Annotated in this window: 58 protein-coding genes (2 of these 58 cut by a window edge); 28 read left to right on the top strand and 30 right to left on the bottom strand. The window is 68.9% G+C overall.

What is annotated here, in order from left to right:
• The 4 genes in view from HYG95_RS07065 to HYG95_RS07050 are tightly spaced (at most 11 nt apart) and all read right to left on the bottom strand, a layout consistent with a single transcriptional unit that may run on beyond the window.
• Positions 1–401, bottom strand: partial view of a DUF4334 domain-containing protein gene (locus tag HYG95_RS07065; protein WP_181697184.1) — the 5' portion only. Its footprint begins 133 nt before the window's first position; the window shows 401 of its 534 coding nt (coding positions 1–401); it begins with the start codon at positions 399–401; its stop codon lies beyond the left edge, outside the window.
• An 11-nt stretch (positions 402–412) separates the two neighbouring features.
• Entirely contained in the window at positions 413–2,077 is a 1,665-nt protein-coding gene (locus HYG95_RS07060; RefSeq protein WP_181697183.1) for a GMC oxidoreductase, read from the bottom strand.
• On the bottom strand, positions 2,074–3,522 hold the full coding sequence (locus HYG95_RS07055; RefSeq protein WP_181697182.1) for an NAD(P)/FAD-dependent oxidoreductase: 1,449 nt from the start codon (positions 3,520–3,522) through the stop codon (positions 2,074–2,076). Before HYG95_RS07055 ends, HYG95_RS07060 begins: the two co-directional genes overlap by 4 nt.
• Complete coding sequence (locus HYG95_RS07050; protein ID WP_181697181.1) at positions 3,519–4,313, bottom strand: alpha/beta fold hydrolase; 795 nt, start codon at positions 4,311–4,313, stop codon at positions 3,519–3,521. Before HYG95_RS07050 ends, HYG95_RS07055 begins: the two co-directional genes overlap by 4 nt.
• Before the next feature lie 152 nt (positions 4,314–4,465).
• On the opposite strand from HYG95_RS07050, the gene HYG95_RS07045 reads away from it, so the two are divergent.
• Entirely contained in the window at positions 4,466–5,131 is a 666-nt protein-coding gene (locus tag HYG95_RS07045; RefSeq protein WP_067489773.1) for a TetR/AcrR family transcriptional regulator, read from the top strand.
• On the opposite strand, the gene HYG95_RS07040 is transcribed toward HYG95_RS07045, so the two are convergent.
• Genes HYG95_RS07040 through HYG95_RS07030 form a run of 3 tightly spaced genes read right to left on the bottom strand, consistent with a single transcriptional unit; the run spans position 5,120 to position 7,360 of the window.
• Positions 5,120–5,773, bottom strand: a complete 654-nt coding sequence (locus HYG95_RS07040; protein WP_181697180.1) for a TetR/AcrR family transcriptional regulator — start codon at positions 5,771–5,773, stop codon at positions 5,120–5,122. The genes HYG95_RS07045 and HYG95_RS07040 overlap by 12 nt on opposite strands.
• A gap of 31 nt (positions 5,774–5,804) precedes the next feature.
• The gene (locus tag HYG95_RS07035; protein WP_181697179.1) at positions 5,805–6,893 is read right to left on the bottom strand and encodes an NAD(P)-dependent alcohol dehydrogenase; all 1,089 of its coding nucleotides are present in this window, start codon (positions 6,891–6,893) and stop codon (positions 5,805–5,807) included.
• The gene (locus HYG95_RS07030; protein ID WP_067489764.1) at positions 6,893–7,360 is read right to left on the bottom strand and encodes a DUF4334 domain-containing protein; all 468 of its coding nucleotides are present in this window, start codon (positions 7,358–7,360) and stop codon (positions 6,893–6,895) included. The genes HYG95_RS07035 and HYG95_RS07030 overlap by 1 nt, the downstream gene beginning before the upstream one ends.
• 93 nt (positions 7,361–7,453) lie before the next feature.
• On the opposite strand from HYG95_RS07030, the gene HYG95_RS07025 reads away from it, so the two are divergent.
• Positions 7,454–8,005, top strand: a complete 552-nt coding sequence (locus tag HYG95_RS07025; protein WP_181697178.1) for a TetR family transcriptional regulator — start codon at positions 7,454–7,456, stop codon at positions 8,003–8,005.
• Here the strand turns inward: HYG95_RS07025 and HYG95_RS07020 are convergent.
• On the bottom strand, positions 8,002–8,643 hold the full coding sequence (locus HYG95_RS07020; RefSeq protein WP_181697177.1) for a TetR family transcriptional regulator: 642 nt from the start codon (positions 8,641–8,643) through the stop codon (positions 8,002–8,004). The genes HYG95_RS07025 and HYG95_RS07020 overlap by 4 nt on opposite strands.
• A 119-nt stretch (positions 8,644–8,762) precedes the next feature.
• Here HYG95_RS07020 and HYG95_RS07015 point away from each other — a divergent pair, with 119 nt between their 5' ends.
• On the top strand, positions 8,763–9,740 hold the full coding sequence (locus HYG95_RS07015; RefSeq protein ID WP_181697176.1) for an oxygenase MpaB family protein: 978 nt from the start codon (positions 8,763–8,765) through the stop codon (positions 9,738–9,740).
• Here HYG95_RS07015 and car read toward each other — a convergent pair.
• Both car and HYG95_RS07005 read right to left on the bottom strand, forming a co-directional pair.
• The gene (gene car / locus HYG95_RS07010) at positions 9,701–13,126 is read right to left on the bottom strand and encodes a carboxylic acid reductase (protein ID WP_181697175.1); all 3,426 of its coding nucleotides are present in this window, start codon (positions 13,124–13,126) and stop codon (positions 9,701–9,703) included. The genes HYG95_RS07015 and car overlap by 40 nt on opposite strands.
• Entirely contained in the window at positions 13,123–14,655 is a 1,533-nt protein-coding gene (locus tag HYG95_RS07005; RefSeq protein ID WP_181697174.1) for a carboxylesterase/lipase family protein, read from the bottom strand. The genes car and HYG95_RS07005 overlap by 4 nt, the downstream gene beginning before the upstream one ends.
• An 86-nt stretch (positions 14,656–14,741) precedes the next feature.
• Here HYG95_RS07005 and HYG95_RS07000 point away from each other — a divergent pair, with 86 nt between their 5' ends.
• The 5 genes from HYG95_RS07000 (at position 14,742) to HYG95_RS06980 (ending at position 18,507) form a co-directional block, all read left to right on the top strand.
• The gene (locus HYG95_RS07000) at positions 14,742–15,491 is read left to right on the top strand and encodes a uracil-DNA glycosylase (RefSeq protein WP_181697173.1); all 750 of its coding nucleotides are present in this window, start codon (positions 14,742–14,744) and stop codon (positions 15,489–15,491) included.
• 63 nt (positions 15,492–15,554) lie between these two features.
• On the top strand, positions 15,555–16,649 hold the full coding sequence (locus tag HYG95_RS06995; RefSeq protein ID WP_181697172.1) for a Vms1/Ankzf1 family peptidyl-tRNA hydrolase: 1,095 nt from the start codon (positions 15,555–15,557) through the stop codon (positions 16,647–16,649).
• Positions 16,650–16,667: 18 nt separating this feature from the next.
• Entirely contained in the window at positions 16,668–16,847 is a 180-nt protein-coding gene (locus tag HYG95_RS06990) for a hypothetical protein (RefSeq protein WP_181697276.1), read from the top strand.
• Positions 16,844–17,338, top strand: a complete 495-nt coding sequence (locus tag HYG95_RS06985; protein WP_181697171.1) for a hypothetical protein — start codon at positions 16,844–16,846, stop codon at positions 17,336–17,338. The genes HYG95_RS06990 and HYG95_RS06985 overlap by 4 nt, the downstream gene beginning before the upstream one ends.
• Entirely contained in the window at positions 17,338–18,507 is a 1,170-nt protein-coding gene (locus tag HYG95_RS06980; RefSeq protein WP_181697170.1) for a zinc-dependent alcohol dehydrogenase, read from the top strand. The genes HYG95_RS06985 and HYG95_RS06980 overlap by 1 nt, the downstream gene beginning before the upstream one ends.
• A gap of 3 nt (positions 18,508–18,510) precedes the next feature.
• On the opposite strand, the gene HYG95_RS06975 is transcribed toward HYG95_RS06980, so the two are convergent.
• Positions 18,511–19,593: an NAD-dependent epimerase/dehydratase family protein gene (locus HYG95_RS06975; protein WP_181697169.1), complete on the bottom strand. Its 1,083-nt coding sequence runs from the start codon at positions 19,591–19,593 to the stop codon at positions 18,511–18,513.
• 137 nt (positions 19,594–19,730) lie between these two features.
• On the opposite strand from HYG95_RS06975, the gene rfaE2 reads away from it, so the two are divergent.
• Positions 19,731–21,215 carry a D-glycero-beta-D-manno-heptose 1-phosphate adenylyltransferase gene (rfaE2, locus tag HYG95_RS06970; protein ID WP_181697168.1) on the top strand — a complete coding sequence of 495 codons (1,485 nt, stop codon included), beginning with the start codon at positions 19,731–19,733 and terminating at the stop codon, positions 21,213–21,215.
• Between the two features lie 45 nt (positions 21,216–21,260).
• Here the strand turns inward: rfaE2 and HYG95_RS06965 are convergent, their stop codons facing one another.
• Positions 21,261–22,421 carry a glycosyltransferase family 9 protein gene (locus HYG95_RS06965; protein WP_181697167.1) on the bottom strand — a complete coding sequence of 387 codons (1,161 nt, stop codon included), beginning with the start codon at positions 22,419–22,421 and terminating at the stop codon, positions 21,261–21,263.
• Between the two features lie 204 nt (positions 22,422–22,625).
• Between HYG95_RS06965 and HYG95_RS06960 the strand changes: the two genes are divergently transcribed.
• From HYG95_RS06960 to HYG95_RS06910, 11 genes are all read left to right on the top strand, one after another.
• Complete coding sequence (locus HYG95_RS06960) at positions 22,626–23,834, top strand: glycosyltransferase (protein WP_181697166.1); 1,209 nt, start codon at positions 22,626–22,628, stop codon at positions 23,832–23,834.
• A 19-nt stretch (positions 23,835–23,853) separates the two neighbouring features.
• Complete coding sequence (locus tag HYG95_RS06955) at positions 23,854–24,561, top strand: SDR family oxidoreductase (protein WP_370465713.1); 708 nt, start codon at positions 23,854–23,856, stop codon at positions 24,559–24,561.
• A complete protein-coding gene (locus tag HYG95_RS06950; protein WP_181697164.1) occupies positions 24,558–25,535 on the top strand; it encodes a glycosyltransferase in 978 nt (325 codons plus the stop codon). Before HYG95_RS06955 ends, HYG95_RS06950 begins: the two co-directional genes overlap by 4 nt.
• Positions 25,532–26,548: a glycosyltransferase family 9 protein gene (locus tag HYG95_RS06945; protein ID WP_181697163.1), complete on the top strand. Its 1,017-nt coding sequence runs from the start codon at positions 25,532–25,534 to the stop codon at positions 26,546–26,548. The genes HYG95_RS06950 and HYG95_RS06945 overlap by 4 nt, the downstream gene beginning before the upstream one ends.
• Positions 26,549–26,625: 77 nt before the next feature.
• Positions 26,626–27,159 (top strand): D-glycero-alpha-D-manno-heptose-1,7-bisphosphate 7-phosphatase, encoded by a 534-nt coding sequence (locus HYG95_RS06940; protein WP_370465705.1) that lies wholly within the window; start codon positions 26,626–26,628, stop codon positions 27,157–27,159.
• Positions 27,156–27,767 carry an SIS domain-containing protein gene (locus HYG95_RS06935; RefSeq protein ID WP_181697161.1) on the top strand — a complete coding sequence of 204 codons (612 nt, stop codon included), beginning with the start codon at positions 27,156–27,158 and terminating at the stop codon, positions 27,765–27,767. The genes HYG95_RS06940 and HYG95_RS06935 overlap by 4 nt, the downstream gene beginning before the upstream one ends.
• Complete coding sequence (locus tag HYG95_RS25110) at positions 27,764–28,729, top strand: PfkB family carbohydrate kinase (RefSeq protein ID WP_181697160.1); 966 nt, start codon at positions 27,764–27,766, stop codon at positions 28,727–28,729. Before HYG95_RS06935 ends, HYG95_RS25110 begins: the two co-directional genes overlap by 4 nt.
• 148 nt (positions 28,730–28,877) lie before the next feature.
• Positions 28,878–29,339, top strand: a complete 462-nt coding sequence (locus HYG95_RS06925; RefSeq protein WP_181697159.1) for a DUF4383 domain-containing protein — start codon at positions 28,878–28,880, stop codon at positions 29,337–29,339.
• Positions 29,336–30,049 carry a phosphodiesterase gene (locus tag HYG95_RS06920; protein ID WP_181697158.1) on the top strand — a complete coding sequence of 238 codons (714 nt, stop codon included), beginning with the start codon at positions 29,336–29,338 and terminating at the stop codon, positions 30,047–30,049. Before HYG95_RS06925 ends, HYG95_RS06920 begins: the two co-directional genes overlap by 4 nt.
• A 38-nt stretch (positions 30,050–30,087) precedes the next feature.
• Entirely contained in the window at positions 30,088–31,419 is a 1,332-nt protein-coding gene (locus HYG95_RS06915) for an aldehyde dehydrogenase (RefSeq protein ID WP_181697157.1), read from the top strand.
• A complete protein-coding gene (locus HYG95_RS06910; RefSeq protein ID WP_181697156.1) occupies positions 31,401–31,955 on the top strand; it encodes a type 1 glutamine amidotransferase domain-containing protein in 555 nt (184 codons plus the stop codon). Before HYG95_RS06915 ends, HYG95_RS06910 begins: the two co-directional genes overlap by 19 nt.
• 5 nt (positions 31,956–31,960) lie before the next feature.
• Here the strand turns inward: HYG95_RS06910 and HYG95_RS06905 are convergent, their stop codons facing one another.
• Complete coding sequence (locus HYG95_RS06905) at positions 31,961–32,428, bottom strand: ANTAR domain-containing protein (RefSeq protein WP_181697155.1); 468 nt, start codon at positions 32,426–32,428, stop codon at positions 31,961–31,963.
• A gap of 110 nt (positions 32,429–32,538) precedes the next feature.
• Between HYG95_RS06905 and HYG95_RS06900 the strand changes: the two genes are divergently transcribed.
• Together HYG95_RS06900 and HYG95_RS06895 are read left to right on the top strand one after the other, a co-directional pair.
• Complete coding sequence (locus HYG95_RS06900) at positions 32,539–33,024, top strand: anti-sigma factor antagonist (protein WP_181697154.1); 486 nt, start codon at positions 32,539–32,541, stop codon at positions 33,022–33,024.
• 34 nt (positions 33,025–33,058) lie between these two features.
• Positions 33,059–33,241 (top strand): hypothetical protein, encoded by a 183-nt coding sequence (locus tag HYG95_RS06895; RefSeq protein ID WP_181697153.1) that lies wholly within the window; start codon positions 33,059–33,061, stop codon positions 33,239–33,241.
• Positions 33,242–33,290: 49 nt separating this feature from the next.
• Here HYG95_RS06895 and HYG95_RS06890 read toward each other — a convergent pair whose 3' ends face one another.
• Positions 33,291–33,638, bottom strand: coding sequence for a hypothetical protein (locus tag HYG95_RS06890; protein ID WP_181697152.1), 348 nt, complete (start codon positions 33,636–33,638; stop codon positions 33,291–33,293).
• A gap of 1 nt (position 33,639) precedes the next feature.
• Positions 33,640–34,062: a ChaB family protein gene (locus HYG95_RS06885; protein WP_181697151.1), complete on the bottom strand. Its 423-nt coding sequence runs from the start codon at positions 34,060–34,062 to the stop codon at positions 33,640–33,642.
• Between the two features lie 117 nt (positions 34,063–34,179).
• On the opposite strand from HYG95_RS06885, the gene HYG95_RS06880 reads away from it, so the two are divergent.
• Positions 34,180–34,380, top strand: coding sequence for a hypothetical protein (locus HYG95_RS06880; protein WP_181697150.1), 201 nt, complete (start codon positions 34,180–34,182; stop codon positions 34,378–34,380).
• 7 nt (positions 34,381–34,387) lie between these two features.
• On the opposite strand, the gene HYG95_RS06875 is transcribed toward HYG95_RS06880, so the two are convergent.
• From HYG95_RS06875 to HYG95_RS06855, 5 genes are all read right to left on the bottom strand, one after another.
• Positions 34,388–35,353 carry a glycine betaine ABC transporter substrate-binding protein gene (locus tag HYG95_RS06875; protein WP_181697149.1) on the bottom strand — a complete coding sequence of 322 codons (966 nt, stop codon included), beginning with the start codon at positions 35,351–35,353 and terminating at the stop codon, positions 34,388–34,390.
• Positions 35,350–36,087, bottom strand: a complete 738-nt coding sequence (locus HYG95_RS06870) for an ABC transporter permease (protein ID WP_181697148.1) — start codon at positions 36,085–36,087, stop codon at positions 35,350–35,352. Before HYG95_RS06870 ends, HYG95_RS06875 begins: the two co-directional genes overlap by 4 nt.
• Positions 36,084–37,337 carry an ABC transporter ATP-binding protein gene (locus HYG95_RS06865; protein ID WP_181697147.1) on the bottom strand — a complete coding sequence of 418 codons (1,254 nt, stop codon included), beginning with the start codon at positions 37,335–37,337 and terminating at the stop codon, positions 36,084–36,086. Before HYG95_RS06865 ends, HYG95_RS06870 begins: the two co-directional genes overlap by 4 nt.
• Entirely contained in the window at positions 37,334–37,978 is a 645-nt protein-coding gene (locus HYG95_RS06860) for an ABC transporter permease (RefSeq protein WP_181697146.1), read from the bottom strand. The genes HYG95_RS06865 and HYG95_RS06860 overlap by 4 nt, the downstream gene beginning before the upstream one ends.
• Positions 37,979–38,077: 99 nt before the next feature.
• Positions 38,078–38,992: a TauD/TfdA family dioxygenase gene (locus HYG95_RS06855; RefSeq protein ID WP_181697145.1), complete on the bottom strand. Its 915-nt coding sequence runs from the start codon at positions 38,990–38,992 to the stop codon at positions 38,078–38,080.
• A 355-nt stretch (positions 38,993–39,347) separates the two neighbouring features.
• Between HYG95_RS06855 and pepN the strand changes: the two genes are divergently transcribed.
• A complete protein-coding gene (pepN, locus tag HYG95_RS06850; protein WP_181697144.1) occupies positions 39,348–41,822 on the top strand; it encodes an aminopeptidase N in 2,475 nt (824 codons plus the stop codon).
• 68 nt (positions 41,823–41,890) lie between these two features.
• On the opposite strand, the gene HYG95_RS06845 is transcribed toward pepN, so the two are convergent.
• Entirely contained in the window at positions 41,891–42,706 is an 816-nt protein-coding gene (locus HYG95_RS06845) for an SDR family oxidoreductase (RefSeq protein WP_181697143.1), read from the bottom strand.
• 259 nt (positions 42,707–42,965) lie between these two features.
• On the opposite strand from HYG95_RS06845, the gene HYG95_RS06840 reads away from it, so the two are divergent.
• Entirely contained in the window at positions 42,966–43,511 is a 546-nt protein-coding gene (locus tag HYG95_RS06840; RefSeq protein ID WP_181697142.1) for a hypothetical protein, read from the top strand.
• A gap of 39 nt (positions 43,512–43,550) precedes the next feature.
• Here the strand turns inward: HYG95_RS06840 and HYG95_RS06835 are convergent, their stop codons facing one another.
• The 4 genes from HYG95_RS06835 to HYG95_RS06820 are packed head-to-tail and all read right to left on the bottom strand — an operon-like array spanning position 43,551 to position 46,378.
• Positions 43,551–45,332: a thiamine pyrophosphate-requiring protein gene (locus HYG95_RS06835; protein ID WP_181697141.1), complete on the bottom strand. Its 1,782-nt coding sequence runs from the start codon at positions 45,330–45,332 to the stop codon at positions 43,551–43,553.
• 16 nt (positions 45,333–45,348) lie between these two features.
• Positions 45,349–45,606, bottom strand: a complete 258-nt coding sequence (locus HYG95_RS06830) for a DUF4235 domain-containing protein (RefSeq protein ID WP_067489661.1) — start codon at positions 45,604–45,606, stop codon at positions 45,349–45,351.
• Positions 45,603–45,974, bottom strand: a complete 372-nt coding sequence (locus HYG95_RS06825; RefSeq protein WP_181697140.1) for a DUF3618 domain-containing protein — start codon at positions 45,972–45,974, stop codon at positions 45,603–45,605. Before HYG95_RS06825 ends, HYG95_RS06830 begins: the two co-directional genes overlap by 4 nt.
• Positions 45,971–46,378, bottom strand: a complete 408-nt coding sequence (locus tag HYG95_RS06820) for a phage holin family protein (protein WP_181697139.1) — start codon at positions 46,376–46,378, stop codon at positions 45,971–45,973. The genes HYG95_RS06825 and HYG95_RS06820 overlap by 4 nt, the downstream gene beginning before the upstream one ends.
• A 99-nt stretch (positions 46,379–46,477) precedes the next feature.
• Between HYG95_RS06820 and HYG95_RS06815 the strand changes: the two genes are divergently transcribed.
• A complete protein-coding gene (locus HYG95_RS06815; protein WP_181697138.1) occupies positions 46,478–48,124 on the top strand; it encodes a bifunctional 3'-5' exonuclease/DNA polymerase in 1,647 nt (548 codons plus the stop codon).
• A 5-nt stretch (positions 48,125–48,129) separates the two neighbouring features.
• Here HYG95_RS06815 and HYG95_RS06810 read toward each other — a convergent pair whose 3' ends face one another.
• Entirely contained in the window at positions 48,130–48,411 is a 282-nt protein-coding gene (locus HYG95_RS06810) for a hypothetical protein (protein ID WP_370465704.1), read from the bottom strand.
• Positions 48,412–48,480: 69 nt separating this feature from the next.
• Positions 48,481–49,356, bottom strand: coding sequence for an alpha/beta hydrolase (locus HYG95_RS06805; RefSeq protein WP_370465712.1), 876 nt, complete (start codon positions 49,354–49,356; stop codon positions 48,481–48,483).
• 90 nt (positions 49,357–49,446) lie between these two features.
• On the opposite strand from HYG95_RS06805, the gene HYG95_RS06800 reads away from it, so the two are divergent.
• Together HYG95_RS06800 and HYG95_RS06795 are read left to right on the top strand one after the other, a co-directional pair.
• Entirely contained in the window at positions 49,447–50,148 is a 702-nt protein-coding gene (locus HYG95_RS06800) for a TetR family transcriptional regulator (protein WP_181697136.1), read from the top strand.
• 140 nt (positions 50,149–50,288) lie between these two features.
• Positions 50,289–50,756, top strand: a complete 468-nt coding sequence (locus HYG95_RS06795) for a hypothetical protein (protein WP_181697135.1) — start codon at positions 50,289–50,291, stop codon at positions 50,754–50,756.
• 149 nt (positions 50,757–50,905) lie between these two features.
• Here the strand turns inward: HYG95_RS06795 and HYG95_RS06790 are convergent, their stop codons facing one another.
• From HYG95_RS06790 to HYG95_RS06780, 3 genes are all read right to left on the bottom strand, one after another.
• Complete coding sequence (locus tag HYG95_RS06790) at positions 50,906–53,497, bottom strand: LuxR family transcriptional regulator (protein WP_181697134.1); 2,592 nt, start codon at positions 53,495–53,497, stop codon at positions 50,906–50,908.
• A gap of 83 nt (positions 53,498–53,580) precedes the next feature.
• Positions 53,581–54,678 (bottom strand): catalase family protein, encoded by a 1,098-nt coding sequence (locus HYG95_RS06785; RefSeq protein WP_181697133.1) that lies wholly within the window; start codon positions 54,676–54,678, stop codon positions 53,581–53,583.
• A protein-coding gene (locus HYG95_RS06780) for a peroxidase family protein (protein ID WP_181697132.1) crosses the window boundary here: on the bottom strand, positions 54,675–55,219 show its 3' portion. The gene runs 1,267 nt beyond the window's last position; 545 of the gene's 1,812 nt are visible here — the last part of the coding sequence; its start codon lies beyond the right edge, outside the window; its stop codon occupies positions 54,675–54,677. Before HYG95_RS06780 ends, HYG95_RS06785 begins: the two co-directional genes overlap by 4 nt.

The following is a 55,219-nucleotide window of genomic DNA, read 5'->3' as shown; positions in this document are numbered from 1 at the left end:
ACGGTGCCCCGGTGGTTGATCTCCCGCAGGCGGGCGCGATGCCGGGCGGTGCGCAGCGTGGGCGCGAACAGGTCGAGGCGTTTGCGGGTCTGCTCGATGAGTGCGGTGGGGATCTTGTCGACCAGTCCCAGGGGGATGCGTTTCGGGTCGACCGGGAAGATGTCGCCCTTGGGGGTCGCGAACAGCAGCGGGTGAACGTTGTCGGGGCCGTCGAATTGTTTGCCGTACCAACCGGAGGCCGCGAGCAGGCCGTCGAGCCGGTGGCCGGTGGCCAGTTCACGGCCGTGCCAACGGCCGGTGAGGTCGGTGGGCGCGACGGGTGGGAGGCTGTCGAACAGGGCGAGCGCGTCGTCGCGGCGGCAGGCGGGTTCGAGTGCTGCCAGACGGTCGGCGGCGGACATGCGGGTTCCTCTCAGACGGGCAGGCGAAGGGCGCCGGGGGCATCCGCCGGGACGGCGGGACGGCTCGGCGCGACGGGGGTGATGCGCCGGTAGGCGGTCCCGAGCTCGGGGCGTGGATCGGCCTCACCCTTGTTGGGCCAGAACGCCATGGCGCGTTCGGCCTGGGCGGTGATGGTCAGTGACGGGTTCACGCCAAGGTTGGCGGTGATGGCGCTGCCGTCGGCGATGTGTAACCCCGGATACCCGTACACCCGCTGATAGGGGTCGATGACCCCGGTGTCGCGGGAATCGCCGATGGTGCAGCCGCCGATGTAGTGGGCGGTGGCGGGGATATTGAAGATGTCGGTGGCGATATTGCCCGTGATGGCATCGGATTTGCCGGCGTAACGGCGGGCGATGTCATGGGCGAGCGGGATCCATTCCGGATTGGGTTCTCCCGCACCCTGTTTGGTGACCAGCCGTCGCCCCTTCAGATACGAGGTGAGCGAGTTGTCCAGCGATTGCATCACCAGCAGGATCACCGACCGCTCCGAGGCACCGCGCGCGTTCTGCGACCGCAGGAACTGCACCGGATGCAGCAGCATGGTCAGCAGCAATCGCAGGAACCGGAATGCCCCGCCGTCGACCATCGGCACCGTCTGCACGAACAGCGCGTTCTGCCCCTTGCCGTAGGTGCAGACCTCGACGTGGGTCTGAGGTTCGGGGTGGATCGAGGACGTGATGGCCACACCCTGGGCGAAGTGGCGCCGGGTCTTGCTGGTGACGCCGATGATCGCCTCGGAATTGCTGCGCGTCAATTCACCGAGCCGCGAAGACAATTCGGGCAGGGCACCATTGCGGCGCAGGGTGTGCAGCAGCTTCTGGGTGCCGAGCGCGGCGGCCGCGAACACCACCTGTTCGGCGGTGAAGGTGCGGCGGTCCTTGCGCAGCAGGCCGTTGGAGCGCACGGTCTCCACCCGGTATCCGCCGGTGCCGTCGGGGGTCACCGAGGTGACCGTCGTCAGCGGATGCACCTGTGCGCCCTGGCTTTCGGCCAGGTGCAGGTAGTTCAGGGTGGTGGTGTTCTTGGCGTTGTGTTTGCAGCCGGTGAAGCATTCCGAGCAGTGGATGCAGCCCGCGCGGCGCGGTCCGGCACCACCGAAGTAGGGGTCCTCGACCTCGACCCCTTCGGCGCCTTCGTTGAAGAACACGCCCACGTGGGTGCGGTGGAAGGTCTCGGCCACCCCGAGATCGGTGGCGACCTGCAGCAGCACGTCGTCCTTGGGGCCCAGTTTCGGGTTCTCGACCACGCCGAGCATCCGTTTGGCCTGGTCGTAGTAGGGGGCGAGTTCGGATTTCCAGTCGGTGATGTGGGACCAGGCGCGGTCGCGGTAGAACTCGGGCAGCGGCTCGTAGAGGGTGTTGCCGTAGATGAGCGAACCACCGCCGACACCGGAACCGCTGAACACCAGGCACTTGCCGAGCGCACTGATGCGCTGTGGGCCGGTCAGCCCCAGGCGTGGTGCCCAGATCGCTTTGGGCACATTCCAGTTCGTCTTCGGGTAGTCCTCGGCGTTCCAGCGGCGACCGGATTCGAGCACACCCACCCGGTAGCCCTTCTCGGTCAGGCGCAGGGCGGTCACGCTGCCGCCGAATCCGGAGCCGACGACGATCACGTCGTAGTCGTAGCTGGTCATGGAACCATCACCTCGTAATCGGCGGGATCGAACCGCGCCTGTTTGCGGTATTGGACTCCCAGCAGGGGCCAGTTGGTGGTAATGCGGCCGTCGGCCTGGCGGTACCAGGACGAACACCGGCTCCACACACTGTCTGCCAGGAGTTCCTGTATGCGGGCGTCGTAGGCCTTCTCCACCTCGGGGCGCACGGCGAGGGGCCGGCCGGTCGCCGCGAGATGGGCGACGTAGCGGCCGAGGTACTTCGCCTGTGCCTCGAGGAAGTAGATGATCGAGCCGCCACCGGTGTTGGTGTTGGGCCCGTACATGATGAACAGATTCGGGAACCGGGGCACGGTGACGCCGTAGTAGGCGCGCGCCCCCGCCTGCCACTCCTGGCCGAGCGTGCGGCCGCCCGCTCCGGTGATCGTCATGGGTGCGAGGAACTCGGTGGTCTTGAACCCGGTCCCCCAGATGATGACGTCCACCGCGTGCTCACGTCCGTCGACGGTGCGGACACCGGTGGGCGTGATCTCGCTGATCGTCTCGGTGCACAGTTCCACGTTCGGCTCGGTGAGCGCGGGAAGGTAGCTGTCGGAGAACAGGATTCGCTTGCATCCGACGTCGTAGCCGGGCCACACTTTCTCGAACAAACCCGGCACCGCCTTGGTCTGGCGGCGCATGTGCCACTTCGACCAGGCCCGGATGGCGCGGGCCAGGGGCCGGGCGTAGACCCAGGCCAGGCTGAGCCCTTCGACGACGCCGTACCAGGTGCCGCGTTCGGCCAGCTCCGTGGCGGGCACCTTCTCGAACATCCGGTGGTGCAGGCGCCCGAATTCGCGGTCCGGTCGCGGGATGATGTAGGGCGCGGTGCGCTGGAAGACGGTCAGACTGCCCACGCGTGGCTGGATCTCGGGGACGAATTGGATCGCGCTGGCACCGGTACCGATCACCGCGACCCGTTTCCCGGTGAGGTCAACGTCGTGGTTCCACTGGGCGGAGTGGAAACTGCTGCCTGCGAAGGTCTCGCGGCCCGGGATGTCGGGCAGGGCCGGGCGCGAGAGCTGCCCGACGGCGGAGACCACGACGTCGACGATCACCGTTTCACCGCCGACCAGCGACACCGTCCATTTGCCGGTCGCGTCGTCGTAGGCGGCGCCGAGCACCTCGGTGCCCAGACGCAGGTGGCGGCGCACATCGTAGGTGTCCACGAGCCCGCGGATGTAGTCGAGGATCGCGGGTTGGCGCGAGAACCGGTGCGGCCAGCGCGGATTGGGCGCGAAGGAGAACGAGTAGAACGGCGAGGGCACGTCACAGGCGGCACCGGGATAGGTGTTGTCGCGCCAGACCCCACCCACCTCGTCGGCCTTCTCGAAGACGACGATGTCGTCGAAGCCCCGCTTCTTCAGTTCGATGACGGCGGCCAGGCCGCCGAAACCGCTGCCGATGACCGCGATGGACGGTGTCATGCGTTCCTCTCGAGGATCAGACGCGCGCATTCGCGCGGCGCGTCGCTGAACGGCAGGTGCCCGCAGCCGGGCAGGTCGATGTGCCGGGCGAACGGGAGCACGGATCGGGCGTGGGCGCTCTGGGTGCGGTGCACGAGGACCACATCGCGGGTACCCCAGGCGATCGTCACCGGGATGTCGGTGAGTGCGCCGAAGTCCTGGTCCGGTGACAGCACGTAGTTGTCGAAGTCGTCGCGGGCGGCGGTGAACGCGTCGGCTCCGGCGAGTCCGGCCAGGTCGAGCCGCGCGGCGGTCGGGGTGACCAGGGTCGGGCGGCCGAACATGGCCGAGAGCAGCAGCACCCGTCCGGCCCGGTGATCCACCGATCGGGCCAGGACCGGGCCCGCTGCCCGCGCGGCGCCGCGCATGCCGGTGAGCAGTGTCTTGGTCCATCGCAGTCCGGCTCGGTCGTAGAAACCGATCGGGGAGAACGCGGTGACCGCCGAGGCGATTCCGGTGCGACCCAGTTCCAGCGCGATACCGCCGCCCATCGAACTGCCCACCAGGTGGGGGCGCTCGATCTCGTTGTCGGACAGCCACTGCGCGAGCCAGGTCGCGTACCCGCGTGGTCCCGGTTCCACGCCGGGAACGATCGGCGACTCGCCGAAGCCGGGCAGGTCGAGCGCGATCACCTCGTGTTCGGCGGCCAGCGCGTCGATGATCGGGGCGAATACCTGCCATCGGCTGCCGAGACCGTGCACAAGCACGATCGGTGTGCCGGTTCCGCGGCGGTGGTGGGAGATCTGCGTCATCGCAGCCCTTCGTGCAGGAAACAGTTACTGCGTACGGTTTCTTGATTTCACCAGCCCGGGACTCCCCCGTCAATAGCGAGTTATCGCCGGGTGTGTCGGAGACCGCGCTCACAGTATCGCGCAACTATTCGTCAGGGCGTACGATTTCTTGCGTGACCGAGCAACGCCCCCGCCGCACCCAGGCGCAACGCCGCGCCTCGACCCGGGCCCGCATTCTGGCCTGCACCGCCGAGTGCCTGCTCGAAAGCGGCTACGCGGCAACGACGGTGAGCGCCGTGCAGGAACGCGCCGGATTGGCGCGCGGCACCGTGCAGCACCACTTCCCCACCCGCGCCGAGCTGCTCGTGGCCGCCACCACCCAGGTGGTCGACCAGCGGCTCGAGCAGTTCCGTCGCGAGGCCGAACTGCTCCCGCCGGGCCGCGACCGGCTGCAGTCGGTGGTCGACCTGGCCTGGCGCGACCTGAACAGCCCGGCCTTCTTCACCGCCCTTGACCTGTGGGTGGCCGCGCGCACCGACGCCGAACTGCGCGACCGGCTCGTGCACGAGGAACAGCGGGTGTTCACCGAGATGCGCAGGCTCTACCTGGAGGTGCTCGGCGAGCCCTATGCCGCCGACCCGCGCGCGGAGTTGCTGGTGGAGTTCACCATCGACCTGCTCACCGGCCTGTCGATGACGGCCATGCTCACCGGCACCCTCGGCGAACGCGAAGCCGTGGTCCGTCGCTGGAAACGCGCACTCGCGGTGCTGGTCGGGCAGCTGCCCAGCGACGAACTGCTCGACGGCAGCCCGTTGCCGCTCACCGCGTCAGCGGGCTGAGCCCTTGGTGTCGCGGTTGACGACACCCACCGACGACAGCCCGTGCCAGCACAGGGTCACGGTCATCTCGACGGCCTCGTGCTTGGGGATCGGGCGGCCCGCGTCGAGCCAGTGCCGTGCCGTGGAGTGGCTGGCGCCCACGAGGCTGAACGCGCACGCGAAAGCGCGCACATCGTCCATGCCCGCGGCGCGCAGCTCGGCGCTGACCAGGACCGCGCAGGTGTTCATGGCATCGCGCACCCGCCACTGCACGCACGGTTCGCTCGGCACCGGTGATTCGAAGACCAGCGTGTGCCCGCCCGCGTCCTCGTCGACGAAATCGAAGTAGGCGCCGACCGCGCGGCGCACCTTCTGTTCGCCCTTGGTGCCTGCCAGTGCGTTGCGCACACCCTCGACCATGCGGTCGAGGTAGCGCTGCAGGACCGCCAGGTAGAGGTCGAGTTTGCTCGCGTAATGGGTGTAGAGGACCGGTTTGCTCATGCCCGCGCGGCTGCCGATGTCCTCCATGCTCGTGCCGTGGTAGCCGTAGGCGACGAACACGTCACGGGCGGCGTCGAGCACCACCTGGCGCCGTTGGGCACGGGCGGCGTCCACACTCGCTGCGGGTTCGGTCGCGAGGTCTTCGCTGTGGAGAATCGTCATGCGTTGTCCTCGGTCTCGCGGGTCGGGCCGTTCACCATGTCAGCACCGGCTTGATGACCTTACCGGTGCGCTGATCGTGCAGAGCGGCGGCGATGTCGGAAGCGGGGTAGCGGCTGAGGAGTCGATCGACCGGGAACCGGCCCTGCGCGTGCAGGTCCAGCAGGTGGGGAATGAAGGTCGCGGCAACGCTGTCGCCTTCCAGACAGCCGCGAATCGTCTTGCCCTGCAAGACGATATCGCCGACATCGATGGGTGGGGCACCGCGGCCGAGACCGACGGCGACCACGGTGGCGCCGATACCGAGGGCGGCGACCGCGTCGCCGAGCACGGCCGGTATTCCCGTGGTGTCCACGGCGTGGGTCGCGCCGCCGCCGGTGAGCTCACGCACCCGCGGCGCCGTCGCTTCCCCTGCGGGGTCGACGGCGGCGCGCGCACCGAGCTCGAGGGCGAGTTCCCTGCGCGAGGAGGATGTTTCGACGACGACCACCTCGACGTCGGGCACCGTGCGCGCGGCGAGCAGGGCGGCCATGCCGACCGCGCCCGCACCGTAGACGACGAGGCGGGCGCCGGGTTCGGGGCGAAGCACGTTGAGGACCGCGCCCGCTCCGGTCTGGAATCCACACCCGAACGGCGCGGCCAGGGCCGGGTCGACGGCGGGGTCGACGACCACGGTGTTGTCCTCGCTGCTCAGCGCGTAGCCGGCCAGACTGGATTGGCCGAAGAACCCGGACATCACCGGTGACCCGTCGACCAGTACCCGAGGGGTGTCGTGCGCGCGGCGACCGAAGTTGTTCAGCGTGGTCGCGTGCAGGCAGTAGGCGGGTCGGCCCGCGCCACAGTTGGCGCAGTCGCCGCAGTGGCGGAAGGTGAGCACGACGTGGTCTCCGGGCCGGACGGCGCGCACTCCCGGCCCGACGGCCTCGACGACCCCGGCACCTTCGTGCCCGAGCAGGATCGGCCGGTCGGCCGCACCGGCGCGCCGGGTGGCCAGGTCGGTGTGGCAGATGCCGGTGGCGGCCATCCGGACCAGGATCTCCCCGGCGCGCGGCTCGTCGATCTCGACCGTCTCGACGGAGAAGTCCGCCGACGGGTCGCGCGAGAGCACGGCCGTGGTGCGCATCAGCTGTCCCGTTCCAGCAGGAAGTAGAAGTACTGCCCGCCCGCGAGGACCAGTTCGGGGCGGCCGTTCATGATGCCCATCAGGGTGTTGTCGTCGAGCCATTTGAAGTGGTCGAACACCGGGCGACCGTCGTAGACCATCGTGGCGGTGACCTCACCGCGGAACTCGATGTTCCACAGCGTCGCCTCGCCCTGCCCCATCTCGACATTGGAGAACAGGGTGCCGTCCTCGGCGCGGCAGATCAGTGGTTTGGCGTCGTCGAGGGCCAGGAAGGTCTTGCCGTACCAGCGGCTGGCGGGCAGCGCTTTGCACAGCCGGTGACCGGTCTGGAAGGCGTCGCCGCGCCACTGCCCGAGGATGTCCTCGGCGCGGGCCGGGCGTAGCCGCGTCCAGATCTCGTCGAGTTCGGCGGTGGACACACCCTCGTTCTGTGCCCGGAGTTGTTGCCAGCGTGGCTGTTCGGCCATGGGTGTCCTCGTCTCGCCGTTACCCGAACCAGGTGGTTCGGGATTGACCATAGTTCCGAACCAGATGGTTCGGCAAGGGGTAACATCCAGCGCATGCGAGCGGCAGGTGAGGCAACCAGGGAGCGAATTCTCGCCGCGGCCAAGGCGGAATTCGCCGAATTCGGCATCGCGGGCGCGCGGATCAACCGGATCGCCGAGGCCGCGCATGCCAGCAAGGACCGCCTCTACGCCTATTTCCCCGGCAAGAAGGAGCTCTACGCCGCCGTCACCGAACGCTGGGCCAGCGAAGCCTCCGCCCGCACCGCCATGCGCGCCGAGGATCTGCCCGGCTACGTCGGACGCCTCTTCGACCATTTCCTCGCCAATCCCGACGATGCCCGCTTGCAGGCCTGGGCCGATCTGGAACCGGCCGAGGAGGAGGTGGCGCGCGCGTTGCGCGAGATGGTGGCGAGCAAGCTGGCCGAGCTGCGGCGCGGGCAGCGCGAGGGGCTCGTGACCCCCGATATCCCGGCGGCACTGCTGCTGCGCATGCTCACCGACCTGGCCCGCACCACCGCCGTCCATGCCGCCCAAGCCGGTGGTGAACACGTGGCGACCCAGCGCGCGGCGACCGTCCTGGCGGCCGCGCGCATGGTGGCCCCCTAGACGCCGGGGACGGTTTCGACCTGCAGCAATTGACGGGCGATCAGGTCGGTGAGATGAGCGCGGGTGGTGTCGAATTCCCCGCGTAGCCAAGCCGCGACGAGTTCGAGCGTTCCGCTGACCACCGTGTAGGCGGCCATGTCGGTGTCCAGCGGCGTGGACATCGGTGACGGGTGCAGCTCGCGGCTGACCGCGGCCATAGCCCGGGCGATGGCGTGCTGGGTGGCGAGCCGGGCCCGCTGTAGAGCTTCGGTGCTGTGGGCATTGAGCAGCAGCGCGTGGCGGCGTGGGTCGTCGAGCAGGAAGCCGAGCGCGGCATCGGCGGCGGCATGGACCTGGCTGTGGATGTCGGGTTCGGCCGCGTGGGTGGCCGCGACGACGGCGGCGATGCCCTCGGCGGTGAGCTCTTCGACGAGGGTGGTGAGCACGGCGTCGCGATCGGCGAACTGTTCGTAGAAGTAGCGGTCGTTGAGCTTGGCTCGTGCGCAGACCGCGCGCTTGGTGACGGCGGGCGCACCCTCGGCGGCGAGCAGCTCGAGGGCGGCGTCGAGCAGGGCCGCGCGCCGGCGTGCGCGGCGTTCGTCGGCCGCCACTCCCCCGTAGGCGCGGGGGGACGTCGCGGTGTCCTCGCTCTTGACCATGACCCCATTGTGGTGCACGCTGACACCACACGATTTTCTGGTGTCGCATGGCACCAGAATTGCGGAGGGGTGCCGACCGGACCCATGCGGTCGCGGCGCCGGAACAAAGGAGTTCACCGATGACCTGTCCCGTGTCTCATCAGCCCGCCTCTACCGATGATGGTGTGCCGCACGATGTTTCGTCTGCGGTCGAGAGATTCGAGCGGGTGGGCGGGTCGGTGCTGTTCGGGCTGTTCGCCGTCGGGCTGTTCGACCAGCCGATGCTGCCACCGGTGTCGGCGGCGCTCGAGGCGACGGGACGGTCCAGGTATCAGCCGTGGGCGCGTGCGGTGCGCACCGCCGCCGCCGACCAGCTCATCTACCACGGCACCGAGGCCGACGCGGCCGCCGAGGCCGAGCGCCTGATGCTGCTGCACCGTGCGGTCAAGGGCGTCGCCCCCGACGGGCAACGTTATTCGGCGTTCGAACCGCAGGCCTGGAACTGGATTCTGTACTCGACGTTCTTCGTTCAGCGCGGCGCCTATATCGCGTTGACCAACACCGAGCCGACGGCCGCGCAGAATCAGGCCCTCTGGGATCACTACCGGCGCAAGACAACCGGGCTGCACCTGCGCGGCCGCAACGCTCCGATCGAGGACTACCGCGAGCTGGTCGCCCACTACGAACGGATGGCCGCCGAGGAACTGCGGGTGACCCCGGCCCTCGAAGCGGCCACCGCGTCGGTACGCCACGCGCCGCGCCCGGATTTCCTGCCCGCGCTCACCGGTCCGCTGTGGCGGGTGGGTTCGCCGGTGCTGAGCCATGTGGTGATGCTGCTCGGGTGCGGCATCATGCACCCGAAGGTGCGGGCCCGCATGCCGATCACCTGGACAGCCCGCCACGACACCGAGTTCCGGCTACTCACCGCGCTGCTGCGGACCGCGTTCGACCGGCTGCCCGCCACCGTCACCGATTCACCGATGGCTCGCAACCGCCGCCGCTACGAACGGCTGGCCGGCAAGTACCGCCGGGTCGGGCTCACCTCGTTCGCCCCCGACCCGGCGTTGCGGCCCGTCGGCTACGCCGACACCGAGCCGGTGTCGAGCAGTCCGAGCTGAGCCAGGTCGCGCACATACTTGCCGATCAGGTCGCGTCCCAGTTGCGGAATGTCCGGGACGCCGGCGATCTCGGCAGCCCGCACGGCGGCGCGGAAGCCGTCGGCGGGCAGCGCCGAGCCTGCCAGCGGGCGGGCCGGATGCCGGTAGGCGTGCAGCAACGGCAGCAGGGTGTGTTTGCGTCGCGGTTCGGGCAGGGCGCGCAGGGCGGTGCTGAAGCGCTCGAACCATTCGTCGTAGTCGTCGATGCGGTCGATGTGGTGCCCGGCCTCGATCAGCCAGTCGACGAAGTCGTCGAGGCAGATGCCGTCGTCGTGGGGGTTCACGACATCGTAGGTGCGGTATCCGGCTGTCGGGGCCAGAGCGGTGACGGCGGCGGCGACGAAGTCGGCGGGCAGCCCGTCGTAGTGGGCACGACGGCGCCGCCCCTCGGAATCGGTGCGGTAGAACGACTTCGGTGCCAGCCCGGTGACGAGCACACTGAGCAGCAATCGGGTGAACACGTCGGGCACGTTGAGCTGACCACGGTAGCGGCGGTGGGCCAGGATCATGTCCGACCGGAACACCGCGACAGCCAGCCCGAGCCGGTCGGCGGCTTCACGCAGCAGCACCTCACCGGCCCATTTGCTGTTGCCGTAGCCGTTGGCGTAGCCGGTGTCGAGGCGGCGCACAGGGCTCATCGTCCGCACGTCACCGTCTTCGGTGAAGTCGGTGATCTGGGCGGCGACGGCCACCGTCGACAGGTAGCCGACCGGCTTGCGGGTGGTGGTCGCGGCCAACCGGATGATCTCGGCGGTGCCGACCACATTGGGTCCGAACAGCTGGTGGTAGGGCAGCATGTGGTTGACCAGCGCCGCCGAATGCACGATCAGGTCCACGTCGCGGGCCAGGCGCTGCCATACCTGTTGGGGCAGACCGAGTTCCGGTGCACCGATGTCACCGGGCAGTACCTCGAGGGCGCGGTCGGCCAGCGCCCGGAAGTGTTCGGTGAGGGTGGGGTCGCTGTCGTAGGCCGCGTCGAGGCGGGCGCGCGCCGAATCGGCGTCGACGCCGCGCACCACACAGATCACGGTGCCACCGAGCGAGGCCACGCGTTCGAGCAGGTCCAGTAGCAGGAATCGGCCGAGGTAGCCGTTGGCGCCGGTGAGCAGCACGGTCCGCGCGGGCGTCGCGGCCTTCGGCAGGTCGGGGGCCGCGGTGATGGTGCCGGTGTCGAGGAATTTGTCCAGGGTCAGATCCGCCGCCCGGATCTCGGTGGCGCCGCGGCCGTGGATCGCCTCGGCGTCGAGGGTCGCGGTGCCTGCGGTGATGTAGCGGGTGAGGGCGGCGAGAGTGCTGTCGGGGCCGAGCAGGACGTTGACGGGGACGTCGACGTCGAGGAGTTCGCGCAGCAGTGTCGAATACGACAGCGCCGCAAGCGAATCACCGCCCAGGTCGGAGAATCGGGTGTCGGCGCGCAGGTCGGCGGGATCGCAGCCGAGTATCGCGCCCGCTGCCCGTGTGACGACCTCGGACACGGCGAGGCCGGGGGCGTCGGCACGTAACCGGCGCAGTTCGTCGTCTTGGCGTCCGGCCAGATCGTCGTAGAGCTGTTCCAGGCGCTGTCCGTAGCGCTCTTTCAGCTTGGGCCGCAACAGCTTTCCCACCCCGGAGAGCAGTCCGTTGTCGACGGTGAACGGTTCGGGTTCGACGAGGAAGGCGCGCGGAATCTCGTACGGTTCCAGCTGTGCCCGCACCGCGGCCCGGTGCAGTGCGTCGCTGATCGCGGCCTTGGCCTGTTCGGCGGGCAGCGGGCGGGCGGGGACGACGACGGCGAGCAGGAACGCGCGATCACTGCTGCCGTACACATAGATCTGATGGATCGGATCCTCGCCGGCGAACACCGCTTCCAGACGCGAGACCGTCACGAACTCACCCTGCGACAGCTTGATGACGTTGTTGCGCCGGTCCACATAGGTCAGCCGGTCCGGGCCGAGTTCGGCGACGATGTCGCCGGTGCGGCAGAAACCGTCGGCGTCGAACACCTCGGCGGTGACCTCGGGGCGCCGGTAGTAACCGGCGATCATGGTCGTGGTCTTGAGCAGCAGTTCGCCACGCGGGTAAGGCTTGTCGGTGCCGAAATAGCCGAGTTCGGGGACGTCGACGAGCTTGTAGTCCAGCACCGGCGGGCGCATGACCCGGGTGTCGAAGATGACGCCACCCCCGGTCTCGGTCGACCCGTAGCCGTCGTGCAGACGCAGCTCGAGCACCGATTCGACGAACGCGCGCAGTTCCGGTGCGATGGGGGCGCTCCCACACGACACCGTCAGCAGGCGACCACCCAGGAGTTGTTCGCGCAGTGACGTTTTCACCTGGTCGTCGGTGAGTTCGGGGTGGTGTTCGCGGGTGCGGCGGTAGTGCTGCTGGATCATCTCGCACACGCGCGGGACGAGGAAGATCTCGGTGGGCCGCACCAGGGCGATGTCGTCGAACAGTGTCGAAGTGTCCGGTGCGGCGGTGAAGTAGGCGGTGCCGCCCCGGGCGAGGGCGGCGTTGAGGGTGAGCCTGGCCGCGATGTGGCTCATCGGCAGGAAGTTCAGGTTGATGACCGCGTACGGGCGCACCGGCTGCCACCCCGCGGCGACGAGGCGGCGGGTGTACATCGCGCCCTTGGGTGTTCCGGTGCTGCCGGAGGTGTAGATCAGCAGAGCCAGCGCGTCGTCGTCGGGTTCCAGGCGGGGGGCAGGCGCGGCGGCCAGCCCTTGTTCGACAGTGTCCGCGAGAGTGCGTGTTCCGGGGAAGTCGTGGCGCGCTTCGTCGAGTAGTTCGCGATGCCGGTGGTCGTCGGCGAAGTAGTCGAACACCACGAGTGTCGTGGCACCCGGGGAAATCACCTCGACAGCTGTGCCGAGATACGCGATGTCGACCGCGAGGACCTTCGGTGTGGTCTCGTCGAGAATCGAACGCAGCTGGGTCGAGCTCGCGCCCGACTGCAGTGGCACGGCCACCGCTCCGAGGTGGATCACGGCCAGGTCGAGCACCGTGTAGTCGACCCCGGTGAATCCGAGCATCGCCACGAAGTCTCCGGCGCGCACCCCGTCGGCGTACCACGCCGCCGCCACCGCCCGCGCCCGGTCCCAAAGTGTGCGATAGGTGATCGTCTCGAAGTCGGGGACGATCCGCCGCACCGCTCCCCCGCAGGCGTCGGGCACGAGTTCGGTGCGCCGGAACCCGAGCGCGGGCCGGTCGGCGTACCCGGTCATCGCCGCTTCGACGATCTCACCGAGCGGCAATCCGGGTGTGGTGACGGTGGCGTGCACCTCGTCGGAGGGGCGCGCGGCCCTGACCTGTGGGTCCTCGGTGAGCAGTGCGGTGAGGCGCCGCGCACCGGTGTCCTGGTCGAGGGTCATCCGGCGTTCTCCGTCCTGGTCTGCCCGTCGGTCGGGGCGGCGATGCGCACGCCTTGCCACGCACGGCGGATGGCCGGGTCGGGATCGATGAGGACGCGGGTGGGGTGGTCGAAGATCTGGGTGGCCCGGTGGTCGGCGGTGTAGGCGGGCCAGGCGGGCAGGGGGCTGCCGGTGCGGGCGAAGCTGAGCCAGTTGTCCTGCATGGCGCGCTGGACCGAGAGGAACGCCCGGTACCCGCCTGCCGCGGTCATCATGCGCCCGACCGGGGTGTTCACCCAGCCGAAGACGGGGATCAGGTCGAGGGCGTGGGTGGCGCCGAAACCGGCCAATCGCAGTGCGCGCGGGGCGAAGTCGAAACGGTAGGCGTAGGTGGGTGCGTGGGGGCTGTGTCCTTCGAGGACCTCGAGGGTGGGGCGCAGGAACATGAAGTCCCCGCCGATGCGGACGGCGGTCGCCGGGCTCGGGTAGCCGGGGTAGCAGGCGGCGACACGTTCGAGGGCACCGGCTTCGCAGCGGGCGAAGGTCGTGGCCAGCTGGTCCTCGGTGTGCGGTACCGCTTTCACGAAACGCTGGAACAGGGTCGCCTCGTCGCGGTTGGTGCCGACGATCAGCGGCACCCGGTGCGCCCGGCCGGCGACGATCGCGTCCAGCGGCGCCTCGGGCAGGAACTCGCCGTCGGCGACCGGGGCGTAGGCGAAGCTGCCGGGTTCCTCGCGCATGGCCCGACCCAGCGCACGGTCGGTGGCCCGGCACAGCGCGCTCGCCGAGGTGGTGGTGAGGGCGGTGACGGCGTCGGCCGGGTCGGCACCCAGTCGCTCGAGGCAGCGGCGGGCGAAACGGTGCGCGTCCTGCCGGGTCATCGTCCAGTCGGCGGGGGCACTCTGGGCGATGGCGCGGTGGAACAGGCCGCGCGCGGCGGGGGTGGCCATCAAGCTCACCACGGCGTGCGCACCCGCCGATTCACCGAAGATGGTCACATTGGTGGGGTCGCCACCGAAGGCAGCGATATTGCGCTGCACCCATTCCAGCGCGGCCACCTGGTCGCGAAGTCCGAGGTTCGCGTCGAAAGGGCGCTCCGGCGTGGAGAATTCGCTGAAGTCGACATAGCCGAGACCACCGAGCCGGTAGTTCACCGACACCACGATCACGTCGCCACGGACCGCGAGGCGGGCGCCGGAGTACATGCTAGAGGTGCCGATGACATATCCGCCGCCGTGGATGAACACCATCACCGGACGCGGCGTGTCCGACGATGCCGCCGGGGCGGTGACGTTCAGGGTGAGACAGTCCTCGCCCACCGGTTGCCAGGTGCGCGGGCCGATGCGGGCCCCGCTGGGGTGCTGGGTCGCCGCGAAACGGAAGCGGTCGGCCGCGCGCACGCCGGCCCAGGGACGCACCGGCTGGGGTGCGCGCAGGCGCAGGTCGCCGACAGGAGGGGCCGCGTACGGTAGGGCGCGCCAGCGCACGACGCTGCGGCCCGCTCGACCGCGCACGACTCCGTCGGCGGTCACGATCTCGATGGGCATCATCCCTTCACAGTACGTGGTACCGCCGGTACCACGTGGGTGGTTCGGTAGGACGGGTTACCGGATTTCCCACGACCTAGGATGGGACGATGGCCGCCGAACCGAGCGACCCGGAGCAGGCGCCGCTCGCGGCGGGCGATGCGGGCACCCTCGCCGAACTCGATGTGCTGGTGTCCTCGTGCCGGGCTTGTCCCCGCCTGGTGGCGTGGCGTGAGCAGGTGGCGCGCGAGAAACGGGCCGCGTTCCGCGACGAGGACTACTGGGGCAGGCCGGTGCCCGGTTTCGGCCCCGACGATGCCCGGATCCTGGTGGTCGGGTTGGCCCCGGCCGCGCACGGCGGTAACCGGACCGGGCGCATGTTCACCGGCGACGAGAGCGGCAATGTCCTGTTCGCGGCCCTGCACGCGGTCGGCCTGTCGACCGGTTCGCACCCGATCCGCGCCGACGACGGCATCGATCTCATCGATCTGCGCGTCACCGCGCCCGTGCACTGCGCGCCGCCGCAGAACAAGCCGACCCGCGACGAAACGCTGCGCTGCGCACCGTATCTGAGCCGGGAGATGGAACTGCTCGCCACCACCTTGAAGGTGATCGTGGTCCTCGGCGCCTTCGGATGGCAGGCGTTGTTCACCGTCCTCGCCGAAGGCGGCTGGACCATCCCCCGCCCGCGCCCCCGCTTCGGCCACGGCGCGCAGGTGGTCCTCACCCACCCGGACGGGCGAACGGTGACAGTACTCGGCTGCTACCACGTGAGCCAGCGAAACACCTTCACCGGCATGCTCACCCCCGCCATGGTGCGGGACGTGCTGCGGCAGGCCAAGTCGATCGCCGGCTCCTGACCGGCCACGACGCGAAATCCGGTCGGGGTGGTTCGGGTGGGGAAGCTCGGGTATGCGCGCGGTGTGAACAGCATTCGAGAGATCGCGGAAAGGCGCGGGCCCTTCGCTGTCGTGTACATGGATGCCTCACACGACACCGAGGACGCCGCGCATCAACTGGAGCTGCGACGACGGTCCATCAGCGGTCGCCTGCGGGAAGCGGGAGCCAGCGCGGAGATGATCGCGCTGTTCGACCGGGCCGTCGCCGAGGGTCCGCCCGGGCGTGGGCGGGCCGGACGGGTGTTGATCATCGACGATCACAGCGTCCATGCCGACGAGCTGCTGCCCGAACCGCCGGCTCGAGAGGTCGTTCGGGTGTCACCGCTGCCCTATCTGCTGCCGTTGCTGCGCCACCACGAGGAACTGGTCCCGCATGTGGTCGCCGTGGTCGACAAGGTCGGCTGCGACCTGACCGTCGTCGACGAGAACGGGTCGGTCACCGAACGCAGCGTCGACCAGGACCCGTATCCGGTGCACAAAACCGGTGGTGGGGCATGGGCACACCGGTCCATGCAGCAGCGCGTCGAGGAAACGACCCGGCGGACCATCGACGAACTCGCCGAGCAGGTGAGCACCGAGGCCGAACAGGTGCACGCCGAGGTGATCGTGGTCGCCGGTGAGGTGAGTGCGCGCAACGCCCTGCATCACGCGCTGCCCGAACACGGGCCGACGGTGGTCGAGGTCGAGGCGGGCGCCCGCGCACGGGGCAGCGACCCGGGCGAACTGGAGACCGCGGTCCACCGGGTGGTCGCCGAACAGGCCCGCCACGACATCGAGGAGGTCCTCGACACCGTCGCCGCCGAGATCGACCGCCCCGAGGGGCTGGCCGTGTCCGGTCTGGACGCGACCGCCGAGGCATTGCGGATGGCGCGCGTGGACCGGTTGCTCATCGACCCGGACCGGCTCGGTGACCGCACCGTGCTGGTCGGCGCCGATCGGGCACAGGTGAGCGTGGACCTGCACGCCCCGGCCGGCTGGACCGGCAGCACCGCCCCACGACAGTCCTGCCGCGCCGACGAGGCACTGCCCGTCGCGGCGATCCTGACCGGTGCCGAGGTCATCGTCACCGGCGGTGTGCCGTCCGAGGACGGTGTCGCCGCCCTGGTCCGGCACCGCTGAAACGCACAAGGAGGCACGATGGTCATCGAACGAGGCAACACCAAGCACGGTCCGGCCCACGACGAGGAACTCGCGCACGAGCTGGACGGCACGATCAAGGGCAACCGGTCGAGCCGGGCCGAGGAGTGGCGCGACCCCGAGCCACCCGCCGACGACGACCCGGAAACCGGCATCCGCCCCGACACCCGAACCCCGTGACCTGGTTCGAGGACCGGATCGGGCAGCTGCTGCACAAGGTCGCGCCAACGGCGGGGGCCAGCGTGCACGCGGTGACGATCGCGCGCCCCCGCGCGGACGTCGAACAGTTCTGGCTCGATCCGGCGAACCTGTCCTCGGCGCTGGACGGCATCGCCCACGTGGAATCGACCGCCCCGGACCGGTTGACGTGGTCGTTCGTCGAGAACACCGCCGCTGCCGCGCAATGGGTGAGCCGCACCGTGCGCGCCCCCGGCGAGATCCGCTTCGTCGGCGGCCGCGACCCGGCCGGCCGTTCCCAGATCCGGCTGACCTTCGCCGACGCCCCCGGCGATCTGGGCACGGAGGTGACGATCCGTGTCACCAGTCCACTGCCAAAACAGCTCACCGGGCATGCCGCGTTCACCGCCCTCTACCGGGCGCGCGCGATTCTGCAGACCGGGGAGGCGCCGACCCTGACCCACAATCCGAGCGGACGCGAGCAGGAGGACTGATGCGAGCACTGTGCTGGAACGGCGTGAACGATCTGGCCGTGGAGACGGTGCCCGATCCGCGCCTGGTCAACCCGCACGATGTGATCGTCGCGGTCCGGTTGAGCACCACCTGCGGTTCGGATCTGCATTTCATCGACGGCTACCTGCCCGGTATGCGCGAAGGTGACGTGATCGGGCACGAATTCATGGGCGAGGTGCTCGAGGTCGGCGACGCGGTGGAGCGGATCGCCGTCGGTGACCGGGTGGTCGTGCCGTCGTTCATCGGGTGCGGCACGTGCTGGTACTGCGGCGCCGGGCGGTATTCGGCCTGTGACACCACCAACCCGAATGCCGCGGTGCAACAACCGATCCTGGGTTTCCCGTCCGGCGGGATCTACGGCTACACCCATCCCTTCGGCGGCTATCAGGGCTCGCACGCCGAATACATCCGTGTGCCTTTCGGCGATGTGAACTGTTTCCCGATTCCGGAGTCGATCACCGACGAGCAGGCCCTGTTCTGTTCCGACGCGCTGCCGACCGGGCTGATGGGCGCCGAATTCTGCGACATCTCCCCCGGTGACACCGTCGCGGTCTGGGGCAGCGGCGGCGTCGGGTTGATGGCCGCTCACACCAGCCGTCTGCTCGGCGCGGGCCGGGTGATCGTGATCGACCGCGTCCCCGAACGCCTCGAGCTGGCGCGCCGGCACGCGGGCGCCGACACCATCGACTACGCCAGTGTCGACAGCGTGCCCGCGACCCTGCGCGAGATGACGGGCGGGCGCGGGCCCGACGCCTGCATCGACGCGGTCGGGATGGAAGCGCACGGCACCGGCGTGCAGCACCTCTACGACCGGGCCAAGCAGTTGCTGCGACTGGAAACCGATCGGGCCACCGCGTTGCGCGAGGCGATCATGTCCTGCCGCAAGACCGGGGTGGTGTCGGTGCTCGGCGTGTACGGCGTGACCGACAAATTCCCGATGGGTGTGCTCACCAACAAGGGGCTGACCCTGCGCACCGCCCAGCAGTCCGGTCAGCGCGACGTGTCACGCATGTTCGAGTTCATCACCAGCGGGCAACTCGATCCGTCGTATCTGATCACCCATGATCTGCCGCTGTCGGACGCGGTCGCCGGATACGACATCTTCAAGAACGACAAGAGCGAATGCGTGCGCGCGGTCTTCCGGCCGTGACGTTCAGCGGTGGGCGTGGCGGGTGAGCTGGTCGACCGGGTCGTGTCCGCCGACGCCGGAGGCGAATTCGCGGTAGCGCAAGGTGCCGCCGGCGTCGGCGGCCAGCGGTGGGGTGTCACCGCCCGCGCCGTCGACGAATCCGTGCAGCACCTCGGTGAGCGCGTCGGCGGCGCTGATCCTCGGCGTCCAGCCGAGTTCGGTACGGGCGCGGGTGGTGTCGAGCAGCGGTAGATGCATCATCGCGTCGAACAGTTCCGGAGTGGCCGGGACCAGCCGCAACCACCAGCCCACCGTGAGCGCGGCTTTCACCGCGCGGGGCGGGACGGGAAACGTCCTGGTCCGCAGGATGCGGGTGATGGCGTCGCGGTCGATGACGTCGTCGGCGGCCAGATTGAACGCACCGCGCACCTGCTTGGTCACCGCCATCGCGTAGGCGCGTCCCACATCGCTGCTGTGCAACGCCTGGAACCGCATTCCCCACGGATACGGCAGCACGGGCAGCACTCCGGGCCGGATCAACCGGTTGGGCAGCAGCGGTCCGGCGAACAGGCGGCGCTGTTCGCTGGCCGAGTCGTACTGGAAGGTGAACGCCGGACGCATCCGCACCACCCGGATGTCGGGGTTGTCGCGTTCGAAGATGTCGAGAAGCCGCTCCACATAGGACTTCTCGGCCATATAGGCGGCGGCGGGCCAACCTTCGGTCGGCCAGCTCTCGGTGACGGGTTCGTCGTCCTCGCGCGGTGCGTACGCTCCGACCGAGGACGCGTAGATCAGCGCGGGTACCTCCGCCTCGGCGACAGCGGCCAGCACCCGTTCGGTGCCGTCGACATTGGTGTGCCAGGTGTCGAGCGGCCGGTGCGTGGGCTGGAACACCCAGGCCAGGTGCACCACCGCGTCCGCACCGCGGAACAGCGAGACCAGATCGGCGTCGCGCACGTCGGCGCCGACCCAGTCGACCCCGGCGAGCCCACGGTCGGGTCTGCGCCGTGCCACTCCCAGCACCGACGTCACCGCCGGTGTGGTGGTCAGTGCGTCGACCACCGCCGTGCCGACATTGCCTGTCGCTCCCACCACGACCACACGCATCGCACACCTCCTCGGCTCGGTTCGCATCCTCGCCATACCCGCGCCGGTGCCGCCGACACCGATCCGCACCGATCTGTTTGACCCGCCGCGCACGTGGAATCGCTTCGACGACGACCACCGCCCGAGGGAGGACGCCCATGCCGTTCGACCGGACCGATCCAGGCTTCCGCGGACCAGGCCCCGAATCCGTCGATCACGTCGCCGCGCGCCGCCCGCGTGTCGTCGTCCTGGGTGATGCCGTCCTCGACGTGTGGAAATGGGGACGCTGCCACCGGTTGTGCCGGGAGGGCCCGGTGCCGGTGGTCGATGTGGCCGACACCGCGAAAGTGCCTGGGGCGGCGGCGAATACAGCGGCCAACCTGGCCGCACTCGGCGCGCAGGTGCAGATGGTCGCCACGGTCGGTGACGACGACGCCGGCCACGACCTGCGCGACTCGTTGCGCCGCGCGGGAGTGGGAACCGACACCGTGGTCACCGACCCGACCCGGAACACCGAGGTGAAGGTGCGGGTGATGGCCGACGAACAGATCCTGCTGCGCTACGACGAGGACTGTGCCCCGGCGCCCACCGACACGACCGCGCTGCTCGCCGCGCTCGACACCGCCCTCGCCGATGCCGACGCGCTGCTGATCTGCGATTACGGCGTCACCCTCGACGACACGATCCGCGGCGCCCTGTGCGCGCGCCGCGACAGTCTCCCGCTGCTGGTCCTCGACGCGCACGAACCGGCCCGCTGGCAGGCGCTGCGGCCCGACCTGGTGACACCCAACGCCGAGGAGGCCGCGGCCCTGCTCGACACGACGGCACACACCGATCACGCGCAACTGTTCATCGACCGCCGCGACGAACTGATGGCCCGCACCGGAGCGGCCGCGGTGGTGGTCACCCTCGACAAGGACGGCACCGTCCTGCTGGTGGACGGCAAGCCCGCGCACCGGACCTGGGCGGTGGCGGTGCCGGAGAACCGGTCGGCCGGTGCCGGTGACACCTTCGTCGCCGCCCTCACCGCCGCCGTACTCGACGCGATGCCGCTGACGGGTGCGGTCGAATTCGCCCAGGCCGCCGCCGATGTGGTGTTGCGCAGCCCCGGTACCTCGGTGTGCCGGTGCCCCGATCTGCGCGCCCGCCTCGGCGGCGAGGGCTCCGGAGTCCTCTCGCGCGACCGGTTCATCGCGACCGTGCGCCGCGAGCGAGCCGAGGGCGCCCGGGTGGTGTTCACCAACGGCTGCTTCGATGTGCTGCACGCCGGTCACATCGCCTGCCTCAACGAGGCCAAGAGCCTCGGCGACATCCTGGTGGTCGCCGTGAACTCCGACAGCAGTGTGCGCCGACTCAAAGGCCCCGAGCGGCCCGTGAACACCGCGGGCGACCGGTGCGCGGTGCTGGCCGCCCTGAGCTGTGTGGACCATGTGACCGTCTTCGACGAGGACACCCCCGCCGAGTTGCTGCGCGCCACCGAGCCCCAGCTGTATGTCAAAGGCGGCGACTACAGCCCCGACATGCTGCCCGAGACCGCTGTCGTCACCGAATACGGCGGTCACGTCCGGGTTCTGAACTACCTCGCCGACCACTCCACGACGACGATGATCGACCGCATCCGCGGCCGCGTGGGAGAACGATGAGCGATGCCGGTACGGATCCACACCCGGCGCGCGGTACACCTGGAGTCATCGACGACGGTCCCCGACCGGGGCGTCGAGGCCTACGGTGTCGTGCCACCGCCGTTCCGGCCGCAGTGCGGTGACAATGCCGGCGGGGCCGAGGAATTCGTCGATCTCACGGCACACCTCCTCGACGGTGACCGAGGCGACGATCGAGTTGTCGTGTTCGCAGCGTGGGGCGCCCTCGTCGGTGAGGGTGGCACCGCAGAGCTGGCAGCGCGTGGTCCACGCGGTCAGCACCCGGTCGTTGGCGCGGTTGAGGGGTCCGGCGTTGACGAGGTTGCCGATCCAGAAGATCCCGACCGTCGGGATGCCGAGCGCTTTGGCCAGATGCCGTGGCCCGCTGTCGTTACCGACGAAAACCGTTGTCCGCGTGAGTAACCCGCACAGCTCGGTCATGTCGGCATCGACGAGGCAGTGCACGTGGCGGGTGTCGCAACCACCCACCCGGTCGAGGATTTCGCGCAGCAGCGGACGGTCGTCGTGGGTGCCGATCACATGAACAGTGGCCCCGCCGCGCACACAATGCTCGATGACCTCCGCGAATTTGCGCACGGGCCACCGCCTTCGGGGATCGGTCGCCGAGGGGTGAACCGTCACAACGGGCCTCGTCGCCTGCCCGACGAGCCGTTCGGCGGCTGCCTCGTCGTCGGGGGTGACGGTGATCCTCGGTTCGAGAGTGACCGGTGCCGCCCCGGCCAACCCGACCACCTCGAGCGCACGGATCATCTCGTGCTGGTAGTACCGGAACGGGGTGGTCCTGGTGAGTTCGATGGCGCCGTCGGCGCGGGAACCGACCGTCCACCGAGCTCCCGTGCGGCGCAGGAACCGGTTCGACCAGGCGCCACCGCCGTGCAGTTGGATACCCAGATCGACACGCTCCCTTGTCGTTTCGTCGAGCAACACGTCCTCGGCAGGTGAGTTCTTAGGTGGGAGCACCCGCACGTCGCGCACCGGTCCCGGCCGTGATCGGAGCAGCGCGGCATGCAGTGCCGAACCGAACAGGGTGATCCGCGCCGTCGGGTAGGTCGCGGCCAGCGCCTCGATCGCCGGCAGGGCGAGCAACAAGTCGCCCAGGCCACCACCGCGCAACACCACGATGCGTTCGACATCGGGGAACGGCCGCGCGATCGGCCCGAAAACACTGTCGCCGGACGCGGTCGTCATCTCGGCACTCCTTACCCGATGTTCTGTGGTGGCGGTGATCGGCACCGCCGCAGTACCCCACCGGCGCACACCGAAACAGTCGGTCGAAACCGGCACGCCGCTGTTTGACCCACTTCTCCCCGGGCATAGCGCCCAGCGAGAACCGGTCCGCCCGCAGCGGTGCGTTCCCCTGGCCACCGCTTGTCACGACGAACGGAGTCAGCCGTGAAGATCGCTATGGTTTCCGAACACGCGAGCCCGCTGGCCCCGCTCGGAGGCACCGACGCCGGGGGACAGAACGTACACGTCGCAGCCCTCTCGGCCACCCTCGCCCAGCGCGGGCACGAGGTGATCGTCTACACCAGACACGACGGAACCCACTCCGAACGCACGATCCACACCGACGACGGCTACCGCGTCGTGCACGTCCCCGCCGGCCCACCGCGCCCCATTCCCAAGGACGAAATCCTCCCTCACCTGGGCGAATTCGCCGCGTTCCTGCGCGACGACTGGGCCCGCGAGCACCCCGACGTGGTACACGCGCACTTCTGGATGTCGGGCATGGCCGCCGAGCTGGCCGCCCACGGCACCGGCATACCCGTCCTGGTCACCTTCCACGCACTCGGCACCGTCAAACACCGACACCAGGGCCGCGCCGACACCAGCCCGCCCGCCCGCATCCGCATCGAACGCCTGGTCGCGTCGCGGGCGGCGCGGGTCATCGCCACCTGCTCCGACGAGGTCGGCGAACTCACCAAGATGGGGGTGCCACCGCATCACGTGTCGGTGGTTCCGTGCGGTGTGGACCTGGACCTGTTCACCCCCGACGGCCCGGTCGCCGAACGCGGCGCACCGCACCGCATCCTGTCGGTCGGGCGGATGGTGCCACGCAAAGGCTACGACCTGGCCATCGCCGCACTACGCGAGTTACCCGGCACCGAACTGGTCATCGCGGGCGGCGCCGACGACAAGGGCAAAACCCATGCCGAGGCGCGACGGCTGCGCGGTTGTGCGCAACGCATCGGCGTCGGCGACCGGGTACACCTGCTCGGGTCGGTCGAGCACACCGCCATGCCCGAATTGATCCGCTCCGCCGATGTCGTGGCCTGCACACCCTGGTACGAGCCGTTCGGCATCGTGCCGCTCGAGGCGATGGGCTGCGCGCGACCCGTGGTCGCCACCGCTGTCGGCGGCATGCTCGACACCGTCGTCGACGGTGTCACCGGCGCCCTGGTGCCACCGAACTCCCCCGAGGCGCTGGCCGCCGCGATCCGCCCGCTGCTCGACAACCCGCACCTGGCCGCCTCCCGCGGCGCGGCCGGGCGTCGTCGAGCCGAGAACTCCTACTCCTGGGAGCGGGTCGGCACCCGAACCCTCACCGCCTACCGCAAGGTATCCGCGCGCCGCGTCGACCGGGCCGCGATGTCGGCATGACCCCGCTGAAAGGAGTCCCATCCTCGTGAACCCGTCAACACGCCCGCTCGGCACCGTCCTCGTCACCGGCGGATCCTCAGGTCTCGGCGCCGCTACCGTCGCCGCGATCCGCGCCGCGGGCGGCACACCCGTGGTGCTCGACCGCAATACCCCAGCCGACGGAATCGACTGGGAGCAAACAGATCTCGCCGACACCGCCGCCGCGACGGCCGCGGTCGAACGGGTACTCGACCGCACCGGTGGTCACCTCGACGCGGTGTTCACCGCCGCGGGCACCGACGCCTGCGGTCCGCTCGACGGCGTGTCGGCCGAGAAGTGGGAAAACGTGGTCAAGGTGAATCTGTTCGGCACCGCCGCCGTCGTCCGCGCGGCACTGCCCGCCCTGCGCGCGAGCAAGGGCACTGTCGTCACCTGCGCCTCCACCCTCGGCATGCGCGCGCTGCCCGACGCCACCGCCTACTGCGCGTCGAAATTCGGCGTCGTCGGCTTCACCCGCGCCCTGGCCGCCGAGACAGCGGGCGAGGTCGGGGTGACCCTGCTGGTGCCCGGCGGCATGGACACCGCGTTCTTCGACGACCGGACCCCGCAGTACCAGCCGCCGGCCGACGCGAAACTCAACCGGCCCGAAGACGTCGCCGCCGCAGTCGTTTTCGCGCTCTCCCAACCACCGGGCTGCCAGGTGCGCGAACTGATGGTGTGCCCGTCGACGGAGCCGTCGTGGCCATGACGACGATCCTCGCCTGGCATGTGCACGGGTCCTGGATGAGTTCGTTCGTCCAGGGACCCCACCGCTACCTGATCCCGCACGACCCACGCTGGGGCGGGTGGGCGCTCGGCCGGTGCGGGCGACCGTGGCCGGCAGGCGCCGAGGAGATCGCCCCCGAGGCGCTCGCCGACGAACACGTGGATGTCGTTGTGGCCCAACGCCCCCGCGAACTGGAACTGGCCCAACGCTGGCTCGGTCGCACCCCCGGTGTCGACGTCTCCCTGATCTACGTCGAACACAACACCCCGTCCGGGCACGCCGCGACCACCCGGCACCCCATGGCCGACCGCGACGACCTCACCCTGGTCCACGTCACCGAGTTCAACCGGTTGATGTGGGACAACGGGCACACCAGGGTGCGCGTCGTCCCCCACGGAGTCCTCGATCCCGGCCCCCTCTACACCGGCGAACTCGAGCGGGCCGCCACCATCGTCAACGAACCGGTGCGCCGCTGGCGCGTCACCGGCACCGACCTGCTCGCCGAACTCTGCGATACCACCCCGATCGATGTGTTCGGGATGGAAACCGACCACGTCCACACCGCCGTCGACCGGCCGAAAGATCGTGTGTGCGGGCACGGCGACCTGCGCCAGGACCGCCTGCACGCCGAAGTCTCGCGGCGGCGCGTATTCGTCCACACCCCACGCTGGACCTCGCTCGGCCTGTCGGTGCTCGAGGCCATGCATCTGGGGATGCCGGTTGTCGCCGTCGCCACCACCGAGGCGGCGGCCGCGATCCCGCCGGAGGCCGGAGTGGTGTCCACCGATGTGTCGGTCCTGGCCCGAGCACTGCAGCGTTTCGTGGCCGAACCCGATCTGGCCCAGCTCGCCGGCAAGGCCGCACGGCAGTGGGCGCAGACCAATTTCGGCATCGACCAGTTCGTCGAACGCTGGAACGAACTGCTCACCGACACCGTGGACGGTGGGCGGCGGTGAGGCATGTGCTGGTGGCCCGACTCGACAGCGCGGGCGACGTGCTGCTCACCGGGCCCGCCGTCCGGGCGGTCGCGGCGGGGTCCGACAAGGTCACTTTTCTCGCCGGGCCACGCGGTGCGGCAGCGGCCCGCCTGCTGCCAGGGGTGGACGAGGTCGTCGAATTCCACGCCGGGTGGGTCGATTTCGACGCACCACCGGTCACCCAGGACGCCATCGACGCACTGCTCGAAACTCTGCGCGCCCTGGCACCGACCGAGGCCGTCATCTTCACCTCGTTCCACCAGTCGCCGCTGCCGTTGGCGCTGGTGCTGCGCATGGCCGGGGTCGGTCGTATCGCGGGCATCAGCATCGACTACCCGGGCTCACTGCTCGATCTGCGCGACACCCGCGACGAGGACCGGCCCGAACAGATCCGCAATCTGGCACTGGCCGAAGCCGCCGGGTTCCCCGGTGACTCCGACGGGCTCCGGATCCGCGAGGACCTGCTGCCCGATGTCGGTACCCGCACCGGCGGACCCGGCTACATCGTCGTCCACCCCGGCGCCGCCGTACCCGCCCGCCGCCCGGCACCGGAACGTATGAGAACCCATGTGGCAGCCCTGGTCCGGGCCGGATACCGGGTGCTGGTCACCGGTGGTCCCGACGAGCACACCGCCTTCGTCGCCGACGGGCTGGCCACCGACCTCGGCGGCCGCACCGACCTCGCCACGCTGGCAGCGATCCTGCGCGACGCCGATGTCGTCGTCGCCCCCAACACCGGGCCCGCGCACCTGGCCGTCGCGGTCGGCACGCCCGTGGTCTCGCTGTTCGCACCGGTCGTCCCGGCCGCGCGGTGGGCGCCCCACGGTGTGCCGGTCGTGGTGCTCGGCCGGCCCGCGGCGTGCGAGGGCACCAGAGCCCGCACCTGCCCGGTACCGGGACACCCGTGCCTCGACACCATCACCTCCGAGGAGATCGTCGACGCGGTGGACACACTGTGCGCCCGACCCGCCGACACGAGGCGGCCCGCATGAACACTCGGTCACTACCCACCACACGAACGAACGGATCCGGTCGAAACGGTCGATCGCGTTCCTGCGCTCCTGCAGCGGTGCTCTTCGATCGCGATGCGACGCTGATCGAGGACGTCCCCTACCTCGGCGACCCGGCACTGGTGCGCCCCGTGCCCGGTGCCGCCGACGCACTGGCCCGGCTACGCACCGAAGGGATCCCGATCGGTGTGGTGAGCAACCAGTCCGGCATCGCCCGTGGCCTCATCACCCGCGCCCAGGTCCGTGCGGTCAACGCCGCCGTCGAACAGCTACTCGGCCCGTTCGGCACCTGGCAGATCTGCCCGCACGGACCCGACGACGGCTGCGCATGCCGCAAACCCGCCCCGGGCATGGTCTTTCGCGCCACCGAAGAACTCGGCGTCGCGCCCGCCGACTGTGTCCTGATCGGCGATATCGGCGCCGATATCGAGGCCGCTCAGGCCGCCGGATGCGCCGCGATCCTGGTGCCGACCCCCATCACCCGGCGTGCGGAGATCGACCACGCGCGCGCCACCGCCCTCCTCGCCCGGGACCTGCCGACCGCCGTCGCCCTCGCCATGACAGGCGCCGCACGAAAGGAATTCGCGCCATGAACAATCCACCCGGCACCCAGCATCTGGTCGCCGAGACCGGTGCGAACCTGGAACACCACTTCGGTGCGCTCGGCGCCGCCCTGGAACGCAACCGGACCGCCTCGATCCGGCGCATCTGGTCCTGGGGCGAACAACTCGCCGACATCTACCAACGCAACGGTCGACTGTTCACCTGCGGAAACGGTGGCAGCGCCGCCGAAGCCCAGCACCTCAGCGCCGAACTCACCGGCCGGTTCCGCACCGAACGCCGACCGTTGGCCGCGATCGCCCTGCACTGCGACACCTCCGCGACCACCGCCATCGTCAACGACTACGGCATCGAGGAGATGTTCGCCCGCCAGCTGCGCGCCCACGGCCGCCCCGGCGACGCCCTCGTCGTGCTCTCCACCAGCGGCAGCAGCCCCAACGTCGTCGCCACCGCCAAAGCCGCCCACGAAATGGGCATCACCACCTGGGCGCTGACCGGCCCACCACCGAACACACTCGCCTCGGTCTGCGACGACGCGATCGCCGTCGAAGCCGACAGCGTCGCCACCGTGCAGGAAATGCACCTCGTGCTCGTCCACGCCCTGTGCACCGCCCTCGATGCCGCATTGGAGGCACTGTGACCGCCCATCCAGGACCGATCGTCGTGCTCGGTGACGTCTTCCTCGACATCGACGTCGACGGTCACTGCGAACGCTACAGCCAGGACGACGCCCCGATCGTCGACGTCACCACCACCCGCTACCGCCCCGGCGGTGCGGGTCTGGCCGCCCGCCTCGCCGCGGGCGACGCCGACGAGGTCGTCCTCGTCGGCGGTTTCGCCAACGACCACGCCGGGCAGCAGTTGCGCGCCCTGCTCGAACCGTACGTGCAGGTCATCGGTGTGCCGTTGCACGGTTCGACGGTGTGCAAGCAGCGGGTGCGCGCCGACGGACGCTGCACCGACGGTGAGGATCCCGTCGTGATCGCCCGCTGCGATTCGGGCACCGGCAAGGTGGCACCGGGGCCGATCCCCACCGATATCGACAGCGTGCTCGCTCGCGCCTCGGGCGTGCTGGTGTCGGACTACGGCCGCGGCATGACCTCGCACCCGCAGATCCGTGGTCTGCTGCGCACTCTCGCCCCACGGATCCCGGTGGTGTGGGACCCGCACCCACTGGGCTCGCTGCCGATTCCCGACACCGCCATCGTCACCCCGAACCGCAGCGAGGCATTGCGGTTGCTCGATTCGGCCTCCTCGATCCGCGACACGAGCACCCTGGCCCGCCTGTGGTCGGCGCGCGCGGTCGCGGTCACCCTCGGGCCCGAGGGCGCCTACCTGTGTGGTACGGAATTCCCGGCCGGGATGCGGATCCAGGTGCCGCCGGGGCGCCGCGCACCCGAGGGCGCCGATATCTGCGGCGCCGGTGACCGATTCGCCGCGGCAGTCACCGTGGTGCTGGCCGAAGGCGAGTCGACCGAGCCCGCGGTACGCCACGCCGTGAGCGCGGCCGCCGAATTCGTGTGCAACGGTGCGGCGTCCTCGCTCGCCGAGTCCGAACCGGCCGTGGCCGACGCGATGGCGAATGTGGTCGGGTGGCGGTGACCCTCCCCCCACCGCTCAGGTCATCGAGGCTCTCGACACACAACTCACCGAAACCTCAACGCGGGTTTACCACCGACACCAGCGGGCATGCGCCCGTCGTCCAGGCAAGCGGGCCGGGGACACCCGGCTCATCCGAAAGGAGCACGCCGTGTCCACACGTGTAGGCAGAACGGGTTCGGCCCGGTCACCGATCCAGCTGGCTTCGCTGGCCGTCGGCGCGGTCTTCCTGCTGGTCGGTGTCCTCGGCTTCATCCCCGGCATCACCACCGACTACGACCACCTGCAGTGGGCAGGCCACGAATCGCACGCGAAGCTGTTCGGCGTGTTCGCCGTGTCGGTTCTGCACAACATCGTGCACCTCGTCTTCGGTGTCCTCGGCCTGCTCGCCGCCGCGAGCGCCGCGACCGCGCGGACGTTCCTGATCGGCGGCGGTGTCGTCTATCTGGTCCTGTGGCTCTACGGGTTGCTGGTCGACGAGCACAGCGACGCCAACTTCGTCCCGCTCAACGACGCCGACAACTGGCTGCACCTCGGCCTCGGGCTCGGCATGATCGCCCTGGGCGCCCTGCTGCCCCGCACTGTCGCGACCACCGTGGACCGCCGCCGATGATCGACAAAGCGACCCTCACCGACATCCCGAACACCGTGGTACGCACCGCTTTCCAGGCCGGTGCCAAGGTCAGGCACGCGCGGGTGTTCCATCCGCGCGGCCTGCGCCTGGCCGGACGCTTCCACGCCGCCGCCGACTTCGTGCCCTGGTTCGGGCCGGGCGAACGCGCCGTCATCGGCAGACTGTCCAAAGGTATCGGCACCCCGACCGGCATCCCCGACGTACTCGGCCTGGCCTTCCGTGTCCTCGACCGCGACGATCACCCCTGGGACTTCGCCCTCGCCACCACCGGACGCGGCACACTCGGCCGATTCGTCATCACCGCCGCACGCGGCTGGGACCGCGCCTGCTTCGGTTCGTTGATGCCCTACCGCTTCGGCGACGACTCCCCGGTCTGGTTGTTCGCCGAACCCCTCGACGACCTGCCCGGCACCGCTTCCCTGCAAGCACTGCGCGACCACCTCGACAGCGATCACCTCCTGCGGTTCTCCCTCACCGCCGAACCCCTCGGCGGCGAACCGATCCCCGTCGGCGAACTCGACCTGCGCCGCGCCGAACCCGGCGAATACCGCACCGACTTCTTCGATCCGATCCTCAACCGCCCGGCCGGTGTCGCCCTGGTCCCGCACGCGCTCGACCGGTTCCGCGAAAGCGCCTACACCGGAAGCCGGCGCGGCCGAACCGACGAAACCAACCATCCCCCAACATGATTCCTGTTTCCCCGCCACCTACCGGGTATGCCGACCACATGACCACAACCACCGCACCCCCCATCACCTCCCCCGAGGACATCGCCGATACGGTGCGCTCCGTGCGCGCCGCCCAACTCGGCTGGGCAAGCGTCCCACCCGCCGACCGCGCCGAGATGCTCCGCGCCGCGGCAGCGGCCGTGCGCGCCCACGCCGACGACCTCGCCACCACCCTCGAATCCGAAACCGGACGCCCCGCCGCCTCCGGACGCGAGGGAGTCCTCGCGGGTGCCTCCACCCTCGACCAGTACGCCGAACTGGGCCCCCTGCATCGTGGCAAATCGCTGCAGGGCTCCCCCGAGGCCACCGACTTCATGATCCCGGAACCCCGCGGTGTGGTCGTCGCTCTCAGCCCGTGGAACGACCCGGTGGCCATCGCCTGCGGGCTGCTCGGTGCCGCCGTCGTCACCGGAAACACGGTGCTGCACAAGCCGAGCGAACGGTGCCCCCGCACCGGCGAACTCCTCGGGCAGATCATGTCGCCCCACTTCCCCGACGCGGTCCTGGCCACCGTCACCGGCGGTGCCGACATCGGTGCCCTGCTCGCGTCCTCCCCCGAGGCCGACGTGATCGCCCATGTCGGTAGCAGCGAGACCGGGCAGCGCATCGCCGCCGCGGCCGCCCGCACCGGCGCCAAGGTGCTGCTCGAGAACGGCGGCAACGACCCACTGCTCATCGACGCCGACGTCGACCCCGAATGGGCCGCCGAACAGGCCGCGCTCGGTGCCTTCGCCAACGCGGGCCAGATCTGCACCTCGGTCGAACGCATCTACGTCCACACCGCCGTCGCCCCCCGCTTCCTCGAGGCACTGTGCGCCCGCGCCGCCGCGTGGAACGAAAACCCGCAACCACTCGTCGACGCCCGCCAGCGCGCCCATGTGCACGATCACGTCGCCGACGCCGTCGACCACGGTGCGCGCGTCCTCGTCGGCGGGCACATCCCCGATGGGCCCGGCGCGACCTACCCGGCCACCGTGCTCACCGACTGCCTGCCCCAGATGCGGGTGCTGCGCGAGGAAACCTTCGGCCCGGTCGCCCCGGTCCGGGTGGTTCCCGACTTCGACACCGGCCTCGACGAAGCCGCCACCGGTGAATACGGCCTCGCCGCCACCGTCCTGACAGGTTCCATGGACCACGCCCAAAGAGCCTGGCGCACTTTGCCTGTCGCGACCGTGAAGATCAACGCCGTCTTCGGTGGCGCCCCCGGCGGCGCCGCCCAACCTCGCGGCCGTTCCGGCAACGGCTTCGGCTACGGCCCCGAACTGCTCGACGAAATGACCACCGTGAAAGTAGTCCACGTGAGGAGTGCACCATGCCCCAGCAGCCACTGACCGGTAAGCGCGTCGCCATCCTGGCCACCGACGGCGTCGAACAGGTCGAACTCGTGCAACCCCGCGCCGTCGTCGAAGACGCGGGCGCGACCACCACCCTGCTCTCCCTGGAATCGGGCAGCATCCAGGCCATGAACCACGACGTCGAGAAAGGCGACACCTTCACCGTGGACCAGGTCGTGAGCCAGGCCAGCCCCGACGACTACGACGCCCTCATCCTGCCCGGCGGCACCACCAACCCCGACAAACTCCGTCAGGACTCCTCGGCCGTCGGCTTCGTGAAACAGTTCGCCGCGACCGGCAAACCGATCGGCGTCATCTGCCACGGCCCCTGGACCCTCGTCGAAGCCGACGCGGTACGCGGCCGCACCCTCACCGGCTACCCCAGTGTGCGCACCGACATCCGCAACGCGGGCGGCACCGTCGTCGACGAGGAGGTCGTCACCGACAACGGACTCGTCTCGAGCCGCAACCCCGACGACCTGCCCGCCTTCTGCGCCAAAATCGTCGAGGAATTCGCCGAAGGAAGACACTGACCCGTCTAGTCCTTCAGAGAGTCGGGCATGTGCGCGGTGAGCAGTACATGGTCCAGCCTGCTTCGCAGCTTCACCTCGTCACCGGCCACTTTCGGCAGCTCGGCGACCACCCGCTCGGCGATCGTGCGCAACTTGACATTGGTTTCCTGCGACCGCCACCGCAACACCCTGAACGCCTGTTCGGCACTGATCGCGTACACCAGCATCAACGCGCCCTTGGCCTGCTCGATCACCGTCCGCGCTTCGAGCACACCCGGCAACGTCGTGTCGAGAGCTTCCCGCCGGAACACCTCGGCAGTCTCGGTGACATCGATGTAATAGCCCGAGGTACCGATCACCGCCCCGCGCTCGTCGTGCCACGGTTCGGACACCACGAGCACATCCCTGACCTGACCGTGAGTGTCGACGATGCGGTGATGACTCGAGTACGCGGCTGCGTCCCGAATTTCGGCATCGAGTCGGTCACAGTCCATGACAGCGGCGTACCGACGTGCTCAAATGGGTAGTACCAGCCGATCTTGAGGATCCAGGACCGGTCGGCGCAGCGCGCGAGGCCTGCCGGTGCCGAGGAAATCGAGTACTCGTGAACACCCATTCCAGCCACGTAGGACGATACGAACTACCCGCCTTCGACGGCGAACCACCCGATGTGTCGGCGCGCGTGAGTGCCGACCTCGAGACCCGATCGAACGCGATCGTCCTGTACGTGCGCGGCGACATCGACGCCTACACCATCACCCGCTGGCGCCGCGTCCTCGACGACGCCTTCCAGCGAGCATCGGGTGGCAGGCAACTGGTCGTCGACCTCGACGAAGTCACCTTCATGTCGTGCCGATCGATCCTCGATCTGGCGTCTCGCGCCCAGCAGCACGACACCATCCGGGTCAGCGTGGTCAAGGCCGCCCCCTCGGTCGTCGACCGCATCATCACCGCCGCCGGACTCGCCAAGTGGCTGACCCTGCACACAGACCTGGCCGACGTCATCCCGACGACGACCGATCCGCCCCGACCGCACCTGCGCGTGTGGACACACCGCGAACCCGGCCGGGGCACCCCAACACATCAGTGAAGAAGCAGTTCAGTTCTCTCGAGGAAGTTGTGCAATGCGCTATTCCGATCATCCTGTCTTCGACACCACCGAACCGGCGACCGAGCCGGACACCACCGTTGTCAGCTGGCCCGAACCCAGCCCACTGCAGTCGTGGTGGAACGACATCATGCAGGGCGTGAAGCCGCCGCGCACCCGAACCGGCGGCCAGAAACCCTCACGTCTGCCACAGAACTAGCCCGATCGGTGCCGCAGGGCCATCCGCCCTGCGGTGCCGTCCGGACTGGTCACCCCGTCACCGTGGTACCGGCGGAAATCATCAGATACGCGGTCATGAGGATGAACAGGAACCATCCGGCCCCCTGCCACACCCGCCACGATCGCCCGTCGCGATAACGCTGATAGGTGTGCACGAAAGCACCGATCCCACCGGCCAGCAGCACCAGCGACGGACCGATCATCACGGCAGCCTGTGCCGGGGTGTCACACAGATGTGTCTGCGCGCCCGCGCAGTTCGTGCGCGTCGCGGCCCAGAAATTCACCGCGGCGAACACGAGCGCCGAGACGCCGATCACGCACACGCCGTAGAGCACAGCGCGGCTGTACGCGCGGTCGTCACCGCCGCCGGCGGTCATCTCAGGATCGAGCCCGCGCGGTCGCACGGCGGTTCGCCTTCTCGATCGCCTCGACCAGTTCCTCCTTGGTCATCCGCCACCTACCGGTGATCGACAACCGTCCGGCGACATCGATGAGGTGACTCTTGGTCGCATTCGCGTTCACCCCTTCGGCGCTCTCGCCGCGCGGCGACCGCCCGCCGGAAGCAGCCCGCGAATCCGACGGCCCCCGGGTACCTTTCGGCTCCCAGTGATCACCGACCTTCTCGAAACTGTGCTTCAAAGCGCTGTAGGCGACACGATTGGCGCGTTCCTCGGTGCCGTACTCGTCCAGTGCCGCGTCGTGCGCCTTGGCGAACGTCCGCTGTGCCTTGGCGCTGGAACGCTGCAACGTACTCGGCAGCTCCGATGTCCGCGCCCGGCCCGAGCTCGTGGTCTTCGGCATCTCGACAGCCTTTCTCTCGCGGTCACTGTCGCGCTACCCAGGCCGGAGCAGCCCAAACCCACACATCGAACCGAAAATAACGGTTTAGTAACCGCGGTTCCTGGCAACTATGAAGATATGACCCACTCACGTAATCGGACACCGAATACGACGAGTACGGATCTGACCAGCACCGCCATCATGTTGGCCACCTGCGTGTTCTTCTTGTTCGGTCTCACGACCCTCACCGGATCCCTAGCCATCGCCGTCCTCGGCGCACTCGGCCTGGCCGCCGCCATGGCCACCGCGACCAAGATGGTCGGCCTCAACCACCTCTGACCGACGTCTACTCGATCAGGTTCGCGCTCTTCAACCACTCGTAGGCGACATCGGCCGGGTCTTCCCCGTCGATGTCCACGCGACCGTTGAGCTCACGCATCAGATCGTCGGTCAGGCGCTCGGAGATCGCGCCGAGCAGCGGACGAAGCTGCGGATGCGCCTCGATCACCGCACCACGCACCACAGCGGTCCCGCTGTAGGGCAGAAAGAACTTCTTGTCGTCTTCCAGCACCACCAGATTCAGGTTCTTCACCCGACCGTCAGTGGTGTAGACCATGCCGAACCGGCACGGCTCACCCTTGGCGGTCGCGGTGTAGACCACCCCCGCGTCCATCCTGGTGACATTGCCCGCGGGCACCCCGTTGGGATCGTTGTAGGGAATGCCGTACTTCGCCAGCATCGGAATGAAACCGTCCGAGCGACTGAAGAATTCGTCGTCGACACAGAATGTCCGCTCCGCCACCGGTAGCTGCGCCACCTCCGACAACGACCGCACCCCGAGCCGTTCGGCCGTCGGTGTCGAGGCCGCGAAAGCATAGGTGTCGTTGAAATTGGCAGGCGCCAACCACTCCAGATCGTGGTCGCGCTTCTCCACATCGTGTACCCGCTGCCACAACTCCTGCGGGTCGACGATCGTCTCGGTCTCGTTGTGGTAATTCACCCACCCCGTACCCGTGTACTCCCACAGCACGTCCGCGTCGCCGTTGAGCTGCGCCTGCCGCGACGACGCCGACCCCGGCGCACCCGTCAGGTCCGTGATCGACGCGCCCGCCGCGGCCAGATACGTGGCGGTGATCTTGCCCAGCAGCACACCCTCGGTGAAACTCTTCGACGTCACCGTCAGCTTCGCACCCTCGAGCGGCCGATCGCCACCGGGCAGGCTCGCGTCGTGGAACGTCCCCGACGAGCTCACCAGCCCACACCCGGTGAGCAGCGAAACACTCGCCACCAGCGCGCACACCAGCCGTCTCATGAGATACCTCGCGGGGTCGCGGCCAGCTCCACGAGCCGACCGAGCCAGTCGATGATCAAGGCGAGCAACCCGACGAGGACCGCACCGGAGATGAGCAACTTCGGCAGGAACAAGGTGACACCGGTCGTGATGAGCGTCCCGAGACTGGTCGCACCGATGAACGTGCTCAAGGTCGCGGTACCGACCAGGATCACCAGCGCCGTGCGCACACCGTTCAGGATCACCGGCACCGCGAGCGGCAACTCCACCTGCACCAACGTCCGCAGCCCGGAGAAACCGATCCCCCGCGACGCCTCGATCGTGCGCTGATCCACCTGCCGCAACCCGACGATCGTGTTCTGCAGAATCGGCAGGATCGCGTAGACCACCAAACCGACCACCGCCGTGCGGAATCCGGTCCCCAACCAGAACGTGAAGAGCACGAGCAGACCCACCGCCGGGGCGGCCTGCCCGATATTGGCGATGTTCACCGCCAACGGCTCGAGCCTGCGCAACGCAGGCCGGGTCAGCGCGATGCCGAGCGGAATCGCGACCACGACCACGATCAGCGTCGCCACCACGGTGAGCCGCACATGTTCGACGATCGTCGTCCGCAGATTCGCCCAGCCCAGCGACGCCTGCTCGGTCGCGGTGAACGTCGACGCCCGGTACCACAGCAGGTACCCGATGCCGATCACCGCGATGATCAGCGGTTCGAACCACACGTCGATCGGCAACGCGCGCAGCCGCTTCACGCCGGATCACCCGGCCCCGGCTCGGCGGCGACCACCGGTGTCGGCGTCGGGTCCGACCCGTCGACGTAGGTCTCGTAGGAGGTCTCGGCATTGTGCGCCTCGGCCAGCTTGGTCTGGATCACGTCGGTCACCGCACCGATACTGAGCGAACCGACCACCCGCCCCCGCCCGTCGGTCACCAACGTGGCGCCCTGGCTCGCCGCGAGCATCGCATCGAGGGCGTCGTTGAGCGTGGAAGACTGCGCGACCACCGGCAACCTCCGATCCAGGTAGTCCGACACCTCCGGCTTGCTCGACACCTCACGCAGCGACGGCCACGAACGGGGCCGCCCCGCCGAATCGACCACGACCACCCAGGTATGGCCGGCACGGGTCGCGCGGCCGATCACCTCTTTGGCAGGCTCACCGATCCGCGCGGTCGTCACCGGATCGACCTCCACATCACCCACCCGGGACACCGTCAGGTACGCCAGTTTCGCGCCCGATCCGACGAACTCCTCCACGAACGGTGTCGCCGGATCGGTGAGGATCTCCTCGGGCCGCGCGTACTGCTCCACATGCCCGCCCTCGGACAGGATCAGCACCCGGTCGCCGAGCTTGGTCGCCTCCTCGAAATCGTGGGTGACGACGACGATGGTCTTACCCAGCTCGTGCTGGATCGCGATCAGGCTGTCCTGCAGGCGAACTCGCGTGATCGGGTCGACGGCACCGAACGGTTCGTCCATCAGCAGCACCGGCGGATCCGCGGCCAGCGCCCGCGCCACACCCACGCGCTGCTGCTGGCCGCCGGACATGTCCTTGGGCAGCCGGTCGGCGAAGGTCGCCGAGTCCAAACCCACCAGATCCAGCAGATATTCGGTGCGCTCGGCGATGCGCTTCTTGTCCCAGCCGAGCACCCGGGGAATCGCCCCGATATTCTTGGCCACCGACCAGTGCGGGAACAACCCACCGGACTGGATGACGTAACCGATGGACTGACGGAGCTTGTCCGGGTCCTCCCTGGTCACATCGCGTCCACCGATGAAGATCCGGCCCTCCGTCGGCTCGATCAACCGGTTGATCATCTTCAGAGTCGTCGTCTTCCCGCATCCCGACGGCCCGACGAACGCGACGATCTCGCCCGCCTCGATCTCGAGGTCCAGCCGCTCGACGGCCGGCTTGTCCTGCCCCTTGTACCGTTTCACGACCGAGTCGAGGACGATGGACGCGCCGGTCACGTCACGTTCGGACGGGGTGGTCACCGTGGTCATGAGAGCCCCTTGGCAATGGTGAGTCGTCCGAGCAGGACGAGGAGCGCGTCGAACACCAACGCGACGACAACGATGAGAATGGTTCCGGTGAGCGCCATTTCGAGCGCGTTAGCCCCGCCGAGCCGCGACAGCCCGTTGAAGATGAGCGACCCGAGTCCCGGACCGAGCACATAGGCGACGATGGCGGCGACGCCCACGATCATCTGCGTGGACACCCTGATGCCGGTGAGGATCACCGGCCAGGCGATCGGCAGCTCGACGGTGAGCAGAATCCGCCACCGCGACAACCCGATCCCCCGCGCCGACTCCACCACCGAGGCAGGCACCGAGCGCAGGCCGACGATCGCGTTACCGATCACCGGCAGCGCCGCGAAGAACGCCAGCATCAGAAACGACGGAACGACACCGAGCCCGAACGGCACCAGCAGCAGGGCCAACAGCGCCAGCGACGGAATCGTCAACGCCACCCGGCTCGACGTGAGCGTCAATGCCGACGCCAGCGGCAACCGGTACACCGCGACCGCGATCAGCACCGCGACAACGGTTCCCACCAGCACGGTCTGGAAAGCCAGCGACGCGTGCTGATAGGTGAGAAAGGTCAGCACCTCGCCCCGACCCTGGACATAGCTCCACAAATTCACGGCATTCCCATCGTCGGGCTGGACCGATTCGCGCGCGATCGCCGGATATACCTGCGGTCGCAGACTAACCGATACCGCTCGCTCGACGGTGGATTCGCGTCAGGCCGCACGGTGTGACGCAGTGACATAGTCGCGCGCGTCGCCCGCGATCACCGTGCTCGGCCGCCCGTCGACACCGACCGGGACCGGCCCGCCGAGCGTGATCCGGGTGAGCCTGCGATGCGCGCCGTCGTAATCGTCCACGGCGTAGTGCTGGGTGGCCCGGTTGTCCCAGATCGCGACATCACCGAGCGACCAATCCCAGCGTGTCGTGTGCTCGAGGCGCGTCACCCGATCCTGGAACAGCCGGAACAACGCCCGCGATTCGCTACTGGAAAGGCCGACGATCTCCTTCACGAAGCAACCGAGCAGCAGGGCACGCTCACCGGTTTCCGGGTGCACCTCCACCACCGGATGCTCGGTCTCGAAATACGTCGACTCGAATTCGCGCCGATACGCGCGTTCGAAATCATCGGATCGGTCCACGACGTCGGCCGCGTAGTCGTAACGATTGGTGTGCCTGGCCCGCAGATTCTCCGCGAGCAATTTCAGCGCGGCGGGCAGCGAGTTGTACGCCGCGACGGTGGACGCCCAGGTGGTCGTGCCGCCGTACTCGGGCAGCGTCACCGCCCGCAGGATCGAGGCCTTCGGCACCCGGTCGACGAACGTGACATCGGTGTGCCACACATTCGACCTGGTCTGATGCGAGTCGATCGCCAGGCTCTTCGCCCCCGCCGAGGTCACCGTGGGGTGCGGGGTGGTCGGCGCACCGAGTAGCTCGGCGAATTCGTACTGCCCGTCCTCGCTCAGATGCTCCTGACCACGGAAGAAGATCACCTTGTGTTCGGCGAGCGCGGCGCGAATGGTGTCGACCGAACGCACGTCGAGGTCACCACCGAGGCGGATGCCGTCGACGCGGGCACCGATGTGGGCGCCGAGCTTCACCACACGCACGGCGTCGGCTGGAACAGACATTCGAGGGCCTTTCGATCGAACCTGCGCGAACAGGACCTACGAAACCAGTCGGCGGATACAGCGAACAGCATTCTGTTCATGCTGAGCCGAAGGTGGCTTGCGCCCCTCTCGTCCTGAGAGGGCCGGCGTAGCCGGTCGTTTTGTTAGGACAGTAGGGTGATTCATAAATAGATGCGCATATCTCGCTATCGGCATGTTATTTACCGAACCCAAGCCTGGTCCGAGGCGTGCACCGCTCCGGCAAGCACATCGACCGTCGGCCTCGGCCGCCCGAATCAACTTGCCTCCCAGACGAATAGATCGGGGCCGCGATAACCACTCCCCTCCCCCACCGCATGACTGGCAGGATCGGGACGTGACTACCGCCAACCTGACCCGCTCCGAGACCGCCGCGCGATCCGCCACGGTCACCGTGCGTGACTACCGTGTCGAACTCGATCTGTCCGGTGCACCCGACCACACTCGCCCGGGGTTCACCACCACGACGACGGTCACCTTCGACGCCACGGCGACCGAGACGTGGCTCGATTTCATCGGTCTCGCAGTCGAATCAGTCACCGTGAACGGGCAGGAGGTGGCGGTCGGCTACGACGGCGCACGGATCGCTGTGACCGGGCTGTCCGCATCGAACGTCGTCGTTGTGCGGGCTGTCGGGGAGTACAGCCGGTCGGGCGAGGGTCTGCACCGGTTCCTCGATCCGGTCGACGGCAACACCTACCTCTACACCCAGTACGAGCCGGCAGACGCGCGCCGGGTTTTCGCCTGCTTCGAGCAGCCCGATATGAAGTCGCCGTTCACCTTTGCCGTCACGGCGCCCGACCGCTGGGAGGTGGTGTCGAACCGGCCCGCCGATACCGTGACGGTCGACGGCTCGAATCAGACGGTGGAGTTCTCACCGACCCTGCCGATTTCCACCTACATCACCGCGGTCGCGGCCGGTCCATATCACCGCGTCGAATCCTCCTGGAGCCGTGGGGAACTCACGATCCCGCTCGGTGTCCTGTGCCGCGCGTCGCTGGCCCACCACCTGGACGCGGACACGATTCTCGAGGTGACCCGCCAGGGGCTCGACTTCTTCGCCGAGCATTTCGCCTACCCGTACCCCTGGGGCAAATACGACCAGGTGTTCGTGCCCGAATACAACCTCGGCGCCATGGAGAACCCGGGGCTGGTCACCTTCACCGAGGCCTACGTGTTCCGTGGTGCGGCGACGGCGGCGCAGTACGAGGGCCGTGCGAACACGATCCTGCACGAGATGGCGCACATGTGGTTCGGCGATCTCGTCACCATGGTGTGGTGGGACGACCTGTGGCTCAAGGAGTCCTTCGCCGACTACATGGGCGCGCTGGCCAGCGCGGAGGCCACCGAATGGACCGACGCCTGGGTGGCGTTCGCCAACCGCCGTAAGGCATGGGCATATCTGCAGGATCAGTTGCCGACCACGCATCCGATCGTCGCCGACATCACCGATCTCGAGGCGGCCAAACTCAACTTCGACGGCATCACCTACGCCAAGGGCGCGAGCGTGCTCAAGCAGCTCGTCGCCTATGTCGGCCGGGAGGCGTTCTTCGCGGGCTCGCGCCGCTATTTCCGGGCCCACGCGTTCGGCAACACGACCCTGGACGATCTGCTGACGGAGTTGTCCGCCGAGTCCGGCCGTGACCTGAACGAGTGGGCGCGGGCCTGGTTGCAGACCACCGGCGTCTCCACCGTGACGCTCGCCGACGGCCACATCGTGCAGACCGACCCGCGTCCGCACCGGCTCGCGATCGGTCTCTACGACTTCGACGCCGACGGCGACCTCGTCCGCCGTGACCGGGTGGAAGTCGATATCGTCGAGGCACGCACTCCCGTCACCCTCTCCCCCGCTCCCCTGCGGCTGCTCAACGACGGCGATCTCACCTATGCGAAGGTGCGTCTCGACGCCGATTCCCTTGAAACCGTGCAGCGATCACTCGACCGTGTGGTCGATCCGCTGGCGCGCGGGCTGATCTGGTCGGCCTTGTGGAATGCCACGCGCGACGGCGAACTCGCCGTCGGCCGCTACCTGACCATGGCCCGCGACTTCGCCCCCGCCGAGTCCAACATGGCCTTGCTCACGGCGGTGCTCGCGAACGCCTCCTTCGCCATCGGCCACTACCTGCCGACCGCCGAGCGCGACAGGTGGCGACGGGAGTGGCTCGAATCATGCTGGACAGCAATGTATTCCGCTGCGCCCGGTTCCGGCGAGCAGCTGGCGTTCGCCCGCGCGACCGCGGCCGCCGCCACCGCCGATGCGGCACGGACCGTCGATATCCGTGCCCTGTTGCTCGGCGAAACTCCCGCTCCGAAGGGCTTGGCCCTAGACCCTGATCTGCGGTGGGCCTTCTGGACGGCGCTGGCCGCGACCGGCGCCGCGACCGCCGACGACCTGGACGCCGAACTCACCCGCGACGACACCGCCTCGGGCCGCACTGCCCACCTGCACGCCCTTGCCGGCCGCCCGGACCGGGACGTGAAAGCCGCCGCGTGGACGCGCATCTTCGACGACACCGCGCTCACCAACGACCACCTCGACGCTGTGATCGACGGCTTCCGCGCAGGCGAGCGCCGCGATCTGATCGGCTCCTACGACGACGAGTACTTCACCCGACTGCGCCCGACCTGGGAGCAGCGCAGCATCGAGCTCGCCCGCCGCATCGTCGTCGGTCTCTTTCCTGCCACTGATTCCCTGGCAGCGGTGGACAACTGGCTCGCGACGAACACCGACGCCCCCGCCGCCCTGCGCCGCCTGGTCGTCGAGCAACGCGATCATCTCGCCCGCGCACTGCGGGTCCGCAACCTCGGGTGAGATCGACCGTCGGGATTGCCGTGTGGTCGAACCCGCCCGCGCAGCGAAGTCGTCGGTATACGGCATAGCTAGCCGTCGAGGAACTGGTCGGCGTTGGCTTTCACCCAGTCGCGGAAGGTGGTGGCCGGGCGGCCGGTGATGTCCTGGACGCTGGTGATCGGGAGGGAATCGGTCGGCGGGCTGTAGCCGAGCAGGACGTTGTCGACGTACCACTCGGTGTTGTCGCCCATGCTCGGCGCGAGGGCGGCAATGGTTTCGGCCCGATCGGAGCGGAGGAAGGTGATCTCGCGGCCGATGGCGTCGGCGATCTGGGCGACCTGCTCGGCGCGGGTGAGGACTTCGGGTCCTGCCAGTGGGTAGGCACGCCCGAGGTGGTCGTCGTCGAGCAGGGCGGTAGCGGCTACCGCGGCGATATCGTCCATCGCGACGGGTGCGGTGGCCATCTCGGGTCGCGGTTCGCGAACCGTACTCGTCGCGCGGATCTGCTGGGACCAGCTGACGCTGTTCTCCATGAAGTCGGCGGGCCACAGATGCGTCCACGCCAGCCCGCTTTCCTCGACGGCGTTGCTCACGGTCCCCCACCAGCTGTCGGGTTCGCCGGACAGATCGACGACGTGGCGGACGCCGGCCGCTGCCGCGCGCTCGAGTACCTCGCCGACAACTTCGGGTGCCGGTGCAAGATAGATCCGGTCCACGCCGTCGAATACCCCGTCCAGGCTGTCCGGCTTACGCAGGTTGCCCCGCACCGGCACCACCCCGGCGGGCAGCGCCGCCCGGTCCGGATTCACCGTCAACGCCCGGATATCGGAGGCCCCGCGCGCGACCAACTGGTCCACGACCTTGCGTCCGACACTGCCCGTTGCTCCCGTCACCAGGATCGTCATGACGTTCCTTCCGCTCGATTCCCTGAATCCTCATCCTGCCGAGAAAATCCGGATCCGGCACATAGGAATTTCGACGGCATAGCGAAACCTACGGTGTGGCAATCTCATTCGGTGAATGCGCCCATTCGGTGATGTTTTTCCGGTATGACCGCTGGTGGGTTCACATCCGGTGGGGACAGTGTGAAGATGATCTCGGGCCGAGATCCGGTCCGGCAGAGGATGTTCCGCCGGACTCCGGCGGGCAGACTGGAGGGGCAAGATGAACAAATTCTGCGCGGTCGCTGTCCTCGCGGTCGGGGCCGTAGGCCTCACCGCCACCACCAACGCTCACGCCGCACCGACGGCGGCCCCGGTCGTCCAGGGCACCGAAAACGGGGTGGCGTTCACCGCAGGCCCCTCGGCCGACGGTGCGGGGCTCACCACCTCGGTGGTCGACGGCACCTTCACCCTCGCGGGCGGCACCGTGACCCTTACCGATCGCGAGGGCCGTGCGGTCGCGTCCATTCCGACCCGAATCGCCTCGACCGCGGGCACCTTCGACCTGGCAGCGGCGATCGCGGCCGACGGCCGCTCGCTCACCCTGACTCCGGTGGGCGCACCGGCCGCCGTCACCGCCAATACGGCCGAGTTCGTCGACGAGGCCGCCGAGACCCAGGCCCGTAAGCAGCACAATGCGGGGATCGGCGCGCTCATCGGCGCCGGAATCGGTGCTGTTCTCGGCTTCTTCCTCGGCGGTGTCGGTGCGCTGGTGACCATCCCGATCGGTGCGGGCATCGGCGCGCTGATCGGCTACTCGACGCCGTAGCGAGGCGGTGGTGGCCGGCCGACGGGTCGGCCACCACGCTCAGCGGCGCAGTTCCTGCGCCTTCGACTTCACTCCCTGCACGAGCAGCCGCCACGCGCCCGGATCACCTTGCAGCACCGCGCGTCCCAGGTCCTTGACCTGGTCGGCGGTCGCATGCGGCGGCAGGGGCGGCACCTCCGGATCGCAGCGGATGTCGAGCAGCACCGGGCGATCCGCCGTCAGCGCACGGTCCCAGGCCGGGCCGATGTCCTCGGACCTGTCCACGCTGATGCCGACCATGCCCGCGCAGCGCGCGATATCGGCGTAAGAGACGTCCGGGAGTGTTTGCGATTCCTCGAATTTCGGCGCACCACCCATGGCGCGAAGTTCCCAGGTGACCATATTGAGGTCGTTGTTGTGGAACACGCACACGATCAGCCGCTGATCAGGCCACAGGTCCTGGTAGCGCTGGATGGTGAGCAGTTCGTTCAGGCCGTTCATCTGCATGGCACCGTCACCGACGATGGCGATCACCGGCCGGTTCGGGTGCGCGAATTTGGCGCCGATCGCGTACGGCACGCCCGCGCCCATGCTCGCCAGCGTGCCCGACAGCGATCCGCGCATGGTGCCGCGCATGCGAAGGCAACGGGCGTACCAGGTGGTGGAGGAACCCGAGTCGGCGGTGACGATCGCGTCGTCGGGGATGCGCTGCGAGAGTTCCCACACGATCCGCATGGGATTGGCCGGTTCGGCATCGAGCATGGACTGGTTCTCCACGGTCTGCCACCATTGCGCCACATTCGCTTCGACCGTCTCGCGCCAGGAGCGGTCGTCCTTGCGTTGTAGTAGTGGGATGAGTTGGCGCAGTGTGGCTTTCGCATCGCCGACCAGGTTCACCTCGGTCGGGTACCGCATTCCGATCAGGGCGCCGTCGAGGTCGATCTGCACCGCGCGGGCCTGATCGTATTCGGGCAGGAACTGGCTGTAGGGGAAGTTGGAGCCGACGATGAGCAGGGTGTCGCAGTCGCGCATCAGTTCGTAGCTGGGGCGGGTGCCGAGCAAGCCGATCGAGCCGGTGACGAACGGCAATTCGTCGCTGAGTACGTCTTTGCCGAGCAGTGCTTTGGCGATGCCCGCACCGGTCAGTTCCGCGATCTCGAGTACCTCGTCCGCCGCGTCGCGCGCACCCTGCCCGATCAGCATGGCCACCTTGGTGCCCGCGTCGAGCACGGCCGCCGCCCGCTCCAGCTCGGATCGCGCCGGTACCGAGGTGGTCAGCGGTGCGCTCGGCGGACTGGACGGAACTTCCTTGAAAGCATGCGCGGGTGGTTCGTAGGGTTCCTCCTGCAGATCGGCCGGAATGATGACGGCTGTCGGCGCGCGGCGGGCGAGGGCCGTGCGAATTGCTCGATCCAAGGCGTTGGGCAGCTGATCGGCGACATTGACCTCGACCAGGTATTCGGATGCCACGTCCTTGAACAGCGCCTGCAGATCCACTTCCTGCTGATAGTTGCCGCCCATGGCGCTGCGCGCGGTCTGCCCGACGATCGCCACCACCGGCACGTGGTCGAGCTTGGCGTCGTAGAGACCGTTGAGCAGATGGATGGCGCCGGGGCCCGACGTCGCCGCGCACACGCCGACCCGGCCGCTGAACTTGGCATAACCCACCGCCTGGAACGCCGACATCTCCTCATGCCTGCTCTGCACGAAACGCGGTGTGTTGTCGGCCCGTCCGAAGGCGGCGATCAGGCCGTTGATGCCGTCGCCGGGGTATCCGAAGACCTGTTCGACGCCCCATTCCCGCAGCCGGCGCAGCAAGTAGTCGCCCACCTGTTCCGACATGGTTCTCCTGTCCTCGTCAGTCGGGCCACGTTCCGGTGAGCGACTTGTAGCCCGTGGCGCCCGCCCGGTCGACGGCGGCTTTCACGAGGCCGAAGATGGCGCCCTGGAGCGCGGCGGCCAGCAGCACTTCCCGCCAGGTCGCGTTGCGGGTGGTCGAGGTGGGCGGGTCGCCACCGTCGGCCACCGCGCCCCAGACCCGATTGAACACCGCGCTCGCGGCGATCCCGCCGAGCACGCCGACGACCATGCCGAGCGGTTTGTACAGCGTCTTCATGCGCGCCGCCGCCGGGCGAGGAACCAGACCAGCAGCGCGGCGAACACCGCGGCCGCCGCGACCGGAACCTGGGGTTTGCGGGCGGCCAGGTCCGCGGCCTGCCTGCCTCGGTCGACCACGGGGTCGGGGACCGAGGACTCGACCTTGCCGACCACCTGTCCCGCTTTGTCCCGGGCCTTGTCGGCGGTGTAGAGCGCCTGGTATTTGGCGTCGGTGACGCGGTGTTTGGCCGCTTCGGTGGTCTCGTGGACCTTGTCCTTGGTGCGGACGGGGACGTCGAATTTGTCGGTCAGCTCGGCGACGGTCTCGCCGAGCTCCCGGCGGGCCTGGTCACGGTCCCGGCGCAGTGCCTCCGGGTCGTCGGTCATCGTCTGCTCCCGTCCTTGATGATGTCGATGTCGTCCTTGATGCCGTGCACGGCTTCCTGCGGTACGGGCGGGGCGGCCGAACTGACGTTCTTCTTCCCGACGAGTGCCAGGATCGCGCCGATCACGACCAGGGCGGCGCCGACGATCAGCGCCGCCGCCCATTCGGGCAGTACCAGCGCCAGCGCGAAGATCGCCGCGACGGTCAGCGCGATGCCGCCGTAGAACGCGACGAGTCCGCCCGCTCCGGCGATACCGGCTCCGCGGGCGATTCCTTTTGTGCGGTCCTGCATTTCGACGCGGGCCAGCTGCAGTTCGTCGCGCACCAGGCGGGTGATCTGTTTCGTGGCGTCGTCGACGAGTTCGGTGACCGACCGGGTGGGCGGGCCGGTCTGCGTGTGCGCCATCGCGTTACCTCCTGTCCGGGTTCTCCCGATCGTGGGCCGCTTACCCGGCACCGGAGCCGGTAAACAGTGGTTGTCGGACCCTGCTGACAGACTCTTCGCATGCGGTGGGCGGTGGTGGAGACGGGTGACGGTGGCGCTCGCCTGTGCCCACTCGACCAGAACGGGCATCCGGCCGGTCCGGTGGTCACGGAGCCGTCGCTGGTCGAGGCGATCCGCGCACGTCCGCACGTGGGGCGGTGGGTGTGGCGGTCCACCGCCGAGATCTACCGGCCGCTGCTCGCCGCCGGCGTGCGCGTGGAACGCTGCTACGACGTGCAGGCGGCCGAGGCATTGCTGATCGGGCACGAGCAGGGGCAATCCGGTCAGCCTCGGTCGTTGGCGGCGGCTTGGGCGCGGTTGCGGAACCTGCCCGTCCCACCCGACGCACCCGCGCGCAGCGCCGAGACGCAACCCTCGCTGTTCGATTCGGGTCCGGTGCCGTTGCCGCCCGGCACCGACGAGCTCACCGCGCTGGTCGAGGTGTACGCGGGACAGCTCGCAAGGACCGAGCGGACCGAACATCCCGATCGAATGCGCTTGCTGATCGCAGCGGAATCGGCGGGCATGCTGGTGGCCAGCGAGATGTCGCGCGCCGGCATTCCCTGGCGGGCCGACGTGCACCGCGAACTGCTCGACACCACGCTCGGTGAACGTTTCCCCGGTGGGGCGGAACCCCGGCGGATGGCAGAGCTCGCCGACGAAGTGTCGCGCGCCTTCGGCACCCGTGTGCGGCCCGATCTTCCCCAGGACATCATCCGGGCGTTCGCGCGGGCGGGAGTCGCACTGTCCTCCACGCGCAAATGGGAATTGCAGCGCGTCGACCATCCGGCTGTCGCACCCCTGCTGGCGTACAAGACGCTCTACCGCCTGCACACCGCGCACGGTTGGGCCTGGCTCGAGCAGTGGGTGCACGGTGGCCGATTCCGGCCCGAGTATCTGCCGGGCGGAACGGTGTCGGGCCGATGGACAACCAATGGTGGTGGCGCCCTGCAGATTCCGAAGGTGATCCGGCAGGCGATCCGCGCCGATCCCGGTTGGTGTCTGGTCGTGGCCGACGCCGATCAGATGGAGCCGCGCGTGCTGGCCGCCATCTCCCGTGATCGCGGCCTGATGGAGGTGGCCGGTCGCGGCGAGGACCTGTACGCGGATCTGGCGGCGCGTGGTTTCGGTGGCGACCGGGCCCAGGCCAAGCTCGCACTGCTCGGCGCCATCTACGGCCAGACCTCCGGCGACGCGCTCACCCATCTCGCCGGTCTGCGGCGCCGATATCCGGCCGCGGTGGCCTATGTGGACGACGCGGCCTACGCCGGGGAGGAGGGTCGGCTGGTCCGTACCTGGTTGGGCCGGACCTGCCCGCCGGTGTCGGCCACTCCGGAAGAGGTGGATGTGCCACCTGCCGAGCGCAGCGGTTCGGCGGCGCGCGCCAGGGGCCGATTCACCCGCAATTTCGTGGTGCAGGGCAGCGCGGCCGACTGGGCCCTGCTCGTGCTGGCCGCGTTACGGCAGGCGATCGCGCAGATGCGCGCCGAGCTGGTGTTCTTCCAGCACGACGAGGTGATCGTGCACTGCCCGGCCGAGGAGGCGCCGGTGGTGGCCGAGGCGATCGCGGCGGCGGCCGACCTCGCGGGCAGGCTCACGTTCGGGGAGACTCCGGTGCGGTTCCCCTTCACCACGGCGGTGGTGCAGTGCTACGGGGATGCCAAATAGTCAGGTCATTGGCTCGGTTCGGGCAGTTGGCATTCGCCGACCTTGGGGTTCATGCCGAGATAGTTCAGCGGACCCGCCGCCACGGTGAGCGCGATGGTCCCCCAGTCGCCGCAGTTGGTGGGTGTGTCGGTGAAGTAGTCCCGCTGGAACGCCGCGACCAGCCCGGCCAGCAGCCAGGCGAGTACCAGCAGCGAGAACAGTGACTTGACGGTCTGATGAGGTGGTCGGGCCTGGATTTCTCGTACTTCGCGTACTTCTCGATCACGGCGGTTACGTCGTCCGCGCATCGTCATCGCATCCTTCCCACTCAGGGGTACCCCGCGGATACCCGGTGTGATCAGCGCCAACCCTGCACGTCACACCCGATCGCAGGCCTGACGGAAGAACTCGATCTGATCGGCGACGACGCGGGTGCGCAGCGCCGGTTCGGTGTAGAAGGTGAAGTGAGTACCAGGGTAGACGCGCAACCTGCCGTCGGGTGCTCGTTCTGCCAGCTCGCGGCTGGTGTCGAGGGGTGTCTCCCGGTCGTCGGCGGCGGCGCACACGAGCAGCGGGCAGGTGAGGCGCGCGGCGGACTCGGCCGGGCGGTATCGCATCATCGACAGCAGGGCGCGCGGAGCGATGCTGTTGCGCCAGAGCGTTTCGCCGCCGCCGGTGAGGGTGGCGATGTGCCGCTCGGCGTCGGCGGAGGCGGTGACGGCGAGTTCGCCCGGTGCGCCGACCATCCGGATGTAGTAGGGCCGCATGCGGAGTTTGCCGCGCACGGTGTCCCAGATGATGGCGGCGAGCAGTGCCAGGTTGTCGGCGACCGTGCGGCCCTCGACCTTCTCGGGAAATCCGTTGAACGGGATCTGGGCGACGACCGCGGCGATGCGCGGGTCGGTGGCGGCGACGGTGATCGCGTGGGCGCCGCCGAGCGAGTTGCCCCACAGCAGGATGTGCTCGGGGTCGATGCGGTCGTGCGCGCGGGCGAAGGCGACCGCGGCGCGCAGATCGTCGAGTTGTCCGCCGATGTCGGGGACCTGCCGCGGCTCACCCTCGCTCTCGCCGAAGCTCCGGTAGTCGAAAACCAGTGTGGCCCAGCCCGCTTCGGCGAATTGTCGCGCGTGGTCGAACAGGCGGTCCATCGTCCCACTGAAACCGTGACACAGGACGACACAGGGCAGCGATCTCCCGCCCTCGGGGAGCTCCAGGTAGCCGACGCACCGGCTGTTTCCGGATGGGAACGACACTCGGGTTCGCACAGGACTTGCTCCCGCCTCGCTAGACTGACTCTTGGTAAGTAATCGTAGCGTCCGGACTGACCCGAGGTAAGTGGTGCGATGACATCCGAGCGAATTCTGGCTGCCGCGCGTTCCCTGTTCGCCGCGCGCGGTTACCGGGCGACCTCGATGCAGGCCATCGCCGACGAGGTCGGCATCACCAAGGCCGCCCTCTACTACCACTTCGACTCCAAAGAGGCGATCCTGCACCAGCTCACCGTTCCCCTGCTGGACGAGTTGGAAGCGACCCTGGCCCAGGCGGAGGCCGGCACCGATGCCGAGGACGTACGGTGGCGGACCATCGAGGGGTATGTCGATGTGCATCTGCGGCACCGCCAGACACTCACCATGCTCGTCAAAGACATGAGCCTGCTCGTCCAGGCGCCGATCGCCGACCGTTTCCGGGCGGCGATCGCGCTGGCCAACGACCTCGTGGCGGGACCGGGAGCCGGGCTGGAACAGCGCGTGCGGGCGTGTCAGGTCGTCGCCGGGCTCGCCGATCCGGTGGTGCTGTTCCGCGACGCACCGATCGAACGGCTGCGTGCCCTGATCCTGGACGGTGCGCGAGCACTCCTCGGAGAACCGGGCGTCGGGCGAGCTCGCGGCCCGGCTCGGCGGCGTAATGGTGGGCGACCTGCGGCCCTCACGACGGAACAGGCCGGGCAGGCGCGCGAACTCCACCGATCCGGAGTCGGCGCCGAGCAACTCGCCGACCAGTTCGGTGTTTCGCGGGCGACGATCTACCGGATTCTCAAAATGTGATGTTCTGAGATTTGATTTTGAGACTGCGGGTTCGGCGGTGCGCTTCCTCCTCGGTGCTCGCGGCGAGGGTGGTGGCGTGGGTCCGTAGGCTTGGGGCAACCCGCGCCGTGCCGTGCGCGACCCGCCCTGTGAGGAGCACCATGTGGCCGTCCGATTGGCCCAGGTCGGCTCGTGCCATCGCGACCACGGTCGCGGCATCCGTCGAGGCCGCGCGAGCAGGAGACGAACCCGCTTTCCGCGAACACCTCGGTGACCTGGCAGACCTCCCGACCGACCAGGTGACCATCGTCGCGTCGGCCGTTATCCGCGAACTCCTCGAGGCCGCCCACCCCGACGGCCTCGCCGCCGACGACATCCGCACCGTCCTCACCGACGTCCTCCGCCACTCGCTCCCCTGGCTTCCCACTCTCGACCCGACCACCGTAGCCACCGCACTCACCGGCGCCCTCGGCATCGACGAGCACCCCGACCACCCACCGACCGATCCCCACCCTGCCGCCGTCCTCCTGATCGCCCACCTGGCCGAAGCAACCCGGATCCCCACCGAGGACAGCATTACTCGCTCCATCAACGAAATAGCTCGAGCAGAGACGATCGAAATGCCCTGAGCCCTGGTAGATCCGGGCGGCGCCGAGTTGGTAGCCCACAGCCGGGCGGTGCCCCACCTCGACATCATCACCGCAGTGCGGTGCCGGCCGCCGAATCGTTCGGTGACGCTGCGGCTCCCGTCGATCATCCGGGTCGAGTCGTAGCGGTCTCAGCGGCTGCGGATCAGGCGGGCGAGTTGGTCTCGGTCGGCTACGTCGAGTTTTATGCAGGCGCGGTAGATGTGGCCTTCGACGGTGCGGATGGAGACGCACAGGCGTTCGGCGATGGCTCGGTTCGACAGGCCTCGGGCGATCAGGGCGGCGATTTCGCGTTCGCGTTCGGTGATGGGGAGTGGGCGGGCGGCGGCGGTGACGGCGGGGGTTCCCGCGTCGTCGCAGCGGGCGGCGAGAGCCGAGGCGCGGGCGGCGGCCTCGGCGCTGGGGTGGCGTCGTCCGGCGTGGTCGTAGATGGGGACGGCTTGGGCGGCGGCGTCGGCGGCCGACAACAACAGGCCGGCGGCCTCGAGTTCCTCGCTCACCTCGGTGAGGGCGCCGGGATCGGCCTTGGCCAGCGCCGTCGCGTGTCGCGCGTAGATGCCGGCGATCGGGCCCTGGACGCGGGCGGCTAGAGCCGTGAGCCGGGTGGCCACCGTACGGTCACCGAAGCGCGCCGCGTGGTGCAGTGCCTCGGCCTCCACGGCGAATTGGCCTGCGCGATGGGCGATATCGGCCGCCGTGCGGGCCAGCTCTACCGCCGCGTGGGGTCGGTGTTCGCCGGCCGCGAGCCAGGCGCGGGCGATGACGCGCTGCGGTTCGTGCAAGGCCATATGTGGCCCCCGGTGTTCATCGGCGTCACCGAGCACGCGCTCGGCGTTCTCCACCTCCCCCAGTGCCGCGTAGGCGCGGGCCAGCAGCAATCGCGCGGGCAGTTTCCACGGCAGCGAAGCCTCGGCATTGAGCGCGGCCAATGCCTGTTCGAAGGCGGTGATCGCGTCCCGGAACCGGCCGCGATAGGTGGCGACCACCCCGGCGGCGATGCGGGCCACCGCCCAGCCGGCGAATTGCCCGGCCGAGGAGAACTCCCGGTATTCGGTGGCCCGCTGTTCGGCGAGATCGAGGTCGCCGATGGTGGTGAGGGCGAGCACGTCGCCGTAGCGGACCATCACCCGGATGAGCCCGTCGGTCGCCTTCTGCTGAGCGCGGCTGCGAGCCGCGATGGGCGCGAAGTCGGCGCCCCGACCGGCGACCGGCAGGGCGAGGCCGAGCGCGAAGGCCGCGAAATCGACTGCCTGACGCGGTGATTCGGGATCGGCGAGTACCCGCTGCGCGGCGTCGATGCCTTCGGCGATGTGGTTCTCGTGGACGGCCATCGCCGCCGCCGCGGCGTCGACGGTCAACCGCAGCGCGGGATATTCGACCCGGGTTCGCAGCAGGTCGACGAGTTCGCGGGCGTGTTCGACATCGCCGAGCGACCAGAAGCGCAGGCTCGCTCGCAGCACTCCCCATTGGACCAGTTGCAGGGGGTCGAGCCGGTCGGGGTCGAAGCGGGCCAGGATCCGATCGGCCTCGCGTGGCCTGCCCTCCCACAGCAGCGCACGCGAGTGCAGTTCAGCGGCACGCAGCCCGCCGCCGCGTTCACAGGCGGCCCGGGCGAGCTGCTCGCCGAGCGGCAGATTCGCCAGGGCCACAGCGTCTTTGGCCGCGTCGACGAGCAGGTCGACGTCGATGGGCCGGTCGCTGTCGACACACAATCTGGCCAACCGGATGCGATGCGCGGGTGTGCTCAGATCCCGGTCGCGCAGCGTATCGACGAGGCGTCCGCGGCGGGCACGCGCGGCCGCGGTGCCGACGCGGCGGCGCACCACCTCGCCGAGCAGGGGGTGACTGAACCGCACATCGACGGCACCGTTGTGCCTGCACACCCGGATCAGCGCGGTCGATTCGGCCGCGTCGACCGCCTCGACACCCACCAGTTCGCTGAGGATGTCGATGTCGAGCGGCTCGTAGACGGCCAGCATCTCCAACACGTCGAGCACCGGTTTGCCTGCCCTGGTGAGTCGTTCGTCGAGCAACGCGACGAGCCCGGACGGCACCGCGGTCGGCCCGCGCAGCTGCCAGACCCCGTTGACGTCGGTGAGGGTGCTCGCCTCGACCGCGCCCTCGACCATATTGCGCAGGAACAGCGGATTACCGCCGGACGACTCCCACATCACATCGGCGCTGAGCCCCTCGAGTGTTCCGCCGAGCACGGTCTGCACCAGGTCGATGCACTGCTGTTTGGTGAACGGCGCCAGCTCGATTCGCTCGAGGTAGCCGTCTTTCCACAGCGAGGTGATCGCGTCGGGTACCGGTTCACCGCTGCGGACCGTGGCGACGACGCGCGCACCCCGGTCGACGGCGATCTGGTGCACGAGGGTGGCCGACAACGTGTCGAGCAGGTGGGCGTCGTCCACGCCGAGCACGGTGCCGGGCCTGGTCAGCAGGTTCTCGCGCGCGGAATGCAGGAGTGCGAGCGGGTCGCGTGACGCCGAGGCGGCGATCCAGGGCGCGAAGGCGCCGAGTGGGATGGCTTGTGAGGAGGCGGTGCACGCCGCCCAGCGCACGGGGTCGGGAAGAGCGGCGGTGACGAGCCGGGCGAGGGTGGTCTTGCCGACGCCCGCCGCGCCGACGAGAACCACGCCACCGGTTTCGCCGCTCGTCAGCGCGCGGTGGACAGCCTCGTACTCGTTGGGGCGATCGAGCAGCTGCCACAGTCCGCCCATGGGCGAAAAGTGTAGTTGTCCTGCGACGACGCCACAACGAAACGCGCCGGGCGGTGACGCGGAACGGGTGGGAGCGGCGCTGCTCACGGCGGCAGCTCGGTGGCGTCGCGTGGTTCGATGCGTGGTGCGTTGCCCACGTCGTGGCGGTAGTTGCTCGATGCCTCGTATACCCGCTTCTTGAGCCGGTTGATCGAGCCGAGGGGCCGGTGCGCGTCGAGCCCGCGCCAGGAGTTGAACGAGAGCACCTCGTCGCCGTAGGCGCGGCGTTGCGGTGTGTAGGGATCCTGTCGATCGAAGCGCAGGGTCGCCACCGTTTCGTGCGCGGATTCGGTTTCGGGCCAGTCGACGGTGGCGTCTTCGATGGGCATGCTGGTGATGTTCGTGCACAGCTGGGCGCGTAGTTCGTAGGTGGCGCCGTGATTGGCGAAGAAGTCGATCACCGAGTTCTGGTGGGCATTCACGCCCGCCGATGTCGCGATCGGGCGGCCTTGCAGTGCAACGACTTCCGGCGACACCGGAGTGTAGAGCAGTTTGGCGACGTAGTCGCCGTGACGCAGCGGTGCCGAGGTGTAGAACGTCTCGCCGAGGATATGGGTGTTCGGGGCGACGAAGACGGCGAGGTTGGGCGGCACGCCCTTGCCGACGCGGCGCAGCACGTGGGTGTCGAGCGCGGCCATCAGGTCGCTGCCCGCCCGCAGAGCGGTATCGGGCAGCCGGGCGAGCACCCAGGCCGTCGGCATTCCCTTGGTGAGGTAGGCGTGCGCGTCGGCGAAGAGGAACTCCCGATGGGTGACCATGATGAAATCCTGGGTGGTGGCATCGTCGTCGGGCAGTGCGCGTGGGCCGTGCACACCGAGCACCTTGATGCCGAGCCCGCGTACGCCGCGCAACTGGTCGCTGCGGATGGCTCCGGAGGTGCTCGACAACCGGGCGATCACCGGATAGGTGGCGGGTCGGGCGAACATGCCCTGGGCCAGTTCGGATCGCAGGCCGGCATGGACGGTGAGTTCGCCGCGCAGGATGCCGTGGCTTTTGGCGTGCGCGTCGCGCAGGCCCCGCTTGTACTTGCGGAAAGCGCGTTCGTTGTTGGTGCGCAGTACCGCGATGATCCGGTCGATATCGCGTTCCTCGTCGGCACGTGGGTGTTCGAGATCGTCGCGGTAGCGCAGGTAGGTCGTCATCGGGACCTCCACGGGGCGAAGGGATTCGCGACGCCGGACAGGGCAGGGGCGAGGGTGGGGAAATGGCGCAGCAGCACGGTGCGCATCGTGTTGTCGCGCACCCAGGTCATACCTGCCTCGGTGTAGATCTCGGGCCGGAAGTCGGTGGTGAAGAACCGGTCGGCCGAGAGCCTGCGCGAGGCCATCAGCACGAAGATCCGGAACGCGGTGTCGCCGAAGCCGAAGCCGGGTGGTTTGGGCTCGGCGTAGAGGCCGATCAGCAGGTCGACATCGTCGACGGTGTCGTACACCTCGGCGAGTTCACGCACCCAGCGCGGATCATCGGTGAGATCGTCGAACGAGCGCGCGGGGGTCAGGCGCAGGTGGCGCCGGAACTCGTTGTAGCGCGGCACGTCTCGTTCCCGGATACGGAGGATGTCGATGGTCGCCAGGTCCAGTGGCTGGTCCTCGCCCCGATCGAGGCGTCGCAGGTGCTCGGGGTAGTTGTGCAGGGTGAGCGCACCCGGGTTGGCCCGGCCGAAGGAATACAGCAACGTGTCCA

It is taken from the genome of Nocardia sp. GTS18 (genome assembly GCF_013839555.1).
In the GTDB taxonomy this organism is placed as follows: domain Bacteria; phylum Actinomycetota; class Actinomycetes; order Mycobacteriales; family Mycobacteriaceae; genus Nocardia; species Nocardia rosealba.
This window is presented reverse-complemented; position numbering and strand designations above follow the sequence as displayed.

Excerpts from the sequence above, each read along its gene's own strand:
- HYG95_RS07060 (WP_181697183.1), bottom strand. The coding sequence starts at position 2,077 with ATGACCAGCTACGACTACGACGTGATCGTCGTCGGCTCCGGATTCGGC.
- HYG95_RS07055 (WP_181697182.1), bottom strand. The coding sequence starts at position 3,522 with ATGACACCGTCCATCGCGGTCATCGGCAGCGGTTTCGGCGGCCTGGCC.
- HYG95_RS07050 (WP_181697181.1), bottom strand. The coding sequence starts at position 4,313 with ATGACGCAGATCTCCCACCACCGCCGCGGAACCGGCACACCGATCGTG.
- HYG95_RS07040 (WP_181697180.1), bottom strand. The coding sequence starts at position 5,773 with ATGACGATTCTCCACAGCGAAGACCTCGCGACCGAACCCGCAGCGAGT.
- HYG95_RS07035 (WP_181697179.1), bottom strand. The coding sequence starts at position 6,893 with ATGCGCACCACGGCCGTGCTCTCGCGCGACCCGTCGGCGGACTTCTCC.
- HYG95_RS07030 (WP_067489764.1), bottom strand. The coding sequence starts at position 7,360 with ATGGCCGAACAGCCACGCTGGCAACAACTCCGGGCACAGAACGAGGGT.
- HYG95_RS07025 (WP_181697178.1), top strand. The coding sequence starts at position 7,454 with ATGCGAGCGGCAGGTGAGGCAACCAGGGAGCGAATTCTCGCCGCGGCC.
- HYG95_RS07020 (WP_181697177.1), bottom strand. The coding sequence starts at position 8,643 with ATGGTCAAGAGCGAGGACACCGCGACGTCCCCCCGCGCCTACGGGGGA.
- HYG95_RS07015 (WP_181697176.1), top strand. The coding sequence starts at position 8,763 with ATGACCTGTCCCGTGTCTCATCAGCCCGCCTCTACCGATGATGGTGTG.
- car (WP_181697175.1), bottom strand. The coding sequence starts at position 13,126 with ATGACCCTCGACCAGGACACCGGTGCGCGGCGCCTCACCGCACTGCTC.
- HYG95_RS07005 (WP_181697174.1), bottom strand. The coding sequence starts at position 14,655 with ATGATGCCCATCGAGATCGTGACCGCCGACGGAGTCGTGCGCGGTCGA.
- HYG95_RS07000 (WP_181697173.1), top strand. The coding sequence starts at position 14,742 with ATGGCCGCCGAACCGAGCGACCCGGAGCAGGCGCCGCTCGCGGCGGGC.
- HYG95_RS06990 (WP_181697276.1), top strand. The coding sequence starts at position 16,668 with ATGGTCATCGAACGAGGCAACACCAAGCACGGTCCGGCCCACGACGAG.
- HYG95_RS06980 (WP_181697170.1), top strand. The coding sequence starts at position 17,338 with ATGCGAGCACTGTGCTGGAACGGCGTGAACGATCTGGCCGTGGAGACG.
- HYG95_RS06975 (WP_181697169.1), bottom strand. The coding sequence starts at position 19,593 with ATGCGTGTGGTCGTGGTGGGAGCGACAGGCAATGTCGGCACGGCGGTG.
- rfaE2 (WP_181697168.1), top strand. The coding sequence starts at position 19,731 with ATGCCGTTCGACCGGACCGATCCAGGCTTCCGCGGACCAGGCCCCGAA.
- HYG95_RS06965 (WP_181697167.1), bottom strand. The coding sequence starts at position 22,421 with ATGACGACCGCGTCCGGCGACAGTGTTTTCGGGCCGATCGCGCGGCCG.
- HYG95_RS06950 (WP_181697164.1), top strand. The coding sequence starts at position 24,558 with ATGACGACGATCCTCGCCTGGCATGTGCACGGGTCCTGGATGAGTTCG.
- HYG95_RS06935 (WP_181697161.1), top strand. The coding sequence starts at position 27,156 with ATGAACAATCCACCCGGCACCCAGCATCTGGTCGCCGAGACCGGTGCG.
- HYG95_RS06920 (WP_181697158.1), top strand. The coding sequence starts at position 29,336 with ATGATCGACAAAGCGACCCTCACCGACATCCCGAACACCGTGGTACGC.
- HYG95_RS06915 (WP_181697157.1), top strand. The coding sequence starts at position 30,088 with ATGACCACAACCACCGCACCCCCCATCACCTCCCCCGAGGACATCGCC.
- HYG95_RS06910 (WP_181697156.1), top strand. The coding sequence starts at position 31,401 with ATGCCCCAGCAGCCACTGACCGGTAAGCGCGTCGCCATCCTGGCCACC.
- HYG95_RS06905 (WP_181697155.1), bottom strand. The coding sequence starts at position 32,428 with ATGGACTGTGACCGACTCGATGCCGAAATTCGGGACGCAGCCGCGTAC.
- HYG95_RS06895 (WP_181697153.1), top strand. The coding sequence starts at position 33,059 with ATGCGCTATTCCGATCATCCTGTCTTCGACACCACCGAACCGGCGACC.
- HYG95_RS06890 (WP_181697152.1), bottom strand. The coding sequence starts at position 33,638 with ATGACCGCCGGCGGCGGTGACGACCGCGCGTACAGCCGCGCTGTGCTC.
- HYG95_RS06885 (WP_181697151.1), bottom strand. The coding sequence starts at position 34,062 with ATGCCGAAGACCACGAGCTCGGGCCGGGCGCGGACATCGGAGCTGCCG.
- HYG95_RS06880 (WP_181697150.1), top strand. The coding sequence starts at position 34,180 with ATGACCCACTCACGTAATCGGACACCGAATACGACGAGTACGGATCTG.
- HYG95_RS06875 (WP_181697149.1), bottom strand. The coding sequence starts at position 35,353 with ATGAGACGGCTGGTGTGCGCGCTGGTGGCGAGTGTTTCGCTGCTCACC.
- HYG95_RS06865 (WP_181697147.1), bottom strand. The coding sequence starts at position 37,337 with ATGACCACGGTGACCACCCCGTCCGAACGTGACGTGACCGGCGCGTCC.
- HYG95_RS06855 (WP_181697145.1), bottom strand. The coding sequence starts at position 38,992 with ATGTCTGTTCCAGCCGACGCCGTGCGTGTGGTGAAGCTCGGCGCCCAC.
- HYG95_RS06845 (WP_181697143.1), bottom strand. The coding sequence starts at position 42,706 with ATGACGATCCTGGTGACGGGAGCAACGGGCAGTGTCGGACGCAAGGTC.
- HYG95_RS06840 (WP_181697142.1), top strand. The coding sequence starts at position 42,966 with ATGAACAAATTCTGCGCGGTCGCTGTCCTCGCGGTCGGGGCCGTAGGC.
- HYG95_RS06835 (WP_181697141.1), bottom strand. The coding sequence starts at position 45,332 with ATGTCGGAACAGGTGGGCGACTACTTGCTGCGCCGGCTGCGGGAATGG.
- HYG95_RS06830 (WP_067489661.1), bottom strand. The coding sequence starts at position 45,606 with ATGAAGACGCTGTACAAACCGCTCGGCATGGTCGTCGGCGTGCTCGGC.
- HYG95_RS06825 (WP_181697140.1), bottom strand. The coding sequence starts at position 45,974 with ATGACCGACGACCCGGAGGCACTGCGCCGGGACCGTGACCAGGCCCGC.
- HYG95_RS06820 (WP_181697139.1), bottom strand. The coding sequence starts at position 46,378 with ATGGCGCACACGCAGACCGGCCCGCCCACCCGGTCGGTCACCGAACTC.
- HYG95_RS06815 (WP_181697138.1), top strand. The coding sequence starts at position 46,478 with ATGCGGTGGGCGGTGGTGGAGACGGGTGACGGTGGCGCTCGCCTGTGC.
- HYG95_RS06810 (WP_370465704.1), bottom strand. The coding sequence starts at position 48,411 with ATGCGCGGACGACGTAACCGCCGTGATCGAGAAGTACGCGAAGTACGA.
- HYG95_RS06800 (WP_181697136.1), top strand. The coding sequence starts at position 49,447 with ATGACATCCGAGCGAATTCTGGCTGCCGCGCGTTCCCTGTTCGCCGCG.
- HYG95_RS06795 (WP_181697135.1), top strand. The coding sequence starts at position 50,289 with ATGTGGCCGTCCGATTGGCCCAGGTCGGCTCGTGCCATCGCGACCACG.
- HYG95_RS06790 (WP_181697134.1), bottom strand. The coding sequence starts at position 53,497 with ATGGGCGGACTGTGGCAGCTGCTCGATCGCCCCAACGAGTACGAGGCT.
- HYG95_RS06785 (WP_181697133.1), bottom strand. The coding sequence starts at position 54,678 with ATGACGACCTACCTGCGCTACCGCGACGATCTCGAACACCCACGTGCC.